Source organism: Micromonospora sp. NPDC018662 (assembly GCF_044391475.1).
GTDB lineage: Bacteria > Actinomycetota > Actinomycetes > Mycobacteriales > Micromonosporaceae > Micromonospora.
Genome location: NZ_JBISAC010000005.1, coordinates 1 through 55,360, shown reverse-complemented (window position 1 = coordinate 55,360; position 55,360 = coordinate 1). Strand labels below are relative to the sequence as shown.

The 55,360-nt window shown below is 73.4% G+C and carries 59 protein-coding genes (1 of these 59 cut by a window edge); 46 read left to right on the top strand and 13 right to left on the bottom strand.

Translation table 11 applies throughout. The annotated features are described in order from the left end of the window. The 11 genes from ACH495_RS16800 to ACH495_RS16750 form a co-directional block, all read left to right on the top strand. Window positions 1-846: the 3' portion of an aminoglycoside phosphotransferase family protein gene (locus ACH495_RS16800; RefSeq protein ID WP_396858636.1), read on the top strand. It extends 18 nt beyond the left edge of the window; 846 of the gene's 864 nt are visible here — the last part of the coding sequence; its start codon lies off the left edge, out of view; its stop codon occupies window positions 844-846. A gap of 164 nt (window positions 847-1,010) precedes the next feature. Then, complete coding sequence (locus ACH495_RS16795; RefSeq protein WP_396858635.1) at window positions 1,011-2,420, top strand: ammonium transporter; 1,410 nt, start codon at window positions 1,011-1,013, stop codon at window positions 2,418-2,420. 25 nt (window positions 2,421-2,445) lie between these two features. Further along, a complete protein-coding gene (locus ACH495_RS16790; RefSeq protein ID WP_013284578.1) occupies window positions 2,446-2,784 on the top strand; it encodes a P-II family nitrogen regulator in 339 nt (112 codons plus the stop codon). Window positions 2,785-2,801: 17 nt separating this feature from the next. Then, a complete protein-coding gene (locus ACH495_RS16785; protein WP_396858634.1) occupies window positions 2,802-5,066 on the top strand; it encodes a [protein-PII] uridylyltransferase in 2,265 nt (754 codons plus the stop codon). A 135-nt stretch (window positions 5,067-5,201) separates the two neighbouring features. Further along, window positions 5,202-6,104 carry an ABC transporter ATP-binding protein gene (locus ACH495_RS16780; RefSeq protein WP_396858633.1) on the top strand — a complete coding sequence of 301 codons (903 nt, stop codon included), beginning with the start codon at window positions 5,202-5,204 and terminating at the stop codon, window positions 6,102-6,104. Next, a complete protein-coding gene (locus tag ACH495_RS16775) occupies window positions 6,094-6,915 on the top strand; it encodes an ABC transporter permease (RefSeq protein WP_396858632.1) in 822 nt (273 codons plus the stop codon). The genes ACH495_RS16780 and ACH495_RS16775 overlap by 11 nt, the downstream gene beginning before the upstream one ends. A 19-nt stretch (window positions 6,916-6,934) precedes the next feature. Beyond that, window positions 6,935-8,062: a sensor histidine kinase gene (locus ACH495_RS16770; protein WP_396858631.1), complete on the top strand. Its 1,128-nt coding sequence runs from the start codon at window positions 6,935-6,937 to the stop codon at window positions 8,060-8,062. Next, on the top strand, window positions 8,059-8,715 hold the full coding sequence (locus ACH495_RS16765) for a response regulator (protein WP_396858630.1): 657 nt from the start codon (window positions 8,059-8,061) through the stop codon (window positions 8,713-8,715). Before ACH495_RS16770 ends, ACH495_RS16765 begins: the two co-directional genes overlap by 4 nt. Before the next feature lie 111 nt (window positions 8,716-8,826). Beyond that, a complete protein-coding gene (gene ffh, locus ACH495_RS16760; RefSeq protein ID WP_396858629.1) occupies window positions 8,827-10,383 on the top strand; it encodes a signal recognition particle protein in 1,557 nt (518 codons plus the stop codon). Between the two features lie 70 nt (window positions 10,384-10,453). Then, window positions 10,454-11,032: a Uma2 family endonuclease gene (locus tag ACH495_RS16755; protein WP_396858628.1), complete on the top strand. Its 579-nt coding sequence runs from the start codon at window positions 10,454-10,456 to the stop codon at window positions 11,030-11,032. 18 nt (window positions 11,033-11,050) lie between these two features. Continuing rightward, window positions 11,051-12,130, top strand: a complete 1,080-nt coding sequence (locus tag ACH495_RS16750) for an amidohydrolase family protein (RefSeq protein ID WP_396858627.1) — start codon at window positions 11,051-11,053, stop codon at window positions 12,128-12,130. A 234-nt stretch (window positions 12,131-12,364) separates the two neighbouring features. On the opposite strand, the gene ACH495_RS16745 is transcribed toward ACH495_RS16750, so the two are convergent. Beyond that, window positions 12,365-12,940: a TetR family transcriptional regulator gene (locus tag ACH495_RS16745; protein WP_396858626.1), complete on the bottom strand. Its 576-nt coding sequence runs from the start codon at window positions 12,938-12,940 to the stop codon at window positions 12,365-12,367. A gap of 92 nt (window positions 12,941-13,032) precedes the next feature. Between ACH495_RS16745 and proS the strand changes: the two genes are divergently transcribed. From proS to ACH495_RS16685, 12 genes are all read left to right on the top strand, one after another. Further along, entirely contained in the window at window positions 13,033-14,439 is a 1,407-nt protein-coding gene (proS, locus tag ACH495_RS16740; RefSeq protein WP_396858625.1) for a proline--tRNA ligase, read from the top strand. 75 nt (window positions 14,440-14,514) lie between these two features. Beyond that, window positions 14,515-15,162, top strand: a complete 648-nt coding sequence (locus tag ACH495_RS16735) for a DUF402 domain-containing protein (RefSeq protein ID WP_396858624.1) — start codon at window positions 14,515-14,517, stop codon at window positions 15,160-15,162. Window positions 15,163-15,404: 242 nt separating this feature from the next. Further along, the gene (gene rpsP, locus ACH495_RS16730; protein WP_396858623.1) at window positions 15,405-15,896 is read left to right on the top strand and encodes a 30S ribosomal protein S16; all 492 of its coding nucleotides are present in this window, start codon (window positions 15,405-15,407) and stop codon (window positions 15,894-15,896) included. Between the two features lies 1 nt (window position 15,897). Next, window positions 15,898-16,131 carry an RNA-binding protein gene (locus ACH495_RS16725; RefSeq protein WP_013732101.1) on the top strand — a complete coding sequence of 78 codons (234 nt, stop codon included), beginning with the start codon at window positions 15,898-15,900 and terminating at the stop codon, window positions 16,129-16,131. After that, the gene (gene rimM / locus ACH495_RS16720; protein WP_396858622.1) at window positions 16,131-16,670 is read left to right on the top strand and encodes a ribosome maturation factor RimM; all 540 of its coding nucleotides are present in this window, start codon (window positions 16,131-16,133) and stop codon (window positions 16,668-16,670) included. The genes ACH495_RS16725 and rimM overlap by 1 nt, the downstream gene beginning before the upstream one ends. Window positions 16,671-16,683: 13 nt before the next feature. Further along, window positions 16,684-17,472: a tRNA (guanosine(37)-N1)-methyltransferase TrmD gene (trmD, locus tag ACH495_RS16715; protein WP_396858621.1), complete on the top strand. Its 789-nt coding sequence runs from the start codon at window positions 16,684-16,686 to the stop codon at window positions 17,470-17,472. Between the two features lie 143 nt (window positions 17,473-17,615). Continuing rightward, entirely contained in the window at window positions 17,616-17,975 is a 360-nt protein-coding gene (gene rplS, locus ACH495_RS16710; protein WP_091064199.1) for a 50S ribosomal protein L19, read from the top strand. Between the two features lie 172 nt (window positions 17,976-18,147). Next, a complete protein-coding gene (lepB, locus tag ACH495_RS16705; protein ID WP_396858620.1) occupies window positions 18,148-19,029 on the top strand; it encodes a signal peptidase I in 882 nt (293 codons plus the stop codon). Beyond that, entirely contained in the window at window positions 19,026-19,658 is a 633-nt protein-coding gene (lepB, locus tag ACH495_RS16700; RefSeq protein WP_396858619.1) for a signal peptidase I, read from the top strand. Before lepB (ACH495_RS16705) ends, lepB (ACH495_RS16700) begins: the two co-directional genes overlap by 4 nt. Window positions 19,659-19,704: 46 nt before the next feature. Further along, window positions 19,705-20,172 carry an NUDIX hydrolase gene (locus ACH495_RS16695; protein ID WP_396858618.1) on the top strand — a complete coding sequence of 156 codons (468 nt, stop codon included), beginning with the start codon at window positions 19,705-19,707 and terminating at the stop codon, window positions 20,170-20,172. Continuing rightward, complete coding sequence (locus ACH495_RS16690; protein ID WP_396858617.1) at window positions 20,166-21,002, top strand: ribonuclease HII; 837 nt, start codon at window positions 20,166-20,168, stop codon at window positions 21,000-21,002. Before ACH495_RS16695 ends, ACH495_RS16690 begins: the two co-directional genes overlap by 7 nt. Then, on the top strand, window positions 20,999-21,322 hold the full coding sequence (locus tag ACH495_RS16685; protein ID WP_007075222.1) for a DUF2469 domain-containing protein: 324 nt from the start codon (window positions 20,999-21,001) through the stop codon (window positions 21,320-21,322). Before ACH495_RS16690 ends, ACH495_RS16685 begins: the two co-directional genes overlap by 4 nt. Window positions 21,323-21,360: 38 nt before the next feature. Here the strand turns inward: ACH495_RS16685 and ACH495_RS16680 are convergent, their stop codons facing one another. After that, window positions 21,361-22,467: a sulfite oxidase gene (locus tag ACH495_RS16680; RefSeq protein ID WP_396858616.1), complete on the bottom strand. Its 1,107-nt coding sequence runs from the start codon at window positions 22,465-22,467 to the stop codon at window positions 21,361-21,363. Further along, complete coding sequence (locus tag ACH495_RS16675) at window positions 22,464-23,114, bottom strand: SAM-dependent methyltransferase (protein WP_396858615.1); 651 nt, start codon at window positions 23,112-23,114, stop codon at window positions 22,464-22,466. The genes ACH495_RS16680 and ACH495_RS16675 overlap by 4 nt, the downstream gene beginning before the upstream one ends. 133 nt (window positions 23,115-23,247) lie before the next feature. Between ACH495_RS16675 and ACH495_RS16670 the strand changes: the two genes are divergently transcribed. Continuing rightward, complete coding sequence (locus ACH495_RS16670) at window positions 23,248-23,886, top strand: M23 family metallopeptidase (protein ID WP_396858614.1); 639 nt, start codon at window positions 23,248-23,250, stop codon at window positions 23,884-23,886. Here ACH495_RS16670 and ACH495_RS16665 read toward each other — a convergent pair. The 5 genes from ACH495_RS16665 to ACH495_RS16645 form a co-directional block, all read right to left on the bottom strand. Continuing rightward, window positions 23,820-25,001 carry an aminotransferase class V-fold PLP-dependent enzyme gene (locus tag ACH495_RS16665; protein ID WP_396858613.1) on the bottom strand — a complete coding sequence of 394 codons (1,182 nt, stop codon included), beginning with the start codon at window positions 24,999-25,001 and terminating at the stop codon, window positions 23,820-23,822. The two genes, ACH495_RS16670 and ACH495_RS16665, sit on opposite strands and share 67 nt — an antisense overlap. A 43-nt stretch (window positions 25,002-25,044) precedes the next feature. Beyond that, the gene (locus tag ACH495_RS16660; protein ID WP_396858994.1) at window positions 25,045-25,995 is read right to left on the bottom strand and encodes a tyrosine recombinase XerC; all 951 of its coding nucleotides are present in this window, start codon (window positions 25,993-25,995) and stop codon (window positions 25,045-25,047) included. A gap of 127 nt (window positions 25,996-26,122) precedes the next feature. Further along, on the bottom strand, window positions 26,123-27,334 hold the full coding sequence (locus ACH495_RS16655; RefSeq protein ID WP_396858612.1) for a DNA-processing protein DprA: 1,212 nt from the start codon (window positions 27,332-27,334) through the stop codon (window positions 26,123-26,125). Continuing rightward, entirely contained in the window at window positions 27,331-28,851 is a 1,521-nt protein-coding gene (locus tag ACH495_RS16650; RefSeq protein ID WP_396858611.1) for a YifB family Mg chelatase-like AAA ATPase, read from the bottom strand. The genes ACH495_RS16655 and ACH495_RS16650 overlap by 4 nt, the downstream gene beginning before the upstream one ends. Before the next feature lies 1 nt (window position 28,852). Beyond that, window positions 28,853-29,212 carry a YraN family protein gene (locus ACH495_RS16645; RefSeq protein ID WP_396858610.1) on the bottom strand — a complete coding sequence of 120 codons (360 nt, stop codon included), beginning with the start codon at window positions 29,210-29,212 and terminating at the stop codon, window positions 28,853-28,855. 225 nt (window positions 29,213-29,437) lie between these two features. Here ACH495_RS16645 and ACH495_RS16640 point away from each other — a divergent pair, with 225 nt between their 5' ends. From ACH495_RS16640 to ACH495_RS16605, 8 genes are all read left to right on the top strand, one after another. Beyond that, the gene (locus ACH495_RS16640; RefSeq protein WP_396858609.1) at window positions 29,438-30,595 is read left to right on the top strand and encodes a hypothetical protein; all 1,158 of its coding nucleotides are present in this window, start codon (window positions 29,438-29,440) and stop codon (window positions 30,593-30,595) included. A 256-nt stretch (window positions 30,596-30,851) separates the two neighbouring features. Next, the gene (rpsB, locus tag ACH495_RS16635) at window positions 30,852-31,754 is read left to right on the top strand and encodes a 30S ribosomal protein S2 (RefSeq protein WP_396858608.1); all 903 of its coding nucleotides are present in this window, start codon (window positions 30,852-30,854) and stop codon (window positions 31,752-31,754) included. A gap of 141 nt (window positions 31,755-31,895) precedes the next feature. Then, the gene (gene tsf / locus ACH495_RS16630; protein WP_396858607.1) at window positions 31,896-32,723 is read left to right on the top strand and encodes a translation elongation factor Ts; all 828 of its coding nucleotides are present in this window, start codon (window positions 31,896-31,898) and stop codon (window positions 32,721-32,723) included. Window positions 32,724-32,879: 156 nt separating this feature from the next. Then, window positions 32,880-33,647 (top strand): UMP kinase, encoded by a 768-nt coding sequence (gene pyrH, locus ACH495_RS16625; protein WP_036345766.1) that lies wholly within the window; start codon window positions 32,880-32,882, stop codon window positions 33,645-33,647. An 82-nt stretch (window positions 33,648-33,729) separates the two neighbouring features. Continuing rightward, the gene (frr, locus tag ACH495_RS16620) at window positions 33,730-34,287 is read left to right on the top strand and encodes a ribosome recycling factor (RefSeq protein ID WP_396858606.1); all 558 of its coding nucleotides are present in this window, start codon (window positions 33,730-33,732) and stop codon (window positions 34,285-34,287) included. Window positions 34,288-34,546: 259 nt separating this feature from the next. Further along, window positions 34,547-35,821 (top strand): phosphatidate cytidylyltransferase, encoded by a 1,275-nt coding sequence (locus tag ACH495_RS16615; RefSeq protein ID WP_396858605.1) that lies wholly within the window; start codon window positions 34,547-34,549, stop codon window positions 35,819-35,821. 104 nt (window positions 35,822-35,925) lie between these two features. Then, entirely contained in the window at window positions 35,926-37,071 is a 1,146-nt protein-coding gene (gene rlmN / locus ACH495_RS16610; RefSeq protein WP_396858604.1) for a 23S rRNA (adenine(2503)-C(2))-methyltransferase RlmN, read from the top strand. Window positions 37,072-37,093: 22 nt separating this feature from the next. Then, entirely contained in the window at window positions 37,094-38,296 is a 1,203-nt protein-coding gene (locus ACH495_RS16605; RefSeq protein ID WP_396858603.1) for a DivIVA domain-containing protein, read from the top strand. Window positions 38,297-38,365: 69 nt separating this feature from the next. Here the strand turns inward: ACH495_RS16605 and ACH495_RS16600 are convergent, their stop codons facing one another. Next, window positions 38,366-38,590, bottom strand: coding sequence for a DUF2631 domain-containing protein (locus tag ACH495_RS16600; RefSeq protein ID WP_107155975.1), 225 nt, complete (start codon window positions 38,588-38,590; stop codon window positions 38,366-38,368). A gap of 257 nt (window positions 38,591-38,847) precedes the next feature. Here ACH495_RS16600 and ACH495_RS16595 point away from each other — a divergent pair, with 257 nt between their 5' ends. Together ACH495_RS16595 and ACH495_RS16590 are read left to right on the top strand one after the other, a co-directional pair. Then, window positions 38,848-40,428 (top strand): Rieske 2Fe-2S domain-containing protein, encoded by a 1,581-nt coding sequence (locus tag ACH495_RS16595; RefSeq protein ID WP_396858602.1) that lies wholly within the window; start codon window positions 38,848-38,850, stop codon window positions 40,426-40,428. A 108-nt stretch (window positions 40,429-40,536) separates the two neighbouring features. Continuing rightward, window positions 40,537-41,172: a TMEM175 family protein gene (locus ACH495_RS16590; RefSeq protein ID WP_396858993.1), complete on the top strand. Its 636-nt coding sequence runs from the start codon at window positions 40,537-40,539 to the stop codon at window positions 41,170-41,172. 53 nt (window positions 41,173-41,225) lie between these two features. Here the strand turns inward: ACH495_RS16590 and ACH495_RS16585 are convergent, their stop codons facing one another. After that, on the bottom strand, window positions 41,226-42,821 hold the full coding sequence (locus tag ACH495_RS16585; protein WP_396858601.1) for a phytoene desaturase family protein: 1,596 nt from the start codon (window positions 42,819-42,821) through the stop codon (window positions 41,226-41,228). A 68-nt stretch (window positions 42,822-42,889) separates the two neighbouring features. Between ACH495_RS16585 and ACH495_RS16580 the strand changes: the two genes are divergently transcribed. Both ACH495_RS16580 and ACH495_RS16575 read left to right on the top strand, forming a co-directional pair. After that, complete coding sequence (locus ACH495_RS16580; RefSeq protein WP_396858600.1) at window positions 42,890-43,306, top strand: 50S ribosomal protein L7/L12; 417 nt, start codon at window positions 42,890-42,892, stop codon at window positions 43,304-43,306. 91 nt (window positions 43,307-43,397) lie between these two features. Further along, window positions 43,398-44,567 carry an alkaline phosphatase PhoX gene (locus ACH495_RS16575; protein ID WP_396858599.1) on the top strand — a complete coding sequence of 390 codons (1,170 nt, stop codon included), beginning with the start codon at window positions 43,398-43,400 and terminating at the stop codon, window positions 44,565-44,567. 10 nt (window positions 44,568-44,577) lie between these two features. On the opposite strand, the gene ACH495_RS16570 is transcribed toward ACH495_RS16575, so the two are convergent. Beyond that, a complete protein-coding gene (locus tag ACH495_RS16570) occupies window positions 44,578-45,420 on the bottom strand; it encodes a YhjD/YihY/BrkB family envelope integrity protein (RefSeq protein ID WP_343442935.1) in 843 nt (280 codons plus the stop codon). A gap of 51 nt (window positions 45,421-45,471) precedes the next feature. Between ACH495_RS16570 and ACH495_RS16565 the strand changes: the two genes are divergently transcribed. Further along, complete coding sequence (locus tag ACH495_RS16565; RefSeq protein ID WP_396858598.1) at window positions 45,472-46,017, top strand: GNAT family N-acetyltransferase; 546 nt, start codon at window positions 45,472-45,474, stop codon at window positions 46,015-46,017. Here the strand turns inward: ACH495_RS16565 and ACH495_RS16560 are convergent. Then, window positions 46,014-46,598, bottom strand: a complete 585-nt coding sequence (locus ACH495_RS16560) for a TetR/AcrR family transcriptional regulator (protein ID WP_396858597.1) — start codon at window positions 46,596-46,598, stop codon at window positions 46,014-46,016. The two genes, ACH495_RS16565 and ACH495_RS16560, sit on opposite strands and share 4 nt — an antisense overlap. 62 nt (window positions 46,599-46,660) lie before the next feature. Here ACH495_RS16560 and ACH495_RS16555 point away from each other — a divergent pair, with 62 nt between their 5' ends. Next, window positions 46,661-47,557 carry an oxidoreductase gene (locus ACH495_RS16555; protein WP_396858596.1) on the top strand — a complete coding sequence of 299 codons (897 nt, stop codon included), beginning with the start codon at window positions 46,661-46,663 and terminating at the stop codon, window positions 47,555-47,557. Window positions 47,558-47,656: 99 nt separating this feature from the next. Next, the gene (locus ACH495_RS16550) at window positions 47,657-48,907 is read left to right on the top strand and encodes a PP2C family protein-serine/threonine phosphatase (protein ID WP_396858595.1); all 1,251 of its coding nucleotides are present in this window, start codon (window positions 47,657-47,659) and stop codon (window positions 48,905-48,907) included. On the opposite strand, the gene ACH495_RS16545 is transcribed toward ACH495_RS16550, so the two are convergent. Beyond that, window positions 48,904-49,230, bottom strand: a complete 327-nt coding sequence (locus ACH495_RS16545; protein ID WP_396858594.1) for a hypothetical protein — start codon at window positions 49,228-49,230, stop codon at window positions 48,904-48,906. The genes ACH495_RS16550 and ACH495_RS16545 overlap by 4 nt on opposite strands. A 118-nt stretch (window positions 49,231-49,348) precedes the next feature. On the opposite strand from ACH495_RS16545, the gene ACH495_RS16540 reads away from it, so the two are divergent. From ACH495_RS16540 to ispG, 7 genes are all read left to right on the top strand, one after another. Then, on the top strand, window positions 49,349-50,155 hold the full coding sequence (locus ACH495_RS16540) for a DUF5753 domain-containing protein (protein WP_396858593.1): 807 nt from the start codon (window positions 49,349-49,351) through the stop codon (window positions 50,153-50,155). Continuing rightward, window positions 50,146-50,343: a DUF397 domain-containing protein gene (locus ACH495_RS16535; RefSeq protein WP_396858592.1), complete on the top strand. Its 198-nt coding sequence runs from the start codon at window positions 50,146-50,148 to the stop codon at window positions 50,341-50,343. Before ACH495_RS16540 ends, ACH495_RS16535 begins: the two co-directional genes overlap by 10 nt. Before the next feature lie 146 nt (window positions 50,344-50,489). Next, window positions 50,490-50,744: a hypothetical protein gene (locus ACH495_RS16530; RefSeq protein ID WP_396858591.1), complete on the top strand. Its 255-nt coding sequence runs from the start codon at window positions 50,490-50,492 to the stop codon at window positions 50,742-50,744. Window positions 50,745-50,785: 41 nt separating this feature from the next. Continuing rightward, window positions 50,786-51,424: a Uma2 family endonuclease gene (locus ACH495_RS16525; protein WP_396858590.1), complete on the top strand. Its 639-nt coding sequence runs from the start codon at window positions 50,786-50,788 to the stop codon at window positions 51,422-51,424. 119 nt (window positions 51,425-51,543) lie between these two features. After that, window positions 51,544-52,758, top strand: a complete 1,215-nt coding sequence (dxr, locus tag ACH495_RS16520) for a 1-deoxy-D-xylulose-5-phosphate reductoisomerase (RefSeq protein ID WP_396858589.1) — start codon at window positions 51,544-51,546, stop codon at window positions 52,756-52,758. Further along, window positions 52,755-54,002, top strand: a complete 1,248-nt coding sequence (locus ACH495_RS16515) for a M50 family metallopeptidase (protein WP_396858588.1) — start codon at window positions 52,755-52,757, stop codon at window positions 54,000-54,002. Before dxr ends, ACH495_RS16515 begins: the two co-directional genes overlap by 4 nt. Before the next feature lie 9 nt (window positions 54,003-54,011). Next, a complete protein-coding gene (ispG, locus tag ACH495_RS16510) occupies window positions 54,012-55,187 on the top strand; it encodes a flavodoxin-dependent (E)-4-hydroxy-3-methylbut-2-enyl-diphosphate synthase (RefSeq protein WP_396858587.1) in 1,176 nt (391 codons plus the stop codon). The last annotated feature ends 173 nt before the right edge of the window (window positions 55,188-55,360 follow it).

Below are 55,360 nucleotides of genomic sequence, written 5' to 3'. Positions count from 1 at the left end.
GCCTACCCGGAGTGGCGCGACCCCCACCACCCCGCGCCGCGCCTCGGGAGACCGTACGTGACTTCGCAGGAGATCCCGCTGCACGGCGGGAACGTGAGCACCGTGGTCCGCGTGGGCGACACGGTCCGGCGCAACGCCGGCCCGTGGACGCCCTCGGTGCACGCGCTGCTGCGCCACCTGGAATACGTCGGCTTCACCGGTGCGCCGCGTGCGCTCGGCATGGACGAGCGCAACCGGGAGGTGTTGTCGTACCTGGAGGGGGAGTGCGGGGAGTATCCGCTGGCCCCGCACTGGGTCACCGACGAGGCGCTGGTCACGGTGGCCACCATGTTGCGGATGTTCCACGACGCCCAGTACGGCTTCACCCCGCCGCCCGGCGCGGTCTGGCGCTCGTTCGGGCCACCTCCGCCGGACACCGAGGTCATCTGCCACCACGACGCCGCGCCGCACAACGTGATCTGGCGTCCCGACGGCACGCTCGGGCTGATCGACTTCGACCTCGCCTCGCCCGGCGCCCGCATCTACGACGTGGCGTACGCGGCCTGGACCTGGGTGCCGATCTTCTCCGACCGCGACTCGATCACGCTCGGCTGGAAGCGCCCGGACCGACCGCGCCGGCTGCGGCTGTTCGCCGACGCGTACGGGCTGATCCCGCGCGACCGGCACCGGCTCATCCGCACCATCCGCAAGCGCATCGTCGACCACGTCGAGGGCATCCGACGGATGGCCGCGGCCGGTGAGCCGGCGTTCGTCCGGATCGTGCACAAGGGCCACCTCCGCCGCCCGATCCGGGACCTGCGCCTGCTCGACTACGAGCGGCACCACCTGGAGTACGCGCTGCGCTGAGCAAGATCGGCGTTCTTCACACGCCGGAAACAACCCGTCACGCGTCGGAAATCGAGCGGTGTCGGTGAAGGAAACAGCGGCCGACCAAGCTTCCGCGCAACCGGCGTACGGGCGACGCTGCCCCGGAAGCCGCGAAGGAGGACATTCACCCTTAGGAGGCCAGCGTGCCTGAAGCACCGACGATCGACGGCGGCAACACCGTTTGGCTGCTGGTTTCGACCGCTCTCGTGCTGCTCATGACCCCCGGCCTGGCGCTGTTCTACGGCGGCCTCAACAGGTCCAAGGGCGTGCTCAACATGATGATGATGAGCTTCTCGGCCATCGGGCTCATCTCTGTTCTGTGGTGGTTCTACGGTTTCAGCGTCGCGTTCGGCAGCGACGTCAACGGGCTCTGGGGTGACCCGGGCGCCTACCTCGGCACCAAGACGTTCCTCGCCGAGACCGACCTCTGGGGCGCCACGGCGGAGAACCCCAGCGGCATCGGCATCCCGCTCTACGTGTTCATGGCGTTCCAGATGGTCTTCGCGGTGATCACCGTCGCGCTGATCAGCGGTGCCATCTCCGACCGGGCCAAGTTCTCCGGCTGGCTGCTCTTCGCGTTCGGCTGGGCCACCCTGGTCTACTTCCCGGTCGCGCACTGGGTGTGGGGCGGCGGCATCATCGGCGCCAAGCTGCACGCGCTGGACTTCGCCGGCGGCACCGCGGTGCACATCAACGCCGGTGCGGCGGCGCTCGGCGTGGCGCTGGTGCTCGGCAAGCGGGTCGGCTGGCCCCGCGAGGGCATGAAGCCGCACAACATCCCGCTGGTCGCGCTCGGCGCCGGTCTGCTCTGGTTCGGCTGGTTCGGCTTCAACGCCGGCTCCGAGCTGACCGTCGACTCGGTGGCCGGCCTGGCGTTCCTCAACACCCAGCTCGCCACCGCCGCGGCGGTGCTCGGCTGGCTGCTGGTCGAGCGGATCAAGGACGGCCGTCCGACCATGGTCGGCGCGTCCTCCGGCGCCGTCGCCGGTCTGGTCGCGATCACCCCGGCCTGCGGTTTCATCGCCCCCTGGGCGGCGGTCCTGCTCGGGCTCGTCGCCGGTGCGGTCTGCGCGCTCGCCATCAGCCTGAAGTACAAGCTCGGCTACGACGACTCGCTCGACGTGGTCGGCGTGCACTTCGTCGGCGGCTGGATCGGCTCGCTCTGGCTCGGGTTCTTCGCCACCAACTCCGTCAACAGCGCGATCGGTGACGTGGTCGGCGCGTCCGACGGCCTGTTCTACGGCGGCGGCGTCACCCAGCTCGGCCGGCAGGCGCTGGCCGGTCTGATCGTCACCGTCTGGTCGGGCGGCGTGGCCTGGCTGCTCGCCTTCGCCATCCAGAAGACGATCGGCTTCCGGGTGTCGGCCGAGGCCGAGGTCGACGGCATCGACGTCGCCGAGCATGCGGAGAGCGCGTACGACCTGTCGCCCACCACGGGCAGCAGCACGAGCGCGTTCGCCCTGGCCGGGATCGGCGGCGGCAAGCCGAGCCCGGAGCCCGCCGACGAGGCGGACCCGTCCGCCGCGCCGGTGGGCGAGAAGGTCGCCGGTTAACGTTCCTGGGATGGAGGGGTTGGACATGAAGCTGGTGACCGCGGTCATCAAGCCGTACCAGTTGGACGCGGTGAAGGAGGCCCTGCACGCGCTCGGCGTGGCCGGGCTGACCGTCAGCGAGGTTCAGGGCTACGGCCGGCAGAAGGGGCACACCGAGGTCTACCGAGGTGCGGAGTACACGGTCGAGTTCCTGCCCAAGATCCGGGTCGAGGTGCTCACCGACGAGATGGACGTCGACAAGATCGTGGACGCCATCGTCGGCGCCGCCCGGACCGGCAAGATCGGCGACGGGAAGGTCTGGGTGACCGGCGTCGAGGAGGTCGTCCGGGTGCGTACCGGCGAGCGCGGGCTCGACGCGCTCTGAGCACGGAACACGCCGACGTGACCTCGTTGACCACGGCCGCCGCCCCCACCGGGGACGGCGCGCCCGTGGTCAACGAGGTCGCCGGCGTACCCGGGGGAGTCGGCGAGGCGGCCCGCTCCGCCCGCGCGGACGCGCTCGACGCCTGGCTGCGCCGGATCTTCCCGGGCCGGCCCGGCGTCGCGCTGGTCGCGGTGGGTGGGCTCGGACGCCGCCAGTGCGCCCCCTGCGGCGACCTCGACCTGGTGCTGCTGCACGCCGGGGTGCCCGGCGTCGACGAGCTGGCCGCCGCGCTCTGGTATCCGATCTGGGACGCCGGCCTGCGGCTGGACCACTCGGTCCGCACCGTCACCGAGGCGCTCTCGGTGGCCCAGGACGACGTCAAGGTCGCGCTCGGGCTGCTCGACGCGCGGCACGTGGCCGGCGACCCGGCCCTGACCGACCAGCTCGCCCGTACCGCCACCGACCACTGGCGGCGCACCGCGATCCGGCAACTGCCCCGGCTGCGCGAGATCACCGCCGCCCGCTGGGAGGCCCACGGCGAGCTGGCGTTCCTGCTCGAAGGCGACCTCAAGGAGGCCGCCGGTGGGCTGCGCGACGTCGGCATCCTGCGCGCCATCGCCACCGCCGGCGTCACCGACGCGCTCCGGCCCGCCGTGCACGCCGCGCACCGGCGGCTGCTGGACACCCGCGACGCCCTGCACCAGCAGGTCGGCCGCCGGGTCGACCGCCTGCTCGCCCAGGAGCGCGACGGCGTGGCGAAGCTCCTCGGCGTCGACGAGGGCGACGCGCTGCTGCGGCTGACCGCCGGCGACGCGCGGACCGTCCGCCACGCGCTCGACGACGCCTGGCGCGCTGCCGACCGCCTCCGTTCCGGCCGGCAGCGCGCCGCCTCGGGCCGGCCGGTGCGCCGCCCGGTCGCCCGGGACGTCGTCGAGCAGGACGGCGAGCTGGTGCTCGCCCGGACCGCGATCGGGGCCCGCCCCGACCCCAGCCTGTCGTTGCGGGTCGCCGCCGCGGCGGCCACCACCCGGCTGCCCATCGCGCGCGCCACCTGCGAGTGGCTGGCCGCATACTGCCCGCCGCTGCCCGCGCCGTGGCCGCCGGCCGCCCGGACCGCGCTGACCACCCTGCTCGGCGCCGGCCCCGGCCTGGTGCCGGCCTGGGAGACCTGCGACCGGTACGGGCTGATCGACGGCTGGCTGCCCGAGTGGACCCGGATGCGCAGCCTGCCCCAGCACAACCCGGTGCACCGGTTCACCCTCGACCGGCACCTGGTGCAGACCGCCTACGAGGCCAGCCGGCACGCCCGCGACGTGGAACGCCCGGACCTGCTGCTGCTCGGCGCGTTCCTGCACGACGTCGGCAAGGGACTGCCAGGGGACCACTCGGTGGTCGGGGCGCCGCTGGCCGAGGCGGTGGCCGCCCGGATCGGGCTGCCCCCGGCCGAGGCGGCGCTGATCGGCACGCTGGTCCGGCTGCACCTGCTGCTGCCCGAGGTGGCCACCCGGCGGGACCTGTCCGACCCGAAGACCATCGCCGGCGTGGCCGAGCGGGTCGGCGACACCGGCACGTTGGAACTGCTGCACGCCCTGGTCCAGGCGGACGCCGCCGCCACCGGCCCGGCCGCCTGGTCCGGCTGGAAGGGCCGGTTGGTCGCGGAGCTGGTCGCCCGGGTGCGCACCACGCTGGACACCGGCGTGGTGCCCGCCCCGCCGGCCCCCGACCCGGCGCTGGTCGCCGGGCCGCTGCCGGTCGTACACCTGGGGGAGGACCGGGTGTCGGTGGCCGCGGCCGACCGGCGCGGGCTGCTCGCCACGGTGGCCGGATGCCTGGCCCTGCACCGGCTGGAGGTGATCTCCGCGGACGCCGCCACGGTGGACGGCCGGGCCCTGGTGGAGTGCCGGGTGCAGCCGCGCTACGGGCTCGCCCCCGACCCGATCGCGCTCAGCGCCGACCTGCGCCGCGCGGTGGCCGGCGACGTCTCGGTCACCCAGCGGCTGCGCGGCCGGGCACTCGCCGCGCGCAGCCGGGGCGCCGCGCCGCGTGTGGTCTGGCACCGGGAGGCGGCCACCGACGCGGTGCTGCTGGAGCTGCGCGCGGCCGACGCGGCGGGCCTGCTCTACCGGGTCGCGTGCGCGCTCGACGAGGCCGGCGCCCAGGTGCGCGCCGCCCGGATCGCCACGCTGGGCGGCGACGTGGTGGACACGTTCTACCTGGTCGGCGCCGGCCTGCCGGACGAGCAGCGGGCCCGCGTCGAGGCCGCCGTCCTCGCCGCCGTGTAAGGAAGGGCCCCCCATTAACGTTTTCGGTAGAGGCGGGGCCCCCGCTTAACACCTCGAAGCTACGCCCGCTGACGTACGCCGGGAGCCGCCGACGGGACGACGTGCCGGGGGCCGGGCGGCGGGACGCTCGGGGGCATGAACCTGCCAGTGCAGACCGAAGGGCTCACCAAACGGTACGGCGGCCTGACCGCCGTACGGAATCTCGACCTGACCGTGCGGGCCGGCGAGGTGTACGGCTTCCTCGGCCCCAACGGCGCCGGCAAGACCACCACGCTGCGCATGCTGCTCGGCCTGGTCCGGCCCAGCGCCGGCACGGTGCGGCTGCTCGGCCGCACGCCCGGGGCCGGACGGCTCACCGGCGTCGGCGCGCTGATCGAGGGGCCGGCGTTCTACCCGTACCTGTCCGGCCGGGACAACCTGCGGGTGCTGGCCCGCTACGCCGGGGTCGGCGCGGACCGGGTCGCGGCGGTGCTCGACCTGGTCGACCTCGCCGACCGGGCGGGCGACCGGTACGCCGGCTACTCGCTGGGCATGAAGCAGCGGCTCGGGGTGGCCGCCGCGCTGCTGAAGGACCCGCGCCTGCTGATCCTGGACGAGCCCACGAACGGCCTCGACCCGGCCGGCATGGCGGACATGCGGACGCTGATCCGGCGACTCGGCGCGGCCGGGTCGACGGTGCTGGTCTCCAGTCACCTGCTCGGCGAGGTCGAGCAGGTCTGCGACCGGGTCGGGGTGATCGCCCGCGGCGCGCTGGTGGCCGAGGGCGGCGTCGACGAGCTGCGCGGCGCGGCCGGGTTGCGGCTGCTCGCCGACCCGCTGGACGAGGCGGCGAGCCGCGTCCGGGACCTCGTCGGTGCGGACCGGGTCCGCGTCGTCGACGGCGGGCTGGAACTGGCGGTCGAGCCGGAGCGGGCGGCCTGGCTGAACGCCGAGCTGGTCCGCGCCGGGCTCGCCGTGCGCGAGCTGCGGCCCCGGGAGCGGGACCTGGAGCAGGTCTTCTTCGACCTGGTGGAGAGAGGAACTGCCGATGTCGCGTAGTTTCCGCGCCGAACTGGTCAAGCTGGTCCGGCGGCCGGCCGCCTGGCTGCTGCTGGCCATCACGCTGGCGCTGTCGCTGATCTTCACCTACCTCTTCCCGTACGCCGGGGCGGCCGGTGGCGCGGACGGCCCGAACACGGACCGGGCGCTGCCCGCCCTGTTCCCCGACCACCTGGTCGGCAACTCGCTCGGCGGACTGCCGGTCTTCCTCGGCGCGATCCTGCTGATCCTCGGCGTGCTCACGGTGGGCGGCGAGTACGGCTGGGGCACCTGGAAGACCGTGCTCACCCAGGGGCCCACCCGGCTCGAGGTGTACGCCGGCAAGCTGCTCGCCCTCGCGCTCGCCGCGCTGGCCGTGGTGCTCGCCGTGTTCGCGGTCGGTGCGGTGGCCGCCGTGCTCATCGCGTCCGCCGAGGCGCAGCCGGTGCGCTGGCCGTCGGCCGGTGACCTGCTCACCGGCGTCGGCGCGGGGTGGCTCGTCGCGACGATGTGGGCGATGCTCGGTGCCGTGCTCGCGGTCGCGTTGCGTGCGGTGGCGTTGCCGGTCGGCCTGGGTCTGGTGTGGATGCTCGCGGTGCAGAACCTGCTCGCCGCGATCGCCGCCCCGCTGGTCGACTGGGTGGCGACCGCCCAGCGGGGGCTGCCGGGGCCGAACGCCGGGGCGCTGGCGGCGGCGCTGGGCGCGCCCGGGGACACCCCGGGGGTGGCGGCCACCGTCGGCGGCGGGCAGGCGGCGGTGGTGGTGTCCGCGTACCTGGTGGGTTTCGCGGTGGTCGGCGCGGCGCTGCTGCGCCGACGGGACATCGGCTGAGCGGGGACGGGGAGTGGACGTGGAGCGCGGGCGCGGTGACCGGCGGCGGTGGCTCCTGGACGGGCTGCTCGCCCTGGCGCTGCTGGCGATCGGGCTGGCCGGGACCGCGCCGGCCGGCCTGAACCAGGGTGTGCACGCCGGGCCGGTCGCCTACCCGCTGGTGGTGGTGGCGGCGCTCGCGGTGGCGGTGCGCCGACGCTTTCCGCTGCCCGCCCTGACCGTGGTCGCGGCCGCGGCCACCGCGTACCTGATGCTCGGCCAGCCGTACGGCCCGATCCTGCTGTCCTTCTTCGTCGCGGTCTACGCGGTGGCCGCGCACCGGCCGGTCCGGACCGCGGCGGTGGCCGGCGCGGTCACGTTGGCGGCGCTCGTGGGTTACGTCTTCGTCGGCGTGCGCCCGCCCGGCCCGGTCGGTCTGATGCCGGTCGCCGCCTGGGTGGTGGTGCCGTTCGCGGTCGGGGTCGCCGTGCGGCTGAGCCGGGAGGCCGCCGCCCGGAGCCGGACCGACGAGGCGCGAAGGTTGGCCGACGCGGAGCGGCTGCGGGTGGCCCGGGAGGTGCACGACGTGGTGGGCCACGGGCTCGCCGCGATCCACCTCCAGGCCGAGGTCGCGCTGCACCTGCTGGCCCGCCGGCCCGAGCAGGCCGAGGCGGCGCTCACCGCGATCAGCCGGACCAGCAAGGAGGCGCTCGACGAGTTGCGGGTCACGCTCACCGTGGTCCGCCGTGAGGAGGTGACCGACGAGCGCACGCCGGTGCCGGGGCTGGCGCAGCTCGGGCACCTGCGGGAGCGGCTGGCCGGCGCCGGGGTGCCGGTCACCGTCGAGACCACCGGCGATCCGCGCCCGCTGCCGGTGGCGGTGGACCTGGCCGCCTACCGGGTGGCGCAGGAGGCGCTGACCAACGTGCTGCGCCACGCCGGTGCGGCCACCGCCGCGGTCCGCGTCGGGTACGCGCCGGGGGCGGTCACCGTCGAGGTCACCGACACCGGCCGGGGCCGGCCCGCCCCGGCGGACCGACCCACCGGCTCCGGCCTGGCCGGCATGCGCGAACGGGTCACCGCGCTCGGCGGTACGTTCGACGCCGGGCCGGCCGCGTCCGGCGGTTTCCGGGTGCACGCCATGCTGCCCACGCGGGAGGTCACATGATCCGGGTGCTGCTCGCCGACGACCAGGACCTGGTCCGGATCGGCCTGCGCGCGCTGGTGGAGAGCGAGGACGACCTGACCGTCGTCGGGGAGGCCGCGGACGGGCTCGCCGCCGTGGCGGTGGCCCGCCGGGAACGCCCGGACGTGGTGCTGATGGACGTGCGGATGCCCGGTGTGGACGGCATCGAGGCCACCCGCCGCATCGTCGGCGACCCGGCGCTGGCGGGCACCCGGGTGGTGGTGCTGACCACGTTCGAGCTGGACGAGTACGTCTTCGACGCGCTCCGGCACGGCGCCAGCGGCTTCCTCACCAAGGACACCCGCCCGGTGGAGCTGCTGCGGGCGATCCGCCTGGTCGCCGAGGGCGAGGCGCTGCTGTCCCCGTCGGTGACCCGCCGGGTGGTCCGGGAGTTCGCCACCCGACCGGTCCGGGTGCCGCGCCCGCATCCCCGGCTCGACGCGCTGACCGACCGGGAACGTGAGGTGGTGGGGCTGGTCGGCGAGGGGCTGAGCAACGCCGAGATCGCCGAGCGGTTGGTGGTCAGCCCGGCGACCGCGCGTACCCACGTCAGCCGGGCCATGGTGAAGCTGGGCGCCCGGGACCGCGCCCAGTTGGTGGTCTTCGCGTACCAGTCGGGCCTGGTCGTCTCCTGACCCTGCGGCCGGGTCGGAGCGGGGGTGCGGGCGGCGGGCTACCCTAACGGTGGGCTGGACAGCCGGCCCGGCCGCACTGTGCCCGCCGATGACGACAAACGGGATGTTCGCGTGTTTGACACCTTGAGTGACCGCCTGTCCGGGATCTTCACCAAGCTCCGTGGCAAGGGCCGGCTCACCGACGCCGACATCGACGCCACCGCCCGCGAGATCCGGATGGCGTTGCTGGAGGCCGACGTCGCCCTGCCGGTGGTCAAGGGCTTCATCGCGAACGTCAAGGAGCGGGCCCGCGGGTCCGAGGTCTCCGAGGCGCTCAACCCGGCCCAGCAGATCATCAAGATCGTCAACGAGGAGCTGATCAACGTCCTCGGTGGCGAGGGGCGTCGGCTCCAGTTCGCCAAGAACCCGCCGACGGTGATCATGCTGGCCGGCCTCCAGGGCTCCGGCAAGACCACGCTCGCCGGCAAGCTGGCCCGCTGGCTCAAGGGCCAGGGCCACCAGCCGCTGCTGGTCGCCGCCGACCTCCAGCGCCCGAACGCCGTCGGGCAGCTCCAGGTGCTCGGCGGTCGGGCCGGCGTCGAGGTGTACGCCCCGGCGCCCGGCAACGGCGTCGGCGACCCGGTGCAGGTGGCCCGCGACTCGATCGAGCACGCCCGGCGCGCCGCCCGCGACATCGTCATCGTGGACACCGCCGGCCGGCTCGGCATCGACGCGGAGATGATGCGGCAGGCCGCCGACATCCGCGACGCGGTCCAGCCGGACGAGGTCATCTTCGTCATCGACGCCATGGTCGGCCAGGACGCGGTCCGCACCGCCGAGGCGTTCCGCGACGGCGTCGGCATCACCGGCGTGGTCCTCTCCAAGCTCGACGGTGACGCCCGCGGTGGCGCCGCGCTCTCCGTCCGGGAGGTCACCGGCCAGCCGATCCTGTTCGCCTCCACCGGCGAGAAGCTGGAGGACTTCGACGTCTTCCACCCCGACCGGATGGCCAGCCGCATCCTCGGCATGGGCGACGTCCTCACGCTGATCGAGCAGGCCGAGGCGGCCTTCGACTCCGATCAGAAGGAGAAGATGACCGCCAAGCTGATGGGCGGGGAGACCTTCACGCTGGAGGACTTCCTCGATCAGCTCATCGCGGTCCGGCGGATGGGACCGATCGCCAACGTGCTGGCCATGATGCCCGGCATGGGGCAGATGAAGGACCAGATCGCCGAGCTGGACGACAAGCACTTCGACCGCGTCACCGCGATCATCCGGTCGATGACGCCGGCCGAGCGCACCAACCCGAAGATCATCAACGGCTCCCGTCGGGCCCGCATCGCCGGCGGTTCCGGCGTCACCGTGATGGACGTCAACCAGCTGCTCAACCGCTTCGCCGACGCGCAGAAGATGATGAAGCAGATGGGCGGCATGATGGGCCTGCCCGGCGGTGGCCGGCGCAAGGCGACCAAGTCGCCGAAGAACAAGCGCAAGGGCACGAAGGGCGGCGGCGGTCGGCCGCGTACCGGTGCCGGGATGCCGGGCGGCTTCCCCGGCGGCATGCCGCAGCTCCCGCCGGGCCTGGACCCGGGTGACCTGGCCGGCGGCCAGGGCCTGCCCCCGGGCTTCAAGCTGCCGAAGATCGACTTCAACAAGCTGGGCAAGGGCGGGGACAAGGGCCCACGCTGACGCGTGTCGGTGACGGTGGGCGACGTCATCCTCTCCTAGGGTGATGTCGCCCCCGTGGAAGGAGATGTCAATGACCGCGGCCCCGATCCTGCCGGAGCGGCACGAGTGGACGGTCGACGACCTGGGCGACCTGCCCAAGGACCTTCCGTACGAACTGATCAACGGAAGGTTGATCGTGCCGTCGCCCACCCTGTTGCACCAGGACATGTGTGTCGAGTTGCTGCTCGCGCTTCGCGTCAACTGCCCGAAGGAGTACCAGGTCGGGATAGACCTGTCGATGCGGGTCGACCATCGGAACGAGCCCCGGCCGGACGTCGTCGCGGTGCTGCGGGGTAACGCCAACCGAAGCCCGCTGCCGGTCGAGGACGCGCTGCTCGCCGTCGAGGTCATCTCACCGACGTCCACCTTCCGCGACATGTACGACAAGGCCAAGGTCTACGCCCGCGCGGGTGTCCGCTCCTACTGGGTGCTCGACCCGATCAAGGAGAAGATCACGCTGACCGAGCACGTGCTCGGTGCCACCGGCGACTACGAACAGGTCGGCCAGACCGAGGACCTGTTCGTCACCGAGCGTCCGTGGAAGGTCTCGGTCGACCTGCCGGCGCTGACCGCGCGCCGCAACGACCTGCTGGCCGGCGAGGACGCGTGATCGGGTAGGACTGAGCACATGGCTCTGCATGTGCGCGGTGTGTTCCTTCCCGACGACGAGGTCCGGGATGTCTGGCTGGTCGGCGACCGGGTCACCTTCGAACCGGTGCCCGGCGCGGAGACGGTGGCCGACGGCGGCTTCGTGCTGCCGGGCCTGACCGACGCGCACTGCCACATCGGCATCGCCCGCGGCGGCGCGCCGATCACCTCGCTCGACCAGGCCCGGGAGTTGGCCCGGATCGACCGGGACGCCGGCGTGCTGGCGATCCGCGACGCCGGCTCGCCCTACCCGTACCCCGAGTTGGAGGATGAGCCGGAGCTGCCGCGACTGGCCCGCGCCGGCCGGCACGTCGCGCCGCCGAAGCGCTACCTGCGCGACATCGGCGTCGAGGTCGACGCCACGGAGGTGGCCGCGACAGTGGCGGCGCAGGCCGCCGCCGGCAACGGCTGGGTCAAGCTGGTCGGCGACTGGATCGACAGGGGCGTGGGCGACCTGGCGCCGGCCTGGGACGCCGACACGATGACCGCTGCGGTCGCCGCCGCGCACGCCGCCGGGGTACGCGCCGCGGTGCACACGTTCGCCGAGTCGGCAGTGGAGATCATGGTGCGGGCCGGGGTGGACTCGGTGGAGCACGGCACCGGGCTGAGCCTCGACCTGATCGACCTGATGGCCCGGCAGGGCACCGCGCTGGTCCCCACGATGATCAACATCCGGACGTTCGGCCACATCGCGGAGCAGGCCCGACCCAAGTTCCCCGGGTACGCCGACCACATGCTCGCCCTGCGCGACCGCTTCCCCGAGGTGGTGCGCGCCGCGCACGAGGCCGGCGTGCCGATCTACGTGGGCACCGACGCGGGCGGCGGCATCGACCACGGGCTCGCGGCCGAGGAGATGCTGCTGCTGCACGAGCAGGCCGGCATGTCCGCCGAGGACGTGCTGGCCGCCGCCTCCTGGCGGGCCCGGGAGTGGCTCGGCTTCCCCGGCCTGGTCGAGGGCGGCCTCGCCGACCTGGTGGTCTATCCCGAGGACCCGCGCTGCGACCTGCGCGTCGTCCGGTCGCCCCGCCGGATCGTGCTGCGGGGTCGCGTGATCCGCTGACGCCCCATCCGCCAGCGCGCGTCCGCCCCGTTCCCCCCGTCCCCCCGTCCCCCCGTCCGTCCGCCCGCCCGTCGGCGTGGCTGCTGTTTCACGGAAAGAGTGCTCATTTCGCATCGAATGGCCACGCTTTCCGTGAATTAGGGCCCGGCGCGGGGGTGGGCGTGGCCCGGCGCGGCGCGGCGCGGCGTGGGGGTGGCGTGGCGCGGGGGTGGGTGGGGTGGGGGTGGGGGTGGGTCAGTGTGGGGTGGTGGCGGACAGGAAGAGGTTCACGGCCAGGTCGGCCAGCTTGCCGGCGGTCTCGTCCACCGGCGCCCCGGGCAGCACGATGTGGCTCACCACCAGGCGCACGACGCTGTCCGCCGCGAACGCCAGGGCCGCCGGGTCGGCGTCGGGCAGGTGGCACCCGGCCCACTCCAGCAGCGCCGCGGTCGACTCGGTGAGCACCAGCTCGGAGCGGGTCGTCAGGTAGGGCAGCAGCTCGTCCGAGCCGCCCCGCGCGCTGGTCAGGATCGCCTTGACCAGCGGATTGTCGGCGGCTGCGGCGAGCGTCCGGCGGATCGCCGCGTACGCGGCCGCGCGCACGTCGGCGCCGTGCTCGCCGAGCGCGGCCCGGACCTCGCCGACGAAGCGGTCCACCTCGCGTCGGGCCAGCGCCTCGGCCAGGCCGGCCTTGGTGCCGAACTCGTTGTAGACCGTCTGCCGGCTGACGCCGGCGGCGCGCGCGACCGCGCCCATCCGTACGCCGTCCCAGCCGCAGGCCACGGTCTGCGCCCGGGCGGCCTCCACGATCGCGTCCCGTGCCTCACCCATCGCCGTCGAAGTCTACGGGTCGTCGGGGCGACACGGCGCGGGCCGGCTCCCCGGCGCAGCGGCGGCCCACGCGGCGCATAGGATGTGCGGTCATGGCACGCGTGCTCACTCCCCGTGCGGAGGACTTTCCCCGCTGGTACCAGGACCTGATCGCCAAGGCGAAGCTGGCCGACAACGGCCCGGTTCGGGGCACCATGGTCATCCGACCGGCCGGCTACGCCATCTGGGAGCGGATGCAGGCCGAGATGGACGCCCGGATCAAGGCGGCCGGCGCGGAGAACGCGTACTTCCCGCTCTTCATCCCGGAGAGCTACCTCAAGCGCGAGGCGGAGCACGTCGAGGGCTTCTCGCCGGAGCTCGCAGTGGTCACCCACGGTGGTGGCAAGCAGCTCGCCGAGCCGGTGGTGGTGCGTCCCACCAGCGAGACGGTGATCGGCGAGTTCATGGCCAAGTGGATCGACTCGTACCGGGACCTGCCGCTGCTGCTCAACCAGTGGGCGAACGTGGTCCGCTGGGAGCTGCGGCCCCGGATCTTCCTGCGCACCAGCGAGTTCCTCTGGCAGGAGGGGCACACCGCGCACGCCACCCGGGAGGACGCCCGGGCCTACGCCCGGCGCATCCTGCACGAGGCGTACGAGGATCTGATGGTCAACGTGCTGGGCATCCCGGTGGTGGTCGGCCTGAAGACCGCCCGGGAGCGCTTCGCCGGCGCCACCGCCACGTACACGTGCGAGGGCATGATGGGCGACGGCAAGGCGCTCCAGCTGGGCACCAGCCACGAGCTGGGCCAGAACTTCGCCAAGGCGTTCGACATCAGCTACTCGTCGGCCGAGGGCGGCCGGGAGCACGCCTGGACCACCTCCTGGGGCACCTCGACCCGGATGCTCGGCGGTCTGATCATGTGCCACGGCGACGACAACGGGCTGCGGGTGCCGCCGAAGCTGGCGCCGGTCCAGGCGTACGTGATGGTCGTCAAGGACGGCGAGGGCGTCGGCGAGGCGGCGGCCAAGCTGCGCGACGCGCTGCGCGACGCCGGGGTCCGGGTGGCGCTGGACGACCGCACCGACACCGCGTTCGGCCGCCGCGCCGTCGACGCCGAGCTGCGCGGCTACCCGGTCCGCGTCGAGGTCGGCCCGCGTGACCTGGCCGCCGGCAACGCGGTGGTGGTCCGGCGTACGGACGGCTCGAAGGCCCCCACGCCGGTGGCCGACGTGGTCGGCGCGGTGCTTGCCGCGCTGGAGGCCGACCAGCGGGCGCTGCACGACCAGGCGCTGGAGTTCCGCCGCTCGCGCACCGTCGAGGTGTCGACGCTGGCCGAGGCGATCGAGGCGTCCGCGACCGGCTGGGCCATGGTGCCGTGGTCGGCGGTCGGCGTGCCCGGTGAGGCGGAGGCGAACGCGCAGGGCGTCACGGTGCGCTGCCTGCTCCGCGCCGACGGTTCGGTGCCCGACACCGAGGACGAGCCCGACCTGGTGGCCATCCTCGCCCGCGCCTACTGAGGTGTAAGGAGGGGCCCCCGCTTAACGCATTCGGTAGAGGCGGGGGCCCCGCTTAACGAGCCGGGGAGGGTGAGCGTGCGGTTCGAACCGGGGCGGCTGGTCCTGCACCGCAACGTGCGGCACGGACGGATCGGGTGGGTACGGACGGCCCGCGTGGTCGCCGACGACGAGCGGGGCCTGCTGCTCTGGGTGCCCCGCGACGCGCCGGTGGCACACGAGGTGACCGCCGCCGGCCTGAACATGCGCGCGGTGCCGTTCGCCGAGTGGATCACGTCGTCGTACCGGCTGGCGCGCGGCCGGTGGAACGGCCCGCCGGTGCTGAAGTTCCTGCCCGCCGGCGCCGACCACTCCGTGTGGTGGTTCTCCGACGAGCGGGGCCGGTTCCAGAACTGGTACGTCAACCTGGAGGAGTCCGGGGTCCGCTGGGACGACGGCGCGGTGGCCGGGGTCGACATGGTGGACCAGGACCTCGACGTGGTGATCCACCCGGACCTGACCTGGGAGTGGAAGGACGAGGACGAGTTCGCCGAGCGGCTCGCCTTCCCGGAGCACTACTGGGTGACCGACGAGAAGGCGGTGCGCGCCGAGGGGGAACGGGTGATCCGGATCGCCGAGGCGGGCGAGTTCCCGTTCGACGGGACGTGGCACGACTTCACGCCGCCCGCGGAATGGGACGTTCCGGACGAGCTGCCACCCGGCTGGGACCGTCCGCCGGTGCGCTGACCGGGTGTCCTTCGTCACCGTCGGGTCGATAGGCAGCGCTCGGCCCGGGTCCGGTGCGAGCGCTCCGGGCCGGATCTGGCAGAATGGACCGCTGGTATCCGGCACGCGTCAGGCGCCCTCTAACCCGGGCGCGTCGCCAGTTCACCGAGCAGTCTCCGGCCCAAACCCCACTGTGCCGGTCGGCGCTCACCCGCCACACCGCCCGTACGGGCCGGTGAGATCGCAACAGGAGCGAAACAACTGTGGCCGTAAAGATCCGGCTCCTGCGGATGGGCAAGATCCGCAACCCGCAGTACCGCATCGTCGTCGCCGACTCGCGCACCAAGCGTGACGGTCGCGCGATCGAGTTCGTCGGTGTGTACCAGCCGAAGGAGGACCCTTCGGTGATCGAGGTCCGGTCGGAGCGGGTCCAGTACTGGCTCTCCGTCGGCGCGCAGCCGAGCGAGGCCGTGCAGCGCCTGCTGGAGCTGACCGGTGACTGGCAGAAGTTCAAGGGCCTGCCGGCCCCGCCGCCGCTGAAGGTCGCCCCGGAGCGGGCCGACCGCAAGGCGGCGTACGAGGCCGAGGCGAAGGCCGCCGCCGGCGTGGCGGACACCCCCACCAAGCCGGCCAAGAAGGCCGCCAAGGCGGGGGCCCCGAAGACGGAGGCCGCGAAGCCCGAGGCCGAGGCGCCGAAGGCGGAGGAGCCGAAGGCCGAGGCGCAGACCGGCGCCGAGTCCGGCGAGCAGGCCTGACATGGCGCTGCGTCCCGCCCTGGAGCACCTGGTCAAGGGGATCGTCGACCACCCGGACGACGTCCGGGTGCGGATGGTCGATTCCCGTCGGGGCAAGCGGCTCGAGGTCCGCGTGCACCCGGAGGATCTCGGCACGGTGATCGGGCGGTCCGGACGGACCGCCAAGGCGCTGCGCCAGGTGATCGGCTCCATCGGCGGACGTGGGGTACGCGTCGACATCGTCGACTCGTACTGATGCTTCTCGTCGTCGGCCGGATCGGCAAACCGCACGGCATCCGTGGTGAGGTCACCGTGGAGGTGCGGACCGATGAGCCCGAAGCACGGTTCGCCCCCGGTTCGGTACTGGTTACCGAGCCGGGGGTGGTGCCGGCCGAGCCCGGCGCCTGGCGGGTGCCGCCGACGCTGACCGTCGAGTCGGCGCGCTGGCACCAGGGCCGCCTGCTGGTCGTGTTCGCCGGCGTCCTGGGTCGCGACGTCGCCGAGGCGCTGCGCAACACGCTGGTCGGCGTGGACAGCGCCGACGTCGCCGAGCCGGCGGACCCGGAGGAGTTCCACGACCACCAGTTGGTCGGGCTCGCCGTGGTCACCCGGGACGGGGAGCAGCTCGGCGAGGTGGACCGCATCGACCACGCCCCCGCCTCCGACCTGTTGGTGGTGCGGCGCCCGGCGGGAACTCCCGTACTCGTTCCGTTCGTCAAGGCGATCGTGCCCGAGGTGGATCTCGCCGGCGGTCGCGTCGTCGTCGACCTGCCCGGCGGTTTGCTCGACCTCTAGCTGGAGCCACCGCATGCGCGTCGACATCGTGTCGATCTTCCCGGAGTACTTCGCCCCGCTGGACCTGTCGTTGATCGGCAAGGCCCGGGCGAGCGGGCTGCTGCGGCTGGCCGTACACGATCTGCGGACCTGGACCCACGACGTGCACCGCACGGTGGACGACACGCCCTACGGCGGCGGCCCCGGCATGGTGATGCGGCCGGAGCCGTGGGGTGAGGCGCTGGACGCGCTGGCCCCCGACGAGCTGAGCCCGGACGGCCACACGCTGCCCCGGCTGCTCGTCCCGTCGCCGGCCGGCGTCCCGTTCACCCAGGCGATGGCGCACGAGCTGGCCACCGAGTCGCACCTCCTCTTCGCGTGCGGCCGGTACGAGGGCATCGACCAGCGGGTGCTCGACCACGCGACGACCCGGATGCCGGTGACCGAGGTCTCGCTCGGCGACTACGTGCTCTTCGGCGGCGAGGTGGCCGTGCTGGTCATCCTGGAGGCGGTCACCCGGCTGCTGCCCGGGGTGCTCGGCAACGCCGGCTCGCTGGACGAGGAGTCGCACGCGCACGGGCTGCTGGAGGCCCCGCTCTACACGAAGCCGGCGAGCTGGCGTGACCTCGACGTGCCGGAGGTGCTCCGCTCCGGCGACCACGCCCGGATCGCCCGCTGGCGACGCGACGAGGCGTTGCGGCGCACCGCGGCCCGCCGCCCCGACCTGGTCGGCGCGCTGCCCCCGGAGAGCCTGGACCGGCGGGACCGGGCGGCGCTGGACCGGGGTGGGTTTTCCGCGCCGCCGGAGCATGTGGCAAAGTAGGGGGGTTGCCGCATCCGCCCACGCCGTGGGGGGCTGCGAGGACCCTCGACCGGGGTCGGCGTCGCCGGCCATCACCCGGGGGTCAGAATCACCCGTTCGCGCATCGACTGACGATGCGCCGTGAGCCTCACGAGGACGCAGCGATGAACATCCTGGACGCCCTTGACGCCCAGTCGAAGCGCGCCGACCTGCCCGACTTCCGTGCCGGTGACACCGTCAAGGTGCACGCGCGGGTCGTCGAGGGCAGCCGGTCCCGGGTCCAGATCTTCCAGGGCGTGGTCATCCGTCGCCAGGGTGACGGCCTGCGCGAGACCTTCTCGGTCCGCAAGATCAGCTTCGGTGTCGGCGTGGAGCGGACCTACCCGCTGAACAGCCCGGGCATCGACCGGATCGAGATCGTGACCCGCGGTGACGTGCGGCGCGCCAAGCTCTACTACCTGCGCGAGCTGCGCGGCAAGAAGGCCAAGATCAAGGAGCTGCGGGAGAAGCAGCCGGCGAACTGAACCACTGTTCGCCACGCCGCCCGAGCTGCGCGGATGTCGTATCGACCAGATCGCATTACCCTGGTCGATACGGGCGCAGCCGGACGGCGCGAAGCGGTCCACTGCCGCCCGTGGGGTCTTCGAGGAGACTCCCGGGCGGTAGTGTCGTTTCCGCGGCGAACCGGAGAGTGGCATGGTGCAGATGCTTGACGAGGACGGCACCGCCGATCCCTGGCGCCGGCGGGCCCGGCGTTCCCGGCGGCAGATGCCGCTCTGGCAGGAGTTGCCGCTGCTGCTCGTGGTGGCGTTCTGCCTCGCGGTGCTGATCCGCACGTTCCTGCTCCAGGCCTTCTTCATCCCGTCCGGGTCGATGGAGAACACGCTGCTCATCGGCGACCGGGTGCTGGTCAACAAGGTCGTCTACGACATGCGCGACCCGATCCGCGGCGAGGTCGTGGTGTTCCGCGGCACCGACCGCTGGGTCGCCCAGGAGGCGCCCGCCCCGCCGACCAACCTCGCCGGCAAGGTCGGCCGCACGCTCGGCGACCTCGTCGGGGTCAGCCGCCCCGGCGAGAAGGACTTCATCAAGCGCGTCATCGGGGTGCCCGGCGACAAGGTCTGGTGCTGCGACAAGGGCCGGGTCGTGGTCAACGGCACGCCGCTGGAGGAGCAGGCCTACGTCACCGAGGACTCCCCGGTCGACCTCCCGCCCAACCCGAAGGAGTGCCGCTCCCGGCAGTTCACCGAGGTGGTGGTGCCGCCGGGGCAGATCTTCGTGATGGGCGACCACCGGCTGGTGTCACAGGACGCCCGCTGCCAGGGGCCGGTGCCGATCGACAACGTGGTCGGCCGGGCTTTCATGATCGTCTGGCCGTCGCAACGGTGGACCAGCCTGCCCGTACCGAAGACCTTCGCGGACCTGCCGCGCGCGGACGCCGCGCCGGCCCGACCGGTCCCGGTCGATCCCGACCCGGTGGGGGGAGTCGTCCTGATCCTCCCGGTCGCAGCCACGCTGGTCGTTCTCCCGGGTTCGGGGCGACTGCGCCGCACCGGTGGACGTAGGCTCCTCCCGTGATTGACGAGCAGACCGAAAAGCCGCGCAGCTCCTTCTGGAAGGAACTGCCCATCCTCCTGGGTGTGGCGATCCTGGTCGCAGTGCTGGTTCGTGCCTTCGTGCTGCAGACCTTCTTCATCCCGTCCCCGTCCATGGAGAACACTCTCAAGATCGACGATCGGGTGCTGGTCAACAAGCTGGTCTACGACTTCCGCTCGCCGCACCGGGGCGAGGTGATCGTCTTCAAGGCGCCCACCGAGTGGAGCGGCAACCCCAACGGCGAGGACTTCATCAAGCGGGTGATCGGCGTCGGCGGCGACCACGTGGTCTGCTGCGACCGCACCGGCGGCCAGGAACGCCTGGTCATCAACGGCAAGCCGATCGACGAGCCGTTCGTCTACCCCGGCAACAAGCCCGCCGACCAGGACTTCGACGTCACCGTGCCGAAGGGTCGGCTGTGGGTGATGGGCGACCACCGGGAGGCCTCCGGCGACTCGCTGGAGCACTGGCAGCAGTCCGGTGAGGACATCACCGAGGCCACCATCGGAGAGGGCGAGGTCGTCGGCCGGGCCTTCACCATCTTCTGGCCGGTCGACCGGGCCACCTGGCTCACCGTGCCCAAGCAGTTCGACGGCATCCCCAACCCCTGACCGACGTGCGTGGTCGTTCGTCGGACGCGTCTGGCAGGCTGGTGCGGTGACCGTCTACACCCCTCGTCGCGCGGCCCGGGTGCTGCTGGTCGACGCGGCCGACCGGGTGCTGCTGTTCGAGGGCAGCGATCCGGCCCGGCCGGGGCACCGCTACTGGTTCACCCCCGGCGGCGGGCTCGATCCGGGCGAGACCCCGGCCCAGGGCGCGGCGCGGGAGCTGGCCGAGGAGACCGGCCTCCGGCTGACCCCGGCCGAGCTGGGCGCGCCGGTCTGGTCCGAGACCGTCGAGTTCCCGTTCGACGGCGTCTGGTACCGCCAGGAGCAGGAGTTCTTCCTCGTCCGGGTGCCCCGGTGGGAGGTCGACACCGCCGGCTTCGACGAGATCGAGCGGGCCAGCGTGCACGGGCACCGCTGGTGGGCGGTGACCGAGCTGGCCGCCACCACCGAGCGCTACTACCCGCCGGACCTGCCCGACCGGCTCGGCCGGGTGCTGACCGGGAGCGTCGGGTGCTGACCCCACCGCGCACTGTGGTGCGTCGCGACGGTGGCCTCTACGCGTTGGAGCGGGCGCTGCAACGGCGGGGCTTCCGGCACGTGGCGGGCGCCGACGAGGCCGGCCGGGGCGCCTGCGCCGGGCCGCTGGTCGCCGCCGCCGCGGTGCTGCCCGAGGGCCGGCGCGGCGAGATCGACGAGCTGGCCGACTCGAAGCTGCTCACCCCGGCGGCCCGCGAACGGGTCTACCACGAGGTGGTGGCACGGGCCCTGGCGTACGCCGTGGTGATCATCCCGGCCGAGGAGGTCGACGCGCGGGGGCTGCACGTGTGCAACCTGGCCGCGATGCGCCGGGCGCTCGCCTCGCTCGACACCCGCCCGGACTACGTGCTGACCGACGGCTTCGGGGTGGACGGGCTCGACGTGCCGGGGCTGGCGGTCTGGAAGGGGGACCGGGTGGCCGCCTGCGTCGCGGCGGCGAGCGTGCTCGCCAAGGTCACCCGGGACCGGCTCATGGTGGAGCTGGACGGGCGCTTCCCCGGCTACGGCTTCGCCGAGCACAAGGGCTACATCACCGCCGAGCACAGCGCGGCGCTGCGGGAGCGGGGGCCCTGCCGGGAACACCGCTTCTCGTACGTGAACGTGGCGGCCGTCTCCGGGCGCGACGGGCGGCCGCCCCGCGCCCGCCGTCCGGCCGGCGGGGAGGCGGAGGCGGCGCTCTTCGGGCGTCCGGACGAGCCGATGGAGCACTCCGGCGCGCCACGGGGTACCGTCGGCGTGGCGTTGGGCGAGCAGCCTCGACCTCCGGCGTCGGTGGGGGAAGATGTGGTCATGGAAGGCGGAGTGCGATGAGCGCGGAAGATCTCGAGAAGTACGAGACCGAGATGGAGCTGCAGCTCTACCGGGAGTACCGCGACATTGTCCGCCAGTTCTCCTACGTGGTGGAGACCGAGCGCCGGTTCTACCTGGCGAACCAGGTGGACCTGCACGTCCGCAACTCCGACGGCGAGGTCTACTTCGAGGTCGAGATGCACGACGCGTGGGTGTGGGACATGTACCGTCCTGCCCGTTTCGTCAAGAACGTCCGAGTAATGACGTTCAAGGACGTCAATGTGGAAGAGCTCGAAAAGCCCGACATCTCGCTTCCCGCAGATTCCGGCTTCGGCGGCTGACCCCCCGGGGGCCGCAACCGCCCGCCGGCCGAGCGTGATCACTCCGCCGGCACCACCACCTCGACGCGCTGCACCAGGTTGTTCGCGAACCCACCCCGGTTCCACGGCTGCTCGACCGGCTGGGTCCGCCCGGACGCGTCAGTCGCCCGTGCCCCCAGCACGTACCGCCCCGGCGTCGCCGTCCACGCCACCGACCACCGGCGCCACGCCCACCCGCCCCCGGTGGGCTCGTCCAGGGCCGCCGGCGTCCAGGTGCCCCCGCCGTCGAACGTCACCTCGACCGACGTCACCGGCGCGTGCCCCGACCAGGCGCGACCGTCCACCGTGCACGCGCCGGGGCGCAGCACCCGGGTGCGGGTCATGAAATCCGGGAACCCGGGCGGACGCACCAGCGCGCGCGGCTCGATCCGGGTCACCGGCACGCCCGGATCGTCGGCGTCGGTCCGCAGCCGGTAGGCCACCGCGTTCTGGTAACCGTCGAACGGCTCGGTCGACACGCGGATGTCGCGCAGCCACTTGACGTGCGCCATGCCGTACCACCCGGGCACGATCAGCCGCAGCGGGGCGCCGTGCTGCGGCAGCAGCGGAGCGCCGTTCATCTCGTACGCCAGCAGCACCTCCTCGCGCAGCGCGTCGGCCACCGGCAGTGACCGCTGGTAGTCCTGCTCGACGCCGCGCTCCACCCCGTGGTCGGCGCCGGTGAACACCACGTCCACCGCGTCGGCGGGCAGGCCGGCCTCGCGCAGCAGCGGAGCCAGCGGGGTGCCCGTCCACTCGGCGTTGCCCACCGCCTCCACCAGCCAGGGCTGGCTGACCGGACGCGGACGCAGCAGCGCCCGGCCGTTGCCGGCACACTCCAGCGTGACCTGCCGGGTGACCGAGGGCCGCTCCCGCAGCGCCGCCACGTCCCACCGGAGCGGACGCTCGACCGCCCCGGACACGGTCAACGCGTGCGCACTCTCGTCCACGTCCGGGATGTCGTAGTGGATGAGCAGGTAGTGCAGGCCGGCCGGCGTCACGTCGTACCGCAACGCCTCCAGCGGGATGCCGTGGTTGCGCGCGGCGAGCTGAAGCTCCTCGGTGCTGATCGCCTCGTCCGGGCCGGCGACCCGCGACGGGCGGCTGACGTCGTCCACGGTGGTCATCGCTGCTCCAACGTGTCGTAGCCGACGAACTCGAACATCCGCACACCCCGGGCCAGCGGTCGGGGCGGCCCGGTGAAGCGGTGCGCGCCGACGCCCACCCCGTCGGCCGGGCTGCTCACCGCCACCGGCACGAAGCCCTCCTCGGCGAACCAGTCGCAGATGGCGGGCACCAGGTCCGGCTCCCGCCGGTGCCGGGTCCACAACACGGTGCCGCCGGTGGCGCAGAGCGAGGCACAGTGCCGCACCGTCGACCGGATGTCGTCGTCGCCGACGTTGCCGAAGATGCCGCAGGCCAGCACCAGATCCGCCGGGACCAGGTCGGTGTAGCGGTCGGTCAGGGACGCGTCGCCGGTGACCACCTCCACGCCGTTCAGCCCCGCGTCGGCGGCGGCCCGGCGGGCCGGCTCGGTGTTGCGCGGATCCAGCTCGACCAGGCGGGCGGTCACGTCCCGGCCACGGGGATGGGTGGCGAGCACCGGGATCAGGTCGCGCCCCTGACCGGCGCAGAGGCTGATCGCGCGCAGCGGGCCGGGCGGCGCCGCGTCCAGCGCCTCGGCGATCCGGTGGCGCACCTCGACGAGTCGCCGGGACAGCGCGGAATCGGGCTGGTCGTAGTCGCGGTGCCAGGCGTACCAGTCCTTCGTCACGCGGCCAGCATAGGCGGCCCGGCCATAGCAGATCCGCCCCCGGTTTCGGGCGTCGTCCACAAGCCGGTGCCCGTCCACAGCGTCGCCCGCGGGCGGTGGCGGGAGGCCGGGGGGCGGGGGCAGAGTGCGCGGCATGGCTACCCCGATCGGTCGCGCCGGCCCGGCCGTGCTGCTGGTGCTGCTCCTCACGCCGGTCCGGCCCGCCGAGCCGGCCCCCCGCCCGGCGCCGGCCGGTCCGGCGCCGGCTGCGGCACCGGGGACTCATCCGGCGGCGCGCTTCCGGTGGCCGCTACCCGGCCCACCCCGCGTGGCGCGACGGTTCGACCCGCCACCGGAACCCTGGTTGTCCGGGCACCGGGGCGTGGACCTCGTGGCCGCACCACACGCCGAGGTACGCGCCGCCGGGGCCGGCACGGTCCTCTTCGCCGGCTCGGTGGCCGGGCGGCCGGTGATCACCGTCGGGCACGGCGACGGGCTGCGCACCACCTACGAACCGGTCCGCTCCCGGCTCGCGGCCGGCACCCCTGTCGACGCCGGTGACCCGCTCGGCGACCTGCTCGCCGGGCACCCCGGCTGCGCCGTCGCGGCCTGCCTGCACTGGGGCCTGCGCCGCGGCACCGACTACCTGGACCCGCTCGCCCTGCTCGGGCTGGGCCGGGTCCGGTTGCTCCCGCTCGACCCGGCGACGGCCGGCCGGGCGGACGCTCAGCCCTGGGCGAGCAGCGTGGGCAGCCGCACGGCCAGCCGGTCGTACTCCTCGGGCGTGTTGTAGACCTGGCCGCACAACCGCAGGTAGCCCCGACCGTTCCAGCCGGCCACCGACACCTCGGCGGCCAGCCGGTCCGCGATCCGGGCCCGCAGCGCCCGGGCTGCCTCCAGGGTCGTCGCGACACCGGGCGGCAGCGGCACGAGCCGCATGGCGACCGCCGGTCCGCCGGGCGCCGGCAGCCGCTCCGGCGCCACCCCGAGCGCATCCCCGACCACCCGTTGTCCGTACGCGGCCAGCGCCGCGTTGTGCGCGCGCACCCGGTCCACACCGAGGCTGCGCAGCGTGAACAGGCCGACCGGGGCGGCCAGCCAGCCGGTGTAGTCGAGAGTGGCCTGCCACTCGACCCGGGTGGGGAACCCACTGCCCTGCTCCCACGAGACGACGAGTGGCTGGATGCGCTCCCGCCACGGCTCCGCCACCACCAGCGCGGCGGTGCCGCGCGGCGCGTACGCCCACTTGTGCAGGTTGCCGACCCAGAAGTCGGCGCCGACCGAGGCCACCGAGGCCGGCAGCATGCCCGGCGCATGCGCGGCGTCCACCAGCACCGGCACACCCCGCTCACGCGCCACCGCGACGAGCGCCGCCGCCGGGAACAGCCGGGCGGTGGGCGAGGTGAGCTGGTCGACGATCAGCAACCGGGTCCGCCCGGGGCGCAGCCCGGCCCGGACGATCTCGACGATCTCCTCGTCGGTGGCCGTCAACGGCACCGGCAGGGTTCGGGACACCGCCCCGGTGCGCTCGCACTCCCGGGCCACCGACAGCGCGACCGCCCCGTACCCGTGGTCGGTGGTCAGCACCTCGTCGCCCGGGCCCAGCCCGAGCGACTGCAACACCACGGCCGCGCCGGCGGTGGCGTTGCCGACCAGGGCGGTGCCGTCCGGATCGGCGCCGAGGAAGGTGGCCAGGTGCCGCCGGGCATGGGTGATCCGGTCGACCAGGCCCTGGCTGAAGAACCGCAGCGGGTTGGCCTCCATCTCGTCGCGCAGCCGCTGCTGGGCGCGCTGCACGGCGATCGGCACGGCACCGAACGAACCGTGGTTGAGGTGGCTGACGGACGGGTCGAGGGAGAAGAGCAGCCGAGCCCCGGGAATCGGCTCGGGCGGCTGCGGCACCGTCATCCGTCGATGGTAGCCCGCCGTGGATCATCTCCGGCCGCTTCCGTCAGGCCCGCGGGTGCGCCTGCCGGTAGGCCGCCCGCAGCCGCTCGACCGAGACATGCGTGTAGATCTGGGTGCTGGCCAGCGACGAGTGCCCGAGCAGTTCCTGGACGGCGCGCAGATCCGCGCCCCCTTCCAGCAGGTGGGTCGCGGCCGAGTGGCGCAGCCCGTGCGGCGTCACCCGCGGCACGCCGGCCGCGGCGGTCCAGCCGGCCACGATCCGCCGGGCGGTGGTCGGGTTCAGTCGCCCGCCCCGGGCCCCGAGCAGCAGCGCGCCACCCGAGCCCGGCGTCACCAGGGCCGACCGGCCGGCGTCGAGCCACGCGTCCAGCGCCCGCTGCGCCGGGACCCCGTACGGCACCGCCCGCTCGCGACCGCCCTTGCCCAGCACGCGTACCACCCGGCGGGCCTGGTCGACGTCCGTGACGTCCAGCCCGCACGCCTCGCTGATCCGCACCCCGGTGCCGTAGAGCAGTTCGAGCAGCAGCCGGTCCCGCAGCAGCACCGCCTCCGGCGGACCGGCCCCGGCACCGGCTTCGGCTTCGGTCTCGGCGGGCAGTCCTGTGTCCCGGTCGGCGGCCTGTGCCGGGGCGTCCATCAGGGCGGCGGCCTGGTCGGCGCGCAGGACGGTGGGCAGCGCCCGCTGGGCCCGGGGGCTGGCCAGCGGCGCGGCGACGTCGGCGGTGAGCAGGCCGGCCCGGTGCGCCCAGGCGCTGAAGGTCCTGGCGGCGGCGGCCCGGCGGGCCAGCGTCGTCCGGGCGGTCCCCATGGTCCGCTGCCGGGCCAGCCAACTGCGCAGCACCGCGAGGTCCATCCCGGGCAGGTCGACGCAGCCCATCCGCACGGCGTGATCCAGCAACGAGACCACGTCCGTGACGTACGCCCGGACGGTGTGCGCGGAGCGGTTGCGCACCCGGGACAGGTGGTCGGCGAAGTCGTCCACCGCCGCCCGCATCGACGCCGGCAGCTCCTCGTGCGCGGCCCGCGTCCCGCGCTTCCGCTCAGCCACCGGAGACCTCCGCCCGCCGTCGACGCGCGTGCCCACGCCGGCGGCGACCGCGTTCGTCGATCACCGGTCCAGCCTACGACCCCGGTGTGTCGTCGGCGGGCGGTGTGGCCCGCCGCGCGGGTGGCGACGCGAGCGCGTAGCCGTCGTCCCGGCGCACCACCATGGCCAGCTCCTCCAGCATGGACAGTTTGCGCATCGCGGTGCGGAGGTCCACCCCGGCCCGTGCCGCGACGCTCTCCACGTCGATCGCCCGGCGGCGGGGCAGCGCCTCCAGCACCTGGGTCGCGTCGTCGTCGAGCCGGTCCCGTGGGCGCTCGGCGGCACGGGCGAGTGGGGCCAGGTCGTCGCCGATCCGGCCCACCTCCTCCAGCACGTGTGCGACGCCGGTGACCAGCCGGGAGTATGGCTCCTCGCGGAGCGCCTGGTGCCCGCCCACCGACATGGCCGAGGTGACCGGCCCCGGCACCACCATCGCGGGCCGCCGGAGGCCGAGCGCCCGGTTGAGGGTCTGGGTGGCGCCACTGCGGGCGGCCGCCTCGACCAGCACCGTGCCGTTGGTCGCCGCGGCGATGACCCGGTTGCGGATGAGGAACCGTGGGCGTAACGGCTCGGCGCCCGGCATCCACTCGCTCACCAGCAGCCCGGTCTCCGCGATCCGGTCGAACAGCGCGGCGTTGCCCATCGGGTACGGGCGGTCCAACCCGCAGGCCAGCACCGCTATGGTGCGCCCGCCCGCGGTCAACGCCCCCCGGTGCGCCGCGGAGTCGATGCCGAACGCCCCGCCGGACACGACCGTCCACTCCCGGTCGGCGAGCCCGTAGCCCAGCTCCGTGGCGACGTGCAAGCCGTAGGGGGTGGCCGCCCGCGCGCCGACCACGGCCACCGAGCGTTCCAGCGCCTCGCCGAGGGGCCAGCCGCCACGGACCCAGAAACAGAGCGGGGGATCGGTCTCCACGTCGACCCGTCGGGTGGCGTCCGGAAGCACCAGCTTGCGGAGATCGGCCACCCGCGACGGCCACTCGTCGTCCTCCGGGGTGACCAGCCGCGCGCCGAGCCGCTCGGCGCGCGTCAGCGCCTCCGCCGCGACCGCCCGGGCATCGGCGGCCGCCGTCCGGGCCCGCACGGCGGCCCGGAGCGTACGGTCCGGCGCGTCACCGGCCAGGAGCAGGTCGAGCGCGGCGACCGGGCCGTGCCGGCGGACCAGGTCGTGGACCGACCGGGTGCCCGGCTCGGCGAGCCAGGTCAGCGCGACCCGGGCCAGTCTGCGGTCGTCAGCGGCGGTCATCTGCCCTCTCCCGTCCTGAGGTGGATCGCCTCCCCGATGTCGTGACCGTCCGGCCGGTCCCGCCCGTCGAGGTCGGCGATGGTCCACGACAGCCGCAGGACCCGGTCGTAGCCGCGCGCCGACAGCGACCCGGTGTCGAGGCGGCGACGCAACTCCCGGGTGACCCCGGCCGGCAGGTGCCACGGTGGCCGGCGCAGGTGCGGGCCGGGTACGTCGGCGTTCACCCGGTGCCCGGTGGGCGTCCAGCGGTCGGCCGCGGCGCGGCGCGCCTTGATGACCCGGGCGGCCACGGTCGCCGACGACTCCTGCGGCGTGCCGGTCTGCAACAGTTCCGCCGCGCGTACCGGCATCAGTTGCACCTGCACGTCGACCCGGTCGAGCAGCGGCCCCGACAGCCGGCCGAGGTAGCGTCGCCGGGCCTGCGGGGCGCACTCGCAGTCGACGTCGCCGGACGGCTTCGCGCAGGGGCAGGGGTTGGCGGCCAGCACCAGTTGGGAACGGGCCGGGTATTCGGTGGCGCCTCGGGTGCGGGCGACCCGGACCCGCCCGCTCTCCAGCGGCTGACGCAGCGCCTCCAGCGCGGCCTTGCTGAACTCCGGTGCCTCGTCGAGGAAGAGCACACCCCGGTGGGCCAGCGACACCGCGCCGGGCCGGGCCAGCCCGGAGCCGCCACCGACCAGCGCGGGCACCGTGGCGGTGTGGTGCGGCGCCTGGAAGGGTGGACGACGCAGCAGCCCGCCCCCGGGCGGCAGCAGGCCGGCGATCGAGTGCAGCGCCGTCACCTCCAGGGCGGCGTCGTCGTCCAGCTCCGGCAGGATCGACGGCAGCCGCTCGGCGAGCATGGTCTTGCCGGCTCCGGGCGGGCCGAGCAGGGCGAGGTGGTGGCCCCCGGCGGCGGCGATCTCGAGCGCCCGACGACCGAGGGGCTGCCCGGCGACGTCGCTGAGGTCGGGGCCGGCGGGCGGGCCGGCCGGGGCCTGCGCCGGCGGGGCGAGCAGCGGCGTGCCGTCGCGGACGTGCGCGACGAGCCGGTGCAGCGTGTCGACGCCGTGCACCAGTACGCCGGGGATGACGGCGGCCTCCGCGGCGTTGCCGGCGGGCACCACGACGCGCGGGCATCCGGCCCGGGCGGCGGCGGCCACCATGGGCAGGGTGCCCCGGACCGGGCGGACGGTGCCGTCGAGACCGAGCTCGCCGAGGATGACGGTGGCCTCGAGGGCGACCGGCGGTAGTTCGCCGGAGCCGGCGAGCACGGCCACGGCGATGGCGAGGTCGAACGCGGAGCCGTACTTGGGCAGGGTGGCCGGGAGCAGGTTGAGCGTGATCCGGCGGTTGGGCCACTTCTGACCGGAGTTGACGATGGCGGCGCGGACCCGGTCCCGGGCCTCGTGCAGCGCGGTGTCCGGCAGGCCGGAGATGATCACCGCGGGCAGGCCGGGCGCGAGGTCGGCCTCGACCTCGACCAGCTGCCCGGACACGCCGGCCAGCCCGACGCTGAGGACCTTGGCGTAGCCCATGTCAGAACGCGCCTCGGAGGTGCTCCACGCGGGCGCGGCCGGTGGCCGGCAGCCGGACCGAGAGCACGTCGAACCGGACCTCGTCGGCGGTGGTGCCGGTTTCGGCGAGCCAGCGGACGGCCAGGCCGCGCAGCCGACGCGCCTTGGCCCGGACCACGGCCTCGGCGGGGGAGCCGTACCGCTCGGTGCGCCGGGTCTTCACCTCGCAGAAGGCGAGGACCGGACCCTCCCAGGCGATGATGTCGATCTCCCCGTCGGGGCAGCGCCAGTTGCGGGCGATCGGGCGCAGCCCGGTCTCGATCAGGTGCCGCAGCGCGCACCGTTCGCCGTAGGCGCCGACGGCCTGGTTCCGGTTCGTCATGCCGGTCAGGATGCGACCGGCGGGCACGGCCGCGCAGGTCTGCCGCCACCGGCCTGTGGACGAGGGTGGGCTTGTGGACGGGCTCACGATCTCGCCCCCGATCTGCTACGGAAACGGTCCACGACGCCACTCCTGGTGATCGCGCGGCGACCCGGGCGCTGCGGTGGTGAGCTGCGATGACGCTCCGGCCGGCCCGAATGGCGTGGCTGGTGCCGGTCGCATACCGTGCCCGTCGTGGACGGACGACGGAGCTATCCCGAGGATCAGCAGGAACCGCGGTGGGGCGACCGCGGGTACGAGTCGGACTGGCGTGCCGCGGGCGAGCCGCGCTACCGCGACGACGACTACCGCGCCCCGGAGCAGCGGGCGGGCGAGGGCCGGTACGCGGACCCGGGCCGGTATTCCGCCGCCGATCCGCTGGTCGACGACACGAGTGGTTGGCGGTCGCAGCGACCGGACGACCCGGAGGTCTCCGGCGAGCTGCCGGGGCGCGCCGGGCGGCGGGCGGCCCGCGAGTCGGCGGCCGGGCACGGGGACGACCGGCTCGGCGCGGTGTCCCGCAGCGGCGTCGACGCGCTCGGCACCGCGTCGCGCGGGGCACCGGATCCGCTCGGGTCGCGCGGGGCCGAGGCTCTCGCCGGGGGCGCCGACCCGACCCGTTCCACCTCGTTCGGGGGTTTCGGGACGGACTCGTCCGCCGTGAGCGCCGATCCGGCCCGTGCCGCCTCGTTCGGGGGTTTCGGGGCGGACCCTGCCGCCGGGGGCGCCGATCCGGCCCGTGCCGCCTCGTTCGGAAGTTTCGGTGCGGACGCCCCGGCCGGGAGCGCCGACCCGGCCCGACCCGGCCCGCTCGGCGGCTATCCGATCGTGGACACCGGCCGGTCGGGCGAGCCCGCCACGGCCGGCGGCACGCAGATCTCGGTCGGTGGCCGGCCGAGCCCGGGCGCGGCCACGTCGCTGACGATCGGTGAGCGTCCGGCCGGCCCGGCGGAGCCGGCGGCGCCGGTGAACCCGCTGGAGATGCCGACCGGCCCGATGCCGGCGGTCGTGCCCCGGCCGGACGGGCCGCCGCCCGGTGACGGCGTCTACCGGACCCGGCGGCCGGCGTTGGCGGTGCTGCTGGCGGCGCTGGTGCTGGTGCTGGAGGTGCCGGCGTTCCGGGTGCTGCTGCACGGTCTGGTGGGTGATCCGGTCTCCACCTCGCACGTCGTGGTGGGCACGTTCCTGGTGGTCGGGCTGCCGATCTTCGGCGCCGGGCTGTACGGGCTGCGCACCGGTGGGTTGGCGCTCGCCGACGGCAGCCGTGGCTGGCTCCGCCCGCCGACCGCGTACCTGACCGTCGGCCTGGTGCTCTTCGTCGCCGCCGCGCTCGCCGCGCGCTGAGCGTCGGCAGCGACCCGGGAGACGATCAAGGACGACCGAGCACCCCGGGGCCGGGGTGCGGAGAAGGCGCGTACACTGGTCAACTGGCGACCGCCTCGCGCGGTCGACCTCGCGTGCCCTCTCCACGGTCCTCCTGTGGAGCGACGGCCTCCCTGGTCCCGGTCCTTGATCCGGGCCCACCCTGGCCGGCGACCGGGCGCCAGGCGTCCGGCCGCCGGCCGGACGGACAACCAGGGACGAAGTAGGAGTACCCACCATGGCCGTCGTGACCATGCGTCAGCTGCTGGAGAGCGGTGTGCACTTCGGGCACCAGACCCGGCGCTGGAACCCGAAGATGAAGCGCTTCATCTTCACCGAGCGCAACGGTATCTACATCATCGACCTGCGCCAGACGCTCGACTACATCGAGAAGGCGTACGCGTTCATCCGCACCACCGTCGCGGGCGGCGGCAGCATCCTGTTCGTCGGCACCAAGAAGCAGGCCCAGGAGGCCATCGCCGAGCAGGCGACCCGGGTCGGCCAGCCGTACGTCAACCACCGCTGGCTCGGTGGCATGCTGACCAACTTCCAGACCGTGTACAAGCGGCTCCAGCGGATGAAGGAGCTCGAGGCCCTGGGTGACCTGAGCGGCACCGCCGCCGGTTACACCAAGAAGGAGACCCTCCAGCTCTCCCGCGAGAAGATCAAGCTCACCAAGACCCTCGGTGGCCTGCGGGACATGCAGAAGCTCCCGGCCGCGGTCTGGATCGTCGACACCAAGAAGGAGCACATCGCCGTCGACGAGGCCCGCAAGCTGGGCATCCCGGTGATCGCCGTGCTGGACACCAACTGCGACCCGGACGAGGTCGACTTCCCGATCCCGGGCAACGACGACGCCATCCGCTCGGCCGAGCTGCTGACCAAGGTCGTCGCCGCTGCCGTCGCCGACGGCCTGATCGCCCGTTCCGGCCGTGGCCGGGGCGGCGACGAGAAGCCCGAGGCGGGCCAGGTCGGCGCCGACGAGCCGCTGGCCGAGTGGGAGCGCGAGCTGCTCGAGGAGCCGAAGAAGGCCGACGAGCAGCCGGCGCCCGCTGCCGCCGAGCAGCCGGCCGCCGCTGCCGCCGAGCAGCAGCCGACCCCGGCCGCTGCCGAGCAGCCGGCGACCGCCGCCGCGGAGTGATCGCACCGTCGTGTCCCCGCCGTCCGGTTCTCCGCCGGCCGGCGGGGCGCGGCGGACACACCGGGCGACACCGGCCCGGTTCCGGGTAACCGGCAGCCAGACCATCCCACCGCAGTAGTCACAGACACCGAAGAGAGAGTCATGTCCAACTTCACCGCCGCGGACGTCAAGAAGCTCCGGGACCTCACCGGCGCCGGCATGATGGACTCCAAGAAGGCGCTGACCGAGGCCGAGGGCGACTTCGACAAGGCCGTCGAGATCCTGCGCGTCAAGGGCGCCAAGGACGTCGGCAAGCGGGCCGGTCGCACCGCCGCCAACGGTCTCATCGCCCACTCCGGCCAGGCGCTGCTCGAACTCAACTGCGAGACCGACTTCGTCGCCAAGAACGACGCCTTCATCGCGCTGGCCCAGCAGCTGGTCGAGCACGGCGTGACCAGTGGCGCCACCAACGCCGAGGAGCTGCTCGCCAGCACCATCGACGGCAAGAGCGTGGCCGACCTGATCCAGGAGCAGTCCGCCAAGATCGGCGAGAAGCTGGTGCTGAACCGCTTCGCCAAGCTCGACGGCACCACCGCGGTCTACCTGCACCGCAAGAGCCAGGACCTGCCCCCGGCGGTCGGCGTGCTGGTGCAGTACTCCGGCAAGACCGACGAGGCCGGCGACGCGGACGCCCGTGGCGTCGCGATGCAGATCGCCGCGATGCGGCCGAAGTACCTCACCCGTGACGAGGTGCCCGCCGAGACGGTCGAGTCCGAGCGGCGCATCGCCGAGCAGACCGCCCGCGAGGAGAACAAGCCCGAGGCGGCGCTGCCGAAGATCGTCGAGGGCCGGGTGAACGCCTTCTTCAAGGACTTCGTCCTGCTGGAGCAGGCGGCGGTCGCCGACAACAAGAAGACCGTCAAGCAGGTGCTGGCCGAGGCCGGCATCGAGGTGACCCGCTTCGTGCGGTTCGAGGTCGGCCAGGCCTGAGCCGTCGCACCGGGCCGGTGGTCCGGGCGCAGCGAGAACGTGGACGAGGAGGCCGCCGGTGTACGCGAGAGGCACCGCGGCCTCCTCGTCACATAGGGTCGGCAAGGGCAGGTACGCGACGCTCGCGCGGTGCGCGGGGAAGAAGGGGCGGGGCGGATGACGCAGGTTGTGAGTGACCGGAGCCTGGCGGCGGATGACCCGACCGCCCCTCCGCCCGGTCGGTCCCGTCGGGTGGTGCTGAAGCTCTCCGGTGAGGTCTTCGGCGGCGGCGCGATCGGCGTGGACCCGGACGTGGTGCAGGGCATCGCCCGCCAGATCGCCACCGTGGTCCGCCGCGGGGTGCAGGTCTCCGTGGTGGTCGGCGGCGGCAACTTCTTCCGCGGCGCCGAGCTGCAGAAGCGCGGCATGGACCGCGCCCGCGCCGACTACATGGGCATGCTCGGCACGGTGATGAACTGCCTGGCGCTCCAGGACTTCCTGGAGAAGGAGGGCATCGAGACCCGGGTGCAGAGCGCCATCACCATGGCCCAGGTCGCCGAGCCGTACATTCCGCTGCGGGCGATCCGGCACCTGGAGAAGGGCCGGGTGGTCATCTTCGGCGCCGGCGCCGGGATGCCCTACTTCTCCACCGACACGGTGGCCGCCCAGCGCGCGTTGGAGATCCGCGCGGACGTGGTGCTGATGAGCAAGAACGGCGTGGACGCGGTCTACACCGCCGATCCCCGGATCGACCCGACGGCGAGCAAGCTCGACTCGATCACCTTCTCCGAGGTGCTGCGCCGCAACCTGCGGGTGGCCGACGCCGCCGCGTTCAGCCTCTGCATGGAGAACGGCCTGCCGATGCTGGTCTTCGGCGCCCAGGGCGACGACACGATCGTCCGGGCCGTCGGCGGTGAGAAGATCGGCACGCTGATCACCGCCTGACCGGCCCGCCGGACCGGCAGCGGTCCTCTGCCACAGCCCCAGCACAGCCCACGACGAGCGACAGAAGGAGGCGAGGAGACCGGTGATCGACGACACCCTCCTCGAGGCGGAGGAGAAGATGGAGCGTGCCATCGAGCACGCCAGGGAGGAATTCGGCGGGATCCGCACCGGTCGCGCCAACGCCGCCATGTTCTCCCGGATCCTCATCGACTACTACGGCAGCCCGACCCCGCTGCCGCAGATGGCGTCCATCGCGGTGCCCGAGCCGCGCATGGTGATCATCAAGCCGTACGACACCTCGCAGACCAACGCGATGGAGAAGGCGATCCGCGACTCGGACCTCGGGGTCAACCCGAACAACGAGGGCAACCAGCTGCGCATCGTGCTCCCGCAGATGACCGAGGAGCGGCGCCGCGAGATGATCAAGGTGGCCCGGCAGAAGGGCGAGGAGGCGAAGGTCGCCGTCCGCAACATCCGCCGCAAGGGCAAGGAAGAGCTGGACCGCCTGGTCAAGGACGGCGAGGTCGGCGAGGACGAGGGCCGGCGCGCGGAGAAGGACCTGGACGACCTGACCCAGCGTTTCGTCGCCACGGTGGATGAAATGATCAAGCACAAGGAGAGCGAGCTGCTCGAGGTCTGAGCGGCCCGCGTACTCCGTGACGGCACCGCGCCGCCGTCGCCCGGGACCCGGGCGACGGCCCGGTGCCGTCGTCGTGCCCGGCGGCGTCCACCCTCGACGTCGGCCGGTTGCAGTAGGCTCGGCACGATTCGGCGACCACCACCGGATGAACGGCGGGGATCGTCAGGTCGTCGGTCGGTCAACAGGAAGTCTCACGCCGGTAGGGGATGGTCTTGGTCTTGCGTCATGTGGTGGCTTTCGTACCGTCTGCCGGTGCGTGATGTCCCACCCCGACCCCTACGGCAGCACCGAGCCGCGCGGCTGGGACCGCTCGGCTCCCGCCCTGCCCTGGCCGGAGACCGACCTGGAGCCCGGTCCGTGGCGGCGTCCCGCCCCCGGCCCGGACGCCTACCCCGACGCGGAGGCGTACGCCGGGGCGGTCACCGACGCGTACCCGGTGGATCAGCGGCACCACGACGCGCCGTGGCCGGCCGACGGATCGCCGGCCGCGCCGCGCGGCCGGCGGGACGAGCCGGGGCCCGGCGACCGCGGCCCGTGGTCCGACGACCGGTCCGACGACGACTACCCCACCGCGCAGATCGCCCCGGTCCGCGACGAGCCCGCGGTCCGCGACGACCTCGCGGTACGCGAGCCCGCGCCCGAACCGCCGGCCGGTCGCCGGTCGAAGGGGCGTCGGCGGGCGAGTGCGGAGCGTCCGCCGACCACCGCGCCGCCGGCCTCCCGGGCGGGCCGCAACCTGCCGGCGGCGATCGGCGTCGGGGCGGCCCTCGGCGCGCTGATCGTGGTGCCGCTCTTCTTCTTCCTGCCGGCGTTCCTGGCCGTGCTCGCCGCCGCGGTGGCGATCGGCAGCTGGGAGATGGCGCGGGCGGTCCGCCGCAGCGGCGCCCACCCGCCGCTGGTGCCGCTGGTCGCCGGCGGCGTGATCATGGTCGGGCTGGCCTGGTTCGCCGGCCCGGACGCGCTCTGCCTCGGGCTGTTGGTCACCGTGCTGGGCACGATGATCTGGCGGCTCGGCGACGGCCCCGGCAACTACCAGCGTGACCTGACCGCGGCCACGCTGATCGCGGTCTACGTGCCCTTCCTCGCCGGCTTCGCGGCCCTGCTCGCGGCCGCGCCCGACGACGGCCACCTGCGGGTGCTGGTCACGCTGGTGGCGGTGGTGCTCTCCGACACCGGTGGCTACGCCGCCGGGGTGGCCTTCGGCAAGCGCCCGATGGCGCCGAAGATCAGCCCGAAGAAGTCGTGGGAGGGCTTCGCCGGCTCGGTCACCGCCGCCGCGGCGGGCAGCGCGCTGCTGCTGTGGCTGCTGTTCGACGTGGCTCCGTGGTGGGGCGCGCTGTTCGGCATGGCGATCTCCTGCGCGGCGGTGCTCGGCGATCTCGGCGAGTCGATGATCAAGCGGGACCTGGGCGTCAAGGACATGAGCAACCTGCTGCCCGGCCACGGCGGCCTGATGGACCGGCTCGACTCGATCCTGTTCGCGGTGCCGACGGCGTACCTGCTGCTGGCGGTGTTCGTGCCGGTGGTGGGCTGAGGGATGGATCACGTCGGCGCCACGCCCCTGACCGGCCGGTCGGGGGCGATTCGGCACCCACGGACAGGTGCGTCCGGCTCGGCGCGTGTCAGACTGGACGCGCCATGACGAGCCTCCCGCTGATCTCCGTAGACCCCGACGCCCGCGGCCGCCGGCCCGCGATGCCTCCCCGTCACCTCGCCGACCTCGACCTGCCCGGCCGGCAGGCGCTCGTCACCGAGCTGGGCGAACCGGCGTTCCGCGCCAAACAGGTGTCGAACCACTACTTCGGCCGGCTGGTCCGGGACCCGGGGCAGATGACCGACCTGCCGGCGGCGACCCGGGAGCGGCTGGCCGGCACGCTGCTGCCCACGCTGCTCACCCCGGTCCGCGAGCTGGCCTGCGACGACGGCGCCACCCGCAAGGCGCTCTGGCGGCTGCACGACGGTTCGCTGGTGGAGAGCGTGCTGATGGGCTACCCGGACCGGGTCACCGTCTGCATCTCCAGCCAGGCCGGCTGCGGCATGGCCTGCCCGTTCTGCGCCACCGGCCAGGCCGGGCTGACCCGCAACCTCTCCACCGCGGAGATCGTCGACCAGGCCGTCTACCTGGCCGGCGTGGCCGCCTCCGGTGCGGTGGCGGGCTCGCCGCCGCGGCTGTCGCACGTGGTGTTCATGGGCATGGGCGAGCCGCTGGCCAACTACGCGCGGGTGGTGGCGGCGATCCGCCGGCTGGTCGCGCCGGCCCCGGAGGGGCTCGGGCTGTCCCAGCGGCACATCACCGTCTCCACGGTCGGGCTGGTCCCGGCCATTCGCCGACTGGCCAGCGAAGACCTTTCCGTGACCCTTGCGTTGTCGCTGCACGCCCCCGATGATGAGCTGCGCGACGAACTCGTCCCGGTCAACCAGCGCTGGAAGGTGTCCGAGGTGCTGGACGCGGCGTGGGGCTACGCGGCCACGACGGGGCGTCGCGTGTCGATCGAATACGCGATGATCAAGGACGTGAACGACCAGCCGTGGCGAGCCGACCTGCTCGGGCGACTGCTGGCGGGCAAGCTGGCACACGTGAACCTGATCCCGCTCAACCCGACTCCGGGCAGCCGCTGGGATGCCAGCCCGAAGCCGGTCGAGCGGGAGTTCGTCCGGCGGTTGCGCGACGCCGGCGTGTCCACCACGGTGCGGGACACCCGGGGGCGCGAGATCGACGGGGCGTGTGGGCAGCTCGCCGCCGCCGAGGACACCGACAGCGACCCCCGCGCGGCAACGGCGTAGCGGTACGAGACCAGGAGACATAGTGGCGAGTCAGGGGCAGCGTTTCCGGCGTAAGGCGCTCCGCCGGGGATACAAGGTCGACGAGGTGGACGCCTTCCTGGACCGGGTCGAGGCGACCCTCGACGGCCAGCCGGTCGGTGCGCCCGTCGCGTCCCAGGAGGTCCACGACGTCGTCTTCCGGGTCCGGTTCAACGGCTACGACGAGTGGCAGGTCGACCTGCACCTCGACCGGGTCGAGCGGCAGCTCGCCGAGCTGGAGGAGCGCGCCGGCGCCCCCGGCGGGCGGGGTGGCGATCCCCGGATGGCCGACCGGCTCGGTCCGCCGATGCGCGACGACCGTGGCCTGTCGCCGGTGCCGCAGCCGCCGATGCCGCCCCGGCAGATGCCGGCCCAGGCCGGCCCGCCCGTCGACCGCTACGGCAACCGTTACGACGAGCCGACCGGCGCGTTCGCCGGCGGGTACGACGGCCCGCGTGGCGGCTACGACGCGCCGCGTGGTCCGGCCGGCCCCGGTCCGGCCGGCCCCGGCCCGATGGGTCCCGGCCCGGGTGCCCCGATCGGGCACGGCGGACCGCCGCCGCGCAGCCTGCCGCCCGGCCCGAGCGGCTACGGCCAGGACGCCGGCCCGGGTGGTTACGGCCAGGACGCCGGCCCGGGCGGCTACGGCCAGGAACCCGGCCCGGGTGGCTACGGTGGCCCGAGTGACCGCTTCGACGGCTTCGAGGCCGGCCGGCACGGTCGGGCCGACATGACCGCGGAGATCCGGATGCCCGAGCGCGACCTGCGTGAGCTGCGCGGGCGCGGTCCGGCCGGCCCGCCGGCGCTGCCGCAGCAGGGCTACGGCCCGCCGGATCCAAGCTACGGCCCACCGGACCAGGGCTACGGTGGCGGCCCCTCGATGACGGGTCCGCCGCTGGTCGGCCCGCCCGCCGCCGGTCCGCCCATGGTGGGTCCGCCGATGGCCGGCCCGCCCGGCAGCGACCTGCACCGGGTCGACCAGATCCGGCGCGGCTTCCAGGTCCGGCGGTTCGGCAGCGGGTACGACCCGGACCAGGTCGACCGGTTCTTCGACACGCTGCTCGGCGGCATGCAGGGGCGCAACGCGATGCCGGTGAACCCGAAGGAACTCGACACGCTGCGTTTCGGGCTGGTGCCCGGCGGCTACTTCGAGGCGGAGGTCGACGCCGCGCTCAAGGACGTGCAGGACATCCTGCTCGGTCGCTGAGCCGCACCCGACGACGAAGGGCCCGCCCCCGAGGGGGCGGGCCCTTCCGCGTACCGCTGGCGCCGGGTGTCAGGACCGCAGGCCGTTGCGGCGCAGCACGGCGTCGCCGATGACGATGGCGAGCAGCAGCGCGGCGATCCCGAACAGCCAGATGTGTTCCACCCGGCCCTCCTCGGTGCCGCAGAGCGCCATCAACACCAGGGCCACCGCCGACACCACCGCCCCGATCCGTCCGGACCTGCGGTGCCCGGGCCTGTGCTGGTCTGGCGCGGTTACCGGCTCGTCTCCTGCCACTGTCGGTCCTTCCCTCGCGATCGGATCTCCGGTTAGTCTGGCACGCCCCGTGCCGGGCCCGGCGCAGGGTCCGACCCGACGGGGGTGGACGACCCGCACGGGCGACCGCCTGACGGCACGACGACGGTCGGATCGGCCCGGGCCGTTGGGCCTGTTCCGCGAGGGCCGGCCGGCACTGTGGGCGTCGCGGGACGGCGACCACACTGTCTCCGGTAGCGTCTTGACGTACGCCTGATGCCTTTTTGAGGGGGACTACGGTGCGAGTGACCGGTACGGGCCACGCCAGCATGCGGATCGACACGCCCGCGGGCAGCATCCTGTGCGACCCGTGGGTCAATCCCGCCTACTTCGCCTCGTGGTTCCCCTTCCCGGACAACTCCCAGCTCGACTGGGCGACGTTGGGTCAGGTCGACTACCTGTACGTGTCGCACCTGCACCGGGACCACTTCGACGCGAAGCACCTGCGGGACTTCGTCTCGAAGGACGCCACCGTCCTGCTGCCCGAGTACCCCACCTCCGAGATGGAGGACGAGCTGCGGGAGCTGGGCTTCACGAAGTTCCTGAAGGCCCCGAACGAGCAGGTCATGGAGCTGCCCGGCGGGCTGAAGATCATGATCCAGGCGTTGACCAGCCCGACCGACGGCCCGATCGGCGACTCGTCGCTCTGGGTCGAGTACGACGGCGTCCGGCTGCTCAACCAGAACGACGCCCGCCCCACCGACCTGACCGTCTTCGCCGAGCTGGGCCACGTGCACGCGCACATGCTCCAGTTCTCCGGCGCGATCTGGTACCCGATGGTCTACGAGCTGCCGCAGGCGGCGAAGACCGCGTTCGGCAAGCAGAAGCGGGACCGGCAGTTCGACCGCACCTGGCGCTACATCGACGACCTGAAGGCCGACCACGTCTTCCCGATCGCCGGTCCGCCCTGCTTCCTCGACGACGAGCTGTGGCAGTTCAACGACATCTTCGGCGACGAGGGCAACATCTTCCCCGACCAGTCGGTCTTCCTGGCGGAGTACGCGAAGGTCGGCGGCGACAACGGCATCGTGCTGCTGCCGGGCAGCGTCACCGAGATCACCACCGAGGGCGCTACCACCACCCACCCGATGCCGGTCGAGGAGTTCTTCGAGAACAAGGTCGCCCACCTGGAGGAGATGCGGGAGCGCAAGCGCGGCGTCATCGAGGCCGAGAAGGCGTCCTGGCGGCACCCGGAGATCGACGTGCTGGCCGAGATGAAGCGCCGGATCGAGCCGCTGCTGGACGAGTCGATCTACCTGGCCAAGGGCGTCGGTGGTCCGGTCCGCTTCGACCTGGTGAGCTACGACGGCGCCGACGTCGAGTCGATCGTGGTGGACTTCCCGGGCAAGGAGGTCCGGCCGTACGCGGACGAGAAGGTCCGCTACCGGTTCCGCACCGAGCGCGCGCTGATCGAGCACCTGTTCCACATCGGCGAGGTCGACTGGGTCAACTCGCTCTTCCTCTCCTGCCGGTTCTCGGCGGCCCGGATCGGTCAGTACAACGAGTTCGTCTACGCGTTCTTCAAGTGTCTCTCCGAGGAGCGCCTCCAGTACGCCGAGGGCTGGTACGACGAGCACGAGCGCGCGGTCGACGCCGAGGACATCACGCTCGACGGCTGGGTGGTGCAGCGGCGGTGCCCACACCTGAAGGCGGACCTGAGCCGGTTCGGCATCGTCGACGGTGACCAGCTCACCTGCCAGTTGCACGGGTGGAAGTTCGACCTGGCCAGCGGTCGCTGCCTGACCAGCGTCGGGCACAAGATCCGCGCCCACCGGGCCGACGAGGAGACGCCGGCACCGGCCGGAGACGCGATCATCTGACGCTTTCGTCCCGCCCGCCGCCCCCGGCACGCGACCATCGTCTCGTGAGGGGGCGGCGTGACGGGTGCGGACAGGGAGCCGGAGTACCGGTTCGGGCGCAGCAGCGAGATGGCGCGGGACGCCTCCCGGGTGGAGGCGTTCAGCGACGCGGTGATTGCCATCGTGCTCACGCTGATGGCGGTCGAGCTGCTCCAGTTCGGCCCGGACGCGCCGGACGACAGAGCGCTGTCGGCCGCGTTGGCGCACGAGTGGCGGGCCTACCTGGCCTACGTGATCACCTTCGCGGTGGTCGGGCAGGTCTGGCTGACCCACCACAACATGTGGCGCTACGTGTGCCGCGTCGACCAGATGCTGCTGGTGTTGAACCTGCTGCTGCTGATGTTCGTGGCGGCCATCCCGTTCACCGCGAACCTGCTCGCGGACAACCTGCGCGGCTCGCCCGGTGACCAGCGGTTGACCGCCGCGCTCTACGTCGGCACGGTGCTCGGCGAGGCGCTCTTCTTCAACCTGAGCTGGTGGTGGGCGCGCCGGCGTGGCCTGCTGCACCCGGATCTCGACCCCCGGCTGGCGCAGGCGGTGGCCCGCCGGTTCCGCCTCGGCCCGCTGCTCTACCTCATCGCGTTCGCGGTGGTGTTCGTCGACCCGATCCTCAGCCTGCTGGCGTACCTGCTGCTGGTTGGCCTCTACGTGATCCGGGGCCCGGGCGACCTCCCACGCGCCGGCCAGGAGGCCGCCTCGTCGTGAGGTGTTAAACGGGGGCCCCGCCTCTACCGCAGGCGTTAACCGGGGGCCCCGCCTTACATGTCGGCGAGGATGCGGCGGGCGGCGTTGTGGCCGGCGGCGCCGATCACGCTGCCCGCCGGGTGGCAGCCGGCGCTGCCCGCGTAGACGCCGTCCACGCCGGTGGCGTACGGCATCCGGTCGGTGAACGAGACCGTGTTGTCGACGTGGTGGATGTGGCCGCCGGTGATGCCGAAGTGGGCCTCGATGCCGGGCGGGGGCAGCGGCACCGCGTCCGCGATCAGGTCACCGGCGCCCGGGGCGTACCGCTCGCAGATCGCGATCAGCCGCTCGACGTACCCGGGCAGCGCCGCGTCCCAGGTGGTGCCGGCCAGCTCGTAGGGGACCGACTGGACGAACAACGCCGACGAGTGGTGCCCGGCGTCGTCCTGCAGTGACGGGTCGACGGTGGTGTGCAGGTACCACTCGATGGTCGGCTCGGCCGGCAGCCGCCCGGCCCGCACGTCGGCCCACATGCCGCGCAGTGCCGCCATCGGCGACTCACCGCCGCCGCCGACCAGCGAGTCGGAACCGGGCAGCAGGTGGATGGTCGAGCCGAACGGGCTCGGCGCGTCGGCCGGCAGGCAGGAGAAACGCGGCAGCCCGGTGAGCGCCAGGTTGAGCTTGAGCGTGGTGCCGGGCCGGCGGACCGCCGCCATCCGCGCGCCCAGCTCCGCCGGGAGCGCGCCGTCGGGCAACAGGTCCATCAGCCGGTACGGGTCACACGCGCCCAGCACCACTGACGCGCCGACCTCCCGACCGTCGGCCAGCACCACGCCCGACGCGGCGCCGGCGGCCAGCGTGATCGCGGTGACCGGGGCGCCGGTGACGATGCGGGCGCCCGCGCCCCGGGCCGCCTCGGCGAACGTGCGCGACACGGTGCCCATGCCGCCCCGGGCGATCATCCAGGTGCCGTCCGCGCCGGGGAGCCGGCACATGTTGTGCACCAGGAAGTTGTGCCCGGTGCCGGGGTCGTCCGGGCCGGCGTTGAGCCCGGACAGCCCGTCGGTGACCGCGTACATGCTGACCAGCAGTTCGGAGCGGAAGTCGAAGCGGGCCAGGTGGTCGGCGACCGAGCCGCGGACCAGGTCGACGAAGACCTGTCGCAGGGCCGGCCGGACGTAGCGTTCGGCGGTCTCCTCGACCGGCAGCGGCTCGGCCAGCCACGCCGGCGCCAGGTCCTCGCGGAGCTGGGCCAGCTCGGCCTGGAGCGCGTCGTCGGCCGCCACGTCCGCCGCCGAGAACATCTCGGTGAGCTGCCGCCGGGTGGCCGCGGTGTCGCTGCCGAAGAGGAGGTACGGCGAGCCGGGGCCGCCCGGGGTGGGCAGGAAGTAGTGCGGGTCGCGGCGCAGCACCGGGATGGTCACGTCGAGCGTGGCGAGCAGCTCCGGCGGCATCAGCCCGAGCAGGTACGACCCGGTGGAGTGGCGCAGCCCGGGCACCTTCGGGAACGGGTTCTCGGTGCGGGTGGCGCCGCCCAGCGTGTCGGCCGCTTCCAGCACCAGCACGTCGAGGCCGGCGCGGGCCAGCAGGATCGCCGAGACCAGGCCGTTGTGCCCGGAGCCGACCACGACGACGTCGGCGCGTGCCGGCAGCTCAGTCCCGTCATTCATGGGACCGGAGCCTACTGCCGGGCGGTCCCCGGCGGGAGGGTTCGCGGCCGGGCGCTACGGTGGCCGGCATGCCCGAGGCTGTCCAGTTCGCGCTCCTGGCCGTGCTCGTCGTCCTGCTCCTGCTCTGGTTGGTGCTCCGACGGGCCGCCGGCCGCCCCCGCGACCTGGTCGCCCCGGACCCGGCCGCCGGCGGCGGGCAGGGCGAGGTGCTCCGCCTGGCCCGGGAGGGGCGGACGGTGGAGGCGGTCAAGCTGCTCCGCCAGCAGACCGGGCTGCCGCTGCTGGAGGCGAAGCAGGCGGTGGACGCCCTGCGGGCGGGCGGCACGCTGCCGGCCCGAAACGCCGGTGTCGAGGTCGACCCCGGGCTGCGGGCCGAGGCGACCCGGCTCGCCCGCGCCGGGAAGAAGATCCACGCGATCAAGCTGGTGCGGGAGCACACGAACTGGTCGCTGGCCGAGGCGAAGCGCTACGTCGAGCGCCTCTGACGTCACGTCGCGTTCACCGGGCGGCGGCAGCGGTCGATGCCGCAGGGGGTCTACCGTCGGCCGAGAGCCCTCGTCTCCGGGAGGTCGTCAGATGGATCGTCGTACCGTCCTGCGCTCCGCCGTCGCCGTCGCCGGGGGCACCGCCTTCGCCGGCAGTCTCTGGGCCGCCGCCGCGCCGGCCGCACCCGCCCAGCCCGGCCCCGGCCCCTACGGCGACCTGCTGGCCGCCGACACCAACGGCCTCCAGTTGCCGGCCGGCTTCACCAGTCGGGTGATCGCCCGTTCCGGCCAGCGGGTCGCCGGCACCTCGTACTCCTGGCACCCGGCGCCGGACGGCGGGGCGTGCTTCCCGGCCGGCGACGGCTGGATCTACGTCTCCAACTCGGAGGTGCCGCTGGTCGGCGGCGCCTCGGCGGTGCGGTTCGCGGCCGACGGCGCGATCGTCGCCGCGTACCGGATCCTCGGCGGCACCAACACCAACTGCGCCGGCGGCCCCACCCCGTGGGGGACCTGGCTCTCCTGCGAGGAGGTGCCGCTGGGCCGGGTGTTCGAGACGTGGCCGGACGGCGGCCGGGCCGGCGAGGAGCGGACCCGGATGGGCCGCTTCAAGCACGAGGCGGCGGCCTGCGACCCGGTCCGGCGGGTGGTCTACCTGACCGAGGACGAGCCGGACGGCTGCTTCTACCGCTTCGTGCCGGACACCTGGGGCGACCTGCGCACCGGTCGGGTCCAGGTGCTCTGCGCCCCGGACGACCCGGTGGCCGGCCCGGTGACCTGGCGGGACCTGCCCGACCGGGACGGTTTCCCGGTGCCCACCCGCCACCAGGTGGGCGCCGCGAAGTCGTTCGCCGGCGGTGAGGGCTGCTGGTACGCGGACGACACCTGCTGGTTCACCACGAAGGGCGACAACCGGGTGTGGGCGTACGACGCGGCGCGGCAGCGGCTGGACCTCGCGTACGACGACTCGCTGGTGGAGGCCGGTGCGCCGCCGCTGACCGGGGTGGACAACCTCACCGGCACCGCGGGCGGTGACCTCTATGTGGCCGAGGACGGCGGCAACATGGAGATCAACATGATCACGCCGGCCGGCGTGGTGACGCCGTTCCTGCGGCTGCTCGGGCAGCCCGGGTCGGAACTCACCGGCCCGGCGTTCGCCCCGGACGGCAGCCGGCTCTACTTCTCCTCGCAGCGCGGCACCAGCGGCGCGAAGGCCGGCACCGGCGGCATCACGTACGAGGTGCGCGGCCCGTTCCGGCGCTGACCGGGGCCGGTCAGGCGCGGGCCGCCTCCCGGGCGGCCCGCCACCGGCTCAACGCCAGCGTGGCCGAGTAGCCGGCCAGCACGATCACGTGGAACAGGTAGAGCCAGAGCAGCACCGCCACCCCGCCGCCGATCTCGTCGAACCCGCCGAACGGCACGCCCAGGTTCAGCGGCAGCGAGCAGAACAGCACGAAACCGTGCAGGAAGCCGGAGAGGTTCGCGGCGGTGAACGAGCCCATGCCGAGCGTGGCGAGCCAGTCCGGGGAGGCCGGGCCGACCACCCGGAACACCCACACCAGCACCGGCGTGAGCACCAGCCACACCGCCAGGAACGACAGCACCACGCCGAGCGCGCCGATCCAGCCGCCCTGCCGGACCAGCCGGGTGGTCAGCGGCAGCGCCAGCAGGATCGACAGCAGCAGCGCCGGGGCGGGCGCGAGCAGCGGCAGCAGCAGCAGCCGGCCGCGCCAGCCGACCAGCGCGCCGGACTCGGCGCGCGGCTCGGCCACCGAGACGAACGCCCGGCGCAGCCCCTCGCCGTAGAGCGAGGCCGGCAGCAGCGAGGCCAGCGCCAGCAGCGGGGTCAGCCCCAGGCCGGCCTCGACCAGCGCGGCCACCGCCCGGTGCGCGCCGATCTCGGTGGGCAGCGTCTCGATGGCGTACGAGGTGAGCCGGCGTACCCGGTCGGCGCCGGCGAGCAGCCCGGTGAGCCAGATCGCCAGCAGCGCCACCGGCACCACGGCGATCGCGCCGTAGAAGGTGATCGCGGCGGCGTGCAGCGACAGGTCCCGGCCACGGACCGGCCGGAACGCCGCCGAGGTGATCCGTTTCGTGCGCTGCCAGCCGTCGCCCATCGCCCCCTCGTTCCCCGTGCGGTCGCCGGCCACGCATTACGATCCGGCGTCATGATGATCGCCTCGACCGAGCGGCTCGTGGTCCGGGACTGGACCGAGTCACCCGACGACCTCGCCCGGGTCTACGACATCTACTCCCGCGAGGAGGTGATGCGCTGGCTGGGCGGCGGCAAGGGGCGGATGACCGACCCGGCCGAGGCGCAGGACCGGGTGCGCTTGTGGCGCGAGCGCAACGCGCCGTACGCCGGTCGGTGGGGCCTGTGGGCGATCGAACCGCGCGCGGCGGGCTGCGCGGCCGGCAGCGTGCTGCTCAAGCCGCTGCCCGGCCGGGACGGCGTCACGCCGACCGACGACCTCGAGGTGGGCTGGCACCTGCACCCCGACGCCCAGGGTCACGGCTACGCCACCGAGGCCGCCCGGGCGGTGCTGGCACGGGAGTTCGCCGCCGGCGCCGCACGGGTGTACGCGGTGGTGATGGCCGGCAACGACCCGTCCATGGCGGTGGCGAGACGACTCGGCATGACCCACGTCGGCACCCGCACCGACTGGTACGGCGGCGCCGAACTGGAGACGTTCGTCCTGGACCGCCCCGCCTAACGGCGCCGCGATCCTCGGATGAACTGATCGACCGCGGTCTCCACGATCCCGTCGAGCAGTGCCGGCGCCACCAGGTTGCCGTTGACGAGGGTGGCGATGCCCTGCAGGGTCGCGAACAGCACGACGCCCGCGCGCGGCGAGTCGCCGGGCTCCAGCACGCCCTGTGCCTGTCCCTGCCTGATCAGGGAGTCCATCAGCCCGAACGGCGCGGCGGCGGCCGCCACGAGCTGTTCGGCGCCGTCACGGTGCTTGCCGGTGAACATCAGTTCGAGCAGTGCGGCGTCCTCGGTGGCGAATCTCAGGTAGGCCGCCGCGACCGCGTGCAGGCGCGGCCCGAACTCGTCTCCCGCGGCGTCCAGCGCCGCGCGTAGCTCCGCGTCGAGGCGGGCGAACCCGGCCTCGGCGAGCGCGTCGAGCAGCGCCTGACGGTCCGGGAAGTGCCGGCGGGGGGCGGCGTGGCTGACGCCGGCCTCGCGGGCCAGTTCGCGTAGCGAGAGCTGACCCGCGCCGTGCTGACGCAGGCTGCGCTCGGCGGCGGCGAGCAGCGTCGTGCGAAGACTTCCGTGATGGTACGCGGGCACGGGCTCATCCTAGCCGGATGTTGCCATTGACAGCATTGTTGTCGCTGCCTACATTGTTTCTCATGACAACATTCGCAGTCGCACAGCTCCCCGCCATGACCGGCCGCACCGTCGTCGTGACCGGGGCGAACAGCGGCATCGGACGCGCCACCGCCCGCGCGCTCGCCGCCAGGGGCGCCCGCGTCGTGCTCGCGGTCCGCGACCTCGTCAAGGGGCGGGCCGCCGCCGCGACCATGACCGGCGAGGTCGACGTGCGGCGGCTCGACCTCGCCGACCTTGCCTCGATCCACGCGTTCGCCGAGGACGTCACCGACCCGATCGACGTGTTGGTCAACAATGCCGGCCTGATGATCCCTCCGCTCGGGCGCACCGTCGACGGGTTCGAGCTGCAGATCGGCACCAACCATCTCGGGCACTTCGCGCTCACCAACCTGCTGCTGCCACGGATCCGGCAGCGGGTCGTCACCGTCTCCTCCAACGGGCACCGGGCCGGCCGCATCGACCTCGACGACCTCAACTGGGAGCGTCGGCCCTACCGGGCGTTCCCCGCCTATGCGCAGTCCAAGCTGGCGAACCTGCTGTTCACCGCGGAACTGCACCGCCGCCTCACCGAGGCCGCCTCGCCGGTCCTCGCGACCGCCGCGCACCCCGGCATGGCAGCCACCGGTCTCCTCGCCCATCTCGACGACGAGCAGTCCCTGCTCCACCGGTTCCGTACGGCCATCAGCACCCGCCTGTCGCAGAGCGACGAGGACGGCGCGCTGCCCACGCTCTACGCGGCGGTCGCGGACGTTCCCGGCGGCAGCTACGCCGGCCCCGGCGGCTTCCTCGAGGGACGCGGGGCCCCCAAGCTGGTCGGCCGGTCGAGAACCGCCCGGGACGGCACGCTCGCCCGTCGCCTGTGGGCCCGCTCCGAGGAGCTGACCGGCGTCAGGTTCCCGTTGGCCACGGCGCGGTAGGCCGGAGGGGCAGGCAGCGGTACGTCGTCTCACCCCAGCCCGTACGTTGGCAGTTCGCCGCCGGACTCCTACGGTGGTGGGGACACGGGGAGGTGCGGCTTGGTCGACGGCGGCGATGCGGCGCGTTGGCTGCAACTCCACGCCCCCCGTGGCGGGCCGGACGAGTTGGCGCTCCTGGTGACCCGGGCCGCGCCGGCCGTCGGCGCCACCGAGATCGTGATCTACCTGGCCGACTACACGCAGTCGTCACTCGTACCCCTGCTCGGCGCGGGCCAGACCCGGGACGAGCTGATGATCGAGACGACCCTGGCCGGCCGGGCGTTCACCAGCGTCGAGGTGCAGCGCGCCACCGACAATCCGGATCGGCTCTGGGTGCCCCTGCTGCTCGGCTGCGAACGGCTGGGCGTGCTGGAGGTCGTCTCACCGGCCGCCGGCGACCCCGCGCTGGACCGGCCGGCCTGGGAGATCGCGGTCAACGTCGCCCAGCTCCTGGTGAACCGCCGGCTCTACGGCGACGTCGTCGAACGGATGCGCCGCCGCCTGCCGATGCAGGTCGCCGCCGAGATCGTCTGGGGGCTGCTGCCGCCGCTGACGTTCGCCACCGACGACCTGGTGATCACCGCCATCCTCGAACCGTGCTACGACGTCGGCGGGGACATCTTCGACTACGCGCTCAACGACGACGTGCTCAGCGTCGGGCTCTTCGACACCTGCGGGCACGGCATCAAGGCGAGCGCGCTGGCCTCACTCGTGGTCAGCGCGTACCGCAACGCCCGACGCACCGGTCTCGACCTGATCGACACGGCGATCAGCATCGACAGGTGGGTGCGCTCCGAGCACCCGAACTACTTCGCCACCGCGCTGCTCGCCGAGCTCGACCGGCGGACCGGCCGCCTCAGGATCATCAACGCCGGCCACCCCGGCGCCCTGCTGCTGCGGGACGGCAAGGCCATCCGGGCACTGCCCGGGCCGACCGCCCTGCCGCTCGGCCTGGGCCACCTGTCGGGGAAGCGCCCGCGGGTGCACGAGGAGGCGCTGCACCCGGGCGACCGCGTCCTCGCCTACACCGACGGCATCACCGACGCGCGCGGCGACGACGGGGAACGGTTCGGGCGGGACCGGCTGGTCGACTTCGTCGAGCGTGCCCTCAACGACGCGCTGCCCAGCCCGGAGACGATGCGTCGCCTGGTGCGGGCCGTCCTCACGTACCAGCAGGACCAGCTCGACGACGACGCCACCGCCCTGTTCCTGGAGTGGCAGCCGCCGCACCCGCCGTGGGGGCACCTGGAGCACGTCACCGCACCCGACAGCCGCGATCACCCCGGGCCGGTGGCCGCGTCCGAGGTCTAACGGCCCCGGGCCGGCCATGGCCGGGTCCAGCCGATGAACCGGGCGAAGTACTCGGCCGGGTCGATCGGGCCGAGGTCCAGGTGCAGCGCGTCGGCGATCGCGTCGTGCATCAGCACGCAGAGATAGACGGCCAGGCCGGCGTGGTCGTGCGCGTACTCCCGGCGTAGCCGGAGCTTCGCCGGCGGGCACGGCCACGGCGCGGCGCACGCCCGGCACCGCCAGGCCGGTCGGGTCGCGACGTGCCGGGCCAGGACGTCCGGGCCGGGCGCGACGGCGGTCACCGCCCGGCGTCCCGGCGGGGTACGCGGAATTTCCTCGTTCATGCCCTGCTCCTTCCTCGCGCCTGTTCACACTCTGGTGTGGACGCGACTACGGTCGGAAGGCGGCGGGTGCCCTCAGCCCGGCTGTGCCGATCGACGGGCGAGATGTGGTGGAGGTGTGATGGACGGCGATCCGGTGTCGACGCTGGAGTTCCTCGGGGCGGAGTTGCGCCGGGCCCGCCGGGAGCGTGGGCTCAGCCAGGATGACCTGGCCCAGCGGATCAACTATTCGGCGTCGCTGGTCGGCATGGGGGAGATCGGCCATCGCACGCCCTCGCAGGACTTCGTGGCCCGGGCTGACGCCGCGCTGGAGGCCGGCGGGCTCTTCGGGCGGCTGCTCGTGCTGGTGCGCGCCGACGCCGCGCCGCCGTGGCTCCGCGAGTGGATCAGCGTGGAGCGGGAGGCCACGCTGATCCGCTGGTTCGAGCCGTCGCTCGTGCCCGGCCTGGTGCAGACCGAGGCGTACGCCCGGGCGGTGCTGCGCGGCGGCCGGATGTTGCGGGAGAGTGAGGTCGAGCAGCGGATCACCTCCCGGATGGAGCGGCAGGCGATCCTGGGTCGGGAGACACCGCCGGAGGTGGTCGCCGTGGTCGACGAGGCGGTGCTGCGCCGGGCGGTGGGGGAGCCGGCGGTGATGGTGGAGCAGTTCGAGCACCTGCTGCGGGTGACCGAGCAGCCGCACGTCACCGTGCACGTCGTTCCCGCCGACGCCGGCATGCACGCCGGCCTGGCCGGCCCGTTCATCCTGGCCCGCACACCGGACGGCGGCGAGGTGGCACACCTGGATAACGCGCTGCGGGCACATGTCACCGACCGGCCGGACGACGTGGATAATCTTCGCCGCAGGTGGGAGAGCCTGCGGGGCGAGGCGTTGCCCCGCCGGGCCTCCCGGGAGCTGATCCGGGAGTTGGCGAAGTCATGGACCTGACCGGCGCGGTCTGGCGTATTTCCACCCGCAGCGACAACGGCGGTTCCACCTGCGTCGAGGTGGCCACCAACCTGCCGCACGTGGTCGGGGTGCGGGACAGCACGGACCGCCACGGCCCGGTGCTCCATTTCCACCCCACGGCCTGGACCGCCTTCCTCCCCTTCATCCGCACCCCACCTCGGGATTGATCATGAAGTTGGCGGCGACATATCGGACGGCCGGCACCGCCAACTTCATGATCACGGGCGATCGGGTGCGCTCCGGTGGGGTGTGTCCCCGGCCTGAGCGCACTGGGTGTGCGAGTGCGGGCTGTCGGAACAGAAAGAGTGGCCCCATGTCGACCGATGCGGAGCGGGATCCGGAATGGCCGGGCGCGACTCACGTGCCGGCCGACGAGCTCGCGCGTCGTCAGGGTGTGGAGCCGGTCGCCGGTCTTGAGCAACTGGCCCGTCCCGAGCTGTTCGAGTCCGACGACGAGTTGGACCGTTTCCTGGCCGACCTTTACGCCTCGCGGCGCGATGGCGTCATCCTTGCGCGGGCCGTGACGGACAGCGTGTGCGATCAGGGCGGCGCGGGACAGCGCCGCTAGGGTGGGTGATAGCACGATTACCCGCTGAGGGGGTGAGCCCGATGGCCCAGGCCGCATTCGCGCCCGAGCCGGCACCGCAGCCCGCCGAGCCGTCGTTCGACGTGCTCCGCTGGCACGACGAGCCGTGGACCGCGCAGCTCGCTCTCGATCTCCTACCGGAGACCAACGGCCCGAAGGTCGAGGTCCTGAGCGGAAGCGTGATCGTGACACCACATGCCGGCATCGACCATCAGTCGGTCGAACGTGAGTTGCCCTACCTGTTGCACCGCGCCGCTCGCCGGGCTGGCCTGTGGGTCTACCCGGAGATCAACTTGATGTCCGGCAAGGACCTGTTCATCCCGGACATCGCGGTGCTGCGCTCGTCGGGTGGAGGGCGGTCCGCGGTCGACATCGGCCAAGCCGTACTCCTCGGGGAGATCGTGTCGCCCGGTAACCGGCGCAAGGACGTGATCGACCGGCCGCGGGAGTACGCCGCCGCCGGCGTGCCGTACTTCCTCCGGGTCGACCTGCGTAACCGGGTGCCGGCGCTCGTGCTCTACGAGTTGGCCGACGGCGAGTACCGCCCGCTGGCCGCCGCGGCTGCGGGGACCATGTTCGTGATGCGGCAGCCGTTCGAGTTCAGCCTCGACCCGGCGGACCTTCTCGACGAGGAGGCACCGGGTTCCGAAAACGACGCATGATCGACACCGGCTCGGCGAGGTGGCGGTGTCGGGAGCGCTCGGAGGGCACCACCTCGGGGAAGTGGAGTCGATCGAGAGGCCGAACGAGAACGGGTGACGCGCTGGGGAACAATGGGCGGGTGACCACTCCCCGAGACCTCGTGCTGCTCGGCTCGACCGGCTCCATCGGCACCCAGGCCATCGACATCGTCAAGCGCAACCCCGACCGGTTCCGGGTGGTCGCGCTCGGCGCCGGCGGCGGCAACGTGGCGCTGCTGGCCGCGCAGGCGCTGGAGCTGGGCGTGGCGGCGGTCGGGGTGGCGCGGGCCTCCGCCGCGCAGGATCTCCAGCTCGCGTTCTACGCCGAGGCGAGCCGGCGCGGCTGGGCCTCCGGCGACTTCAAGCTTCCCAAGATCGTGGCCGGGCCGGACGCGATGACCGAGCTGGCGCAGTGGCCGTGCGACGTCGTGCTCAACGGCGTGGTCGGCTCGCTGGGCCTGCCGCCGACGCTGGCCGCGCTGCGCGCCGGGCGTACCCTCGCGCTGGCCAACAAGGAGTCGCTGGTGGCCGGCGGCCCGCTGGTGAAGGCCGCGGTGACCCGACCGGGGCAGATCGTGCCGGTCGACTCGGAGCACTCGGCGTTGGCGCAGTGCCTGCGCGGCGGCGCCCGGGGCGAGGTCCGCCGGCTCGTGGTCACCGCCAGCGGCGGGCCGTTCCGGGGCCGGCGGCGCGACGAGTTGACCGCTGTCACGCCGGAGCAGGCGCTGGCGCACCCGACTTGGAACATGGGCCCGGTCGTCACGATCAACTCCGCCACCATGGTCAACAAGGCGCTGGAGGTCATCGAGGCGCACGAGCTGTTCGACGTGCCGTACGCCGACATCGAGGTGATGGTCCACCCGCAGTCGGTGATCCACTCGATGGTCGAGTTCGTCGACGGCTCCACGCTCGCCCAGGCCAGCCCGCCGGACATGCGGCTGCCCATCGCGCTCGGCATCGGCTGGCCGGACCGGGTGCCCGAGGCGGCCGCCGCGGTCGACTGGACGGCGGCGCACACCTGGGAGTTCGCCCCGCTCGACGACGCCGCGTTCCCGGCCGTGGCGCTGGCCAAGGCCGCCGGTGAGGCGGGGCGGTGCCGGCCGGCGATCTACAACGCGGCGAACGAGGAGTGCGTGGCGGCGTTCGTGGCGGGGCGGCTGCCGTTCCTCGGCATCGTGGACACCCTCCAACGGGTGCTGGAGGACGCTCCCGACTTCGACGAACCAGGTACCGTCGAGGACGTGCTCGCCGCCGAGTCGTGGGCACGGGCGCACGCCCAGGAGATCATCGTCGGGTCGGTGGAAGGAGCTCGATGAGCTATCTGCTCGGGGTGGTGCTGTTCGCCCTGGCGATCCTCATCTCGGTGAGCCTGCACGAGGCGGGGCACATGGTGACCGCCAAGGCGTTCGGGATGAAGGTCACCCGCTACTTCGTCGGCTTCGGGCCGACACTCTGGTCGTTCCGGCGGGGCGAGACGGAGTACGGCGTCAAGGGCATCCCGCTCGGCGGCTTCTGCAAGATCGTCGGCATGACCCCCCAGGACGACGACGTCGAGCCCGGGGACGAGAAGCGCGCCATGTGGCGCTACCCGGTGTGGAAGCGGACGATCGTGATGTCCGCCGGCTCCGCGATGCACTTCGCCATCGCGCTGGTCGCGCTCTGGATCATCGCGGTCTCCGCCGGCCTGCCGAACCCGAAGTTCCCCACCACCGAGGCCGGGTTCCGGGCCGAGCCGGCGGTGATCGCGCTCACCCCCTGCGTGGTCGTGGAGAACGCCCCCCGCGCCTGCACCGCCTCCGACCCGGCCAGCCCGGCCGGCAAGGCCCAGCTCAAGGACGGCGACCGGATCACCGCGGTGAACGGCCGGCCCGTCTCCACCTGGGGCGACATGCTGGACGTGGTCCGGGGCACGCAGCCCGGCCCGGCCACCGTCGCCTACCTGCGCGACGGCACCCCGGCCACCGCCACCGTCGACCTGGCCTCGGTGCAGCGCCCGCCGCTGGACGACCCGAAGGGCGCCACCTCGGCGGTCTCCGCGATGGGCGTCGCGCTGCGGCCCAGCACCCCGACCCGGGTGGAGTACGGTCCGGTCGCCGCGTTCGGCGCCACCGCCGACTTCACCGGCAACATGGCGGTGCAGACCGCGCACGCCATGCAGCGCATCCCGCAGAAGGTGCCGGCGTTGTGGAACGCGATCACCGGCGCGGAGCGCGACGTGGACACCCCGATCAGCGTGGTCGGCGCCAGCCGGCTCGGCGGCGAGGCCGTGGAGAACAACGCCTGGCTGGTGTTCTTCATGCTCTTCGTGTCGCTGAACTTCTTCATCGGCGTGTTCAACCTGCTGCCGTTGCTCCCGCTGGACGGCGGCCACATCGCCATCGCCTGGTTCGAGCGGGCCCGGTCCTGGCTCTACGCCCGGATCGGCCGCACCGACCCGGGCCGCGTCGACTACCTGAAGCTCATGCCCCTCACGTACGCGGTGATCCTGGTCGGTGGCGTGTTCACGCTGCTGACCGTGACCGCGGACGTGGTCAACCCGATCACGCTCTTCTCAAGGTGAGTGCCTGAAGTGACAGCTGTCAGTCTCGGTATGCCCCCCGTACCGCCGCCGCCGCTGGCCCCGCGCCGGGCCAGCCGCCAGATCATGGTCGGCTCGGTGCCGGTCGGTGGTGGCGCGCCGGTGTCGGTGCAGTCCATGACCACCACCCTCACCGCCGACGTCAACGCCACGCTCCAGCAGATCGCCGAGCTGACCGCCTCCGGCTGCCAGATCGTGCGGGTCGCCGTGCCGTCGCAGGACGACGTCGAGGCGCTGCCGGCGATCGCGAAGAAGTCGCAGATCCCGGTGATCGCCGACATCCACTTCCAGCCGAAGTACGTCTTCGCCGCGATCGACGCGGGTTGCGCCGCGGTGCGGGTGAACCCGGGCAACATCCGGCAGTTCGACGACAAGGTCAAGGAGATCGCCCGGGCCGCCGGCGACGCGGGCGTGCCGATCCGGATCGGCGTGAACGCCGGCTCGCTGGACAAGCGCCTGCTGGCCAAGTACGGCCGGGCCACCGCCGAGGCGCTCGTCGAGTCGGCGCTGTGGGAGTGCTCGCTGTTCGAGGAGCACGGCTTCCGGGACATCAAGATCTCGGTCAAGCACAACGACCCGGTGGTGATGATCCGCGCCTACCGGCTGCTCGCCGAGAAGTGCGACTACCCGCTGCACCTGGGCGTCACCGAGGCCGGCCCGGCGTTCCAGGGCACCATCAAGTCGGCGGTCGCGTTCGGCGCGCTGCTGGCCGAGGGGATCGGCGACACGATCCGGGTCTCGCTCTCCGCCCCGCCGGTCGAGGAGATCAAGGTCGGCAACGCGATCCTGGAGTCGCTGGGCCTGCGTGAGCGTGGCCTGGAGATCGTCTCCTGCCCGTCCTGCGGGCGGGCCCAGGTCGACGTCTACAAGCTGGCCGAGGAGGTCACCGCCGGCCTGGAGGGGCTGCCGGTGCCGCTGCGCGTCGCGGTCATGGGCTGCGTGGTGAACGGTCCGGGTGAGGCCCGCGAGGCCGACCTGGGTGTGGCGTCCGGCAACGGCAAGGGCCAGATCTTCGTCAAGGGCAAGGTCGTCAAGACCGTGCCCGAGGCGCAGATCGTGGAGACGCTGATCGAGGAGGCGCTGCGGATCGCCGACGAGATGGGCGCCGAACTCCCCGAGGAGCTGCGCGAGCTGGTGCCCGGCGGCGCCACCGTCACCGTGCACTGACCCACCTGCCCCACCCTCGCCACCTCGCTGTTTCACGGAAAGAGTGGCTATGGCGGGCGGAATGGCCACGCTTTCCGTGAGCTTGTCTCATCCTGTTTGTGCTGGTCGGGGGGTCTTGACGTGGTGGTGTGAGGTGTTTTCTGGCTGGTCGGTGGGGTGTTGATCTTTTGGTT

Excerpts from the sequence above, each read along its gene's own strand:
- tsf (WP_396858607.1), top strand. The coding sequence starts at position 31,896 with ATGTCCAACTTCACCGCCGCGGACGTCAAGAAGCTCCGGGACCTCACC.
- rlmN (WP_396858604.1), top strand. The coding sequence starts at position 35,926 with ATGACGAGCCTCCCGCTGATCTCCGTAGACCCCGACGCCCGCGGCCGC.
- ACH495_RS16535 (WP_396858592.1), top strand. The coding sequence starts at position 50,146 with ATGGACCTGACCGGCGCGGTCTGGCGTATTTCCACCCGCAGCGACAAC.
- ACH495_RS16680 (WP_396858616.1), bottom strand. The coding sequence starts at position 22,467 with ATGACCACCGTGGACGACGTCAGCCGCCCGTCGCGGGTCGCCGGCCCG.
- ACH495_RS16590 (WP_396858993.1), top strand. The coding sequence starts at position 40,537 with ATGGCGCGGGACGCCTCCCGGGTGGAGGCGTTCAGCGACGCGGTGATT.
- ACH495_RS16530 (WP_396858591.1), top strand. The coding sequence starts at position 50,490 with ATGTCGACCGATGCGGAGCGGGATCCGGAATGGCCGGGCGCGACTCAC.
- trmD (WP_396858621.1), top strand. The coding sequence starts at position 16,684 with ATGCGCGTCGACATCGTGTCGATCTTCCCGGAGTACTTCGCCCCGCTG.
- ACH495_RS16670 (WP_396858614.1), top strand. The coding sequence starts at position 23,248 with ATGGCTACCCCGATCGGTCGCGCCGGCCCGGCCGTGCTGCTGGTGCTG.
- ACH495_RS16655 (WP_396858612.1), bottom strand. The coding sequence starts at position 27,334 with ATGACCGCCGCTGACGACCGCAGACTGGCCCGGGTCGCGCTGACCTGG.
- rpsB (WP_396858608.1), top strand. The coding sequence starts at position 30,852 with ATGGCCGTCGTGACCATGCGTCAGCTGCTGGAGAGCGGTGTGCACTTC.
- pyrH (WP_036345766.1), top strand. The coding sequence starts at position 32,880 with ATGACGCAGGTTGTGAGTGACCGGAGCCTGGCGGCGGATGACCCGACC.
- ACH495_RS16585 (WP_396858601.1), bottom strand. The coding sequence starts at position 42,821 with ATGAATGACGGGACTGAGCTGCCGGCACGCGCCGACGTCGTCGTGGTC.
- rimM (WP_396858622.1), top strand. The coding sequence starts at position 16,131 with ATGCTTCTCGTCGTCGGCCGGATCGGCAAACCGCACGGCATCCGTGGT.
- ACH495_RS16580 (WP_396858600.1), top strand. The coding sequence starts at position 42,890 with ATGCCCGAGGCTGTCCAGTTCGCGCTCCTGGCCGTGCTCGTCGTCCTG.
- ACH495_RS16750 (WP_396858627.1), top strand. The coding sequence starts at position 11,051 with ATGGCTCTGCATGTGCGCGGTGTGTTCCTTCCCGACGACGAGGTCCGG.
- ACH495_RS16555 (WP_396858596.1), top strand. The coding sequence starts at position 46,661 with ATGACAACATTCGCAGTCGCACAGCTCCCCGCCATGACCGGCCGCACC.
- ACH495_RS16515 (WP_396858588.1), top strand. The coding sequence starts at position 52,755 with ATGAGCTATCTGCTCGGGGTGGTGCTGTTCGCCCTGGCGATCCTCATC.
- ACH495_RS16645 (WP_396858610.1), bottom strand. The coding sequence starts at position 29,212 with ATGACGAACCGGAACCAGGCCGTCGGCGCCTACGGCGAACGGTGCGCG.
- ACH495_RS16755 (WP_396858628.1), top strand. The coding sequence starts at position 10,454 with ATGACCGCGGCCCCGATCCTGCCGGAGCGGCACGAGTGGACGGTCGAC.
- ACH495_RS16725 (WP_013732101.1), top strand. The coding sequence starts at position 15,898 with ATGGCGCTGCGTCCCGCCCTGGAGCACCTGGTCAAGGGGATCGTCGAC.
- ACH495_RS16650 (WP_396858611.1), bottom strand. The coding sequence starts at position 28,851 with ATGGGCTACGCCAAGGTCCTCAGCGTCGGGCTGGCCGGCGTGTCCGGG.
- lepB (WP_396858620.1), top strand. The coding sequence starts at position 18,148 with ATGGTGCAGATGCTTGACGAGGACGGCACCGCCGATCCCTGGCGCCGG.
- proS (WP_396858625.1), top strand. The coding sequence starts at position 13,033 with ATGGCACGCGTGCTCACTCCCCGTGCGGAGGACTTTCCCCGCTGGTAC.
- ACH495_RS16570 (WP_343442935.1), bottom strand. The coding sequence starts at position 45,420 with ATGGGCGACGGCTGGCAGCGCACGAAACGGATCACCTCGGCGGCGTTC.
- ACH495_RS16565 (WP_396858598.1), top strand. The coding sequence starts at position 45,472 with ATGATGATCGCCTCGACCGAGCGGCTCGTGGTCCGGGACTGGACCGAG.
- rplS (WP_091064199.1), top strand. The coding sequence starts at position 17,616 with ATGAACATCCTGGACGCCCTTGACGCCCAGTCGAAGCGCGCCGACCTG.
- ACH495_RS16775 (WP_396858632.1), top strand. The coding sequence starts at position 6,094 with ATGTCGCGTAGTTTCCGCGCCGAACTGGTCAAGCTGGTCCGGCGGCCG.
- ACH495_RS16540 (WP_396858593.1), top strand. The coding sequence starts at position 49,349 with ATGGACGGCGATCCGGTGTCGACGCTGGAGTTCCTCGGGGCGGAGTTG.
- ACH495_RS16545 (WP_396858594.1), bottom strand. The coding sequence starts at position 49,230 with ATGAACGAGGAAATTCCGCGTACCCCGCCGGGACGCCGGGCGGTGACC.
- ACH495_RS16765 (WP_396858630.1), top strand. The coding sequence starts at position 8,059 with ATGATCCGGGTGCTGCTCGCCGACGACCAGGACCTGGTCCGGATCGGC.
- ACH495_RS16525 (WP_396858590.1), top strand. The coding sequence starts at position 50,786 with ATGGCCCAGGCCGCATTCGCGCCCGAGCCGGCACCGCAGCCCGCCGAG.
- ACH495_RS16685 (WP_007075222.1), top strand. The coding sequence starts at position 20,999 with ATGAGCGCGGAAGATCTCGAGAAGTACGAGACCGAGATGGAGCTGCAG.
- ACH495_RS16780 (WP_396858633.1), top strand. The coding sequence starts at position 5,202 with ATGAACCTGCCAGTGCAGACCGAAGGGCTCACCAAACGGTACGGCGGC.
- ACH495_RS16615 (WP_396858605.1), top strand. The coding sequence starts at position 34,547 with ATGTCCCACCCCGACCCCTACGGCAGCACCGAGCCGCGCGGCTGGGAC.
- ACH495_RS16575 (WP_396858599.1), top strand. The coding sequence starts at position 43,398 with ATGGATCGTCGTACCGTCCTGCGCTCCGCCGTCGCCGTCGCCGGGGGC.
- ACH495_RS16660 (WP_396858994.1), bottom strand. The coding sequence starts at position 25,995 with ATGCGGGCGGCGGTGGACGACTTCGCCGACCACCTGTCCCGGGTGCGC.
- ACH495_RS16790 (WP_013284578.1), top strand. The coding sequence starts at position 2,446 with ATGAAGCTGGTGACCGCGGTCATCAAGCCGTACCAGTTGGACGCGGTG.
- ACH495_RS16665 (WP_396858613.1), bottom strand. The coding sequence starts at position 25,001 with ATGACGGTGCCGCAGCCGCCCGAGCCGATTCCCGGGGCTCGGCTGCTC.
- ACH495_RS16745 (WP_396858626.1), bottom strand. The coding sequence starts at position 12,940 with ATGGGTGAGGCACGGGACGCGATCGTGGAGGCCGCCCGGGCGCAGACC.